The 55,074-nt window shown below is 66.2% G+C and carries 57 protein-coding genes and 1 tRNA gene (2 of these 58 cut by a window edge); 25 read left to right on the forward strand and 33 right to left on the reverse strand.

All coding sequences use genetic code 11. The features are described 5' to 3' along the window. The 13 genes from ACHMWQ_RS02345 to sdhC form a co-directional block, all read right to left on the reverse strand. On the reverse strand, positions 1-534 hold the 5' portion of the coding sequence (locus ACHMWQ_RS02345; RefSeq protein ID WP_396306321.1) for a 2-oxoglutarate dehydrogenase E1 component. It extends 2,451 nt beyond the left edge of the window; the window shows 534 of its 2,985 coding nt (coding positions 1-534); it begins with the start codon at positions 532-534; its stop codon lies off the left edge, out of view. A gap of 107 nt (positions 535-641) precedes the next feature. Further along, positions 642-1,526 (reverse strand): succinate--CoA ligase subunit alpha, encoded by an 885-nt coding sequence (gene sucD, locus ACHMWQ_RS02350; protein WP_354554094.1) that lies wholly within the window; start codon positions 1,524-1,526, stop codon positions 642-644. Beyond that, a complete protein-coding gene (gene sucC / locus ACHMWQ_RS02355; RefSeq protein ID WP_396306261.1) occupies positions 1,526-2,725 on the reverse strand; it encodes an ADP-forming succinate--CoA ligase subunit beta in 1,200 nt (399 codons plus the stop codon). Before sucC ends, sucD begins: the two co-directional genes overlap by 1 nt. 51 nt (positions 2,726-2,776) lie before the next feature. Further along, positions 2,777-3,742 carry a malate dehydrogenase gene (mdh, locus tag ACHMWQ_RS02360; RefSeq protein WP_354554097.1) on the reverse strand — a complete coding sequence of 322 codons (966 nt, stop codon included), beginning with the start codon at positions 3,740-3,742 and terminating at the stop codon, positions 2,777-2,779. 157 nt (positions 3,743-3,899) lie between these two features. Beyond that, a complete protein-coding gene (zapE, locus tag ACHMWQ_RS02365) occupies positions 3,900-5,072 on the reverse strand; it encodes a cell division protein ZapE (protein ID WP_396306322.1) in 1,173 nt (390 codons plus the stop codon). 37 nt (positions 5,073-5,109) lie between these two features. After that, the gene (locus ACHMWQ_RS02370; protein ID WP_354554101.1) at positions 5,110-5,691 is read right to left on the reverse strand and encodes an AprI/Inh family metalloprotease inhibitor; all 582 of its coding nucleotides are present in this window, start codon (positions 5,689-5,691) and stop codon (positions 5,110-5,112) included. A gap of 272 nt (positions 5,692-5,963) precedes the next feature. Beyond that, a complete protein-coding gene (locus ACHMWQ_RS02375; protein ID WP_396306262.1) occupies positions 5,964-6,356 on the reverse strand; it encodes a VOC family protein in 393 nt (130 codons plus the stop codon). Between the two features lie 97 nt (positions 6,357-6,453). Beyond that, a complete protein-coding gene (locus ACHMWQ_RS02380; RefSeq protein WP_266331660.1) occupies positions 6,454-6,639 on the reverse strand; it encodes a hypothetical protein in 186 nt (61 codons plus the stop codon). A gap of 93 nt (positions 6,640-6,732) precedes the next feature. After that, entirely contained in the window at positions 6,733-7,512 is a 780-nt protein-coding gene (locus ACHMWQ_RS02385) for a succinate dehydrogenase iron-sulfur subunit (RefSeq protein ID WP_354554105.1), read from the reverse strand. A gap of 28 nt (positions 7,513-7,540) precedes the next feature. Further along, positions 7,541-7,990 carry a DUF3052 domain-containing protein gene (locus ACHMWQ_RS02390; protein ID WP_396306263.1) on the reverse strand — a complete coding sequence of 150 codons (450 nt, stop codon included), beginning with the start codon at positions 7,988-7,990 and terminating at the stop codon, positions 7,541-7,543. Between the two features lie 6 nt (positions 7,991-7,996). Further along, positions 7,997-9,817: a succinate dehydrogenase flavoprotein subunit gene (sdhA, locus tag ACHMWQ_RS02395; RefSeq protein WP_354554108.1), complete on the reverse strand. Its 1,821-nt coding sequence runs from the start codon at positions 9,815-9,817 to the stop codon at positions 7,997-7,999. A 4-nt stretch (positions 9,818-9,821) separates the two neighbouring features. Next, positions 9,822-10,193, reverse strand: a complete 372-nt coding sequence (sdhD, locus tag ACHMWQ_RS02400; RefSeq protein ID WP_354554110.1) for a succinate dehydrogenase, hydrophobic membrane anchor protein — start codon at positions 10,191-10,193, stop codon at positions 9,822-9,824. A gap of 11 nt (positions 10,194-10,204) precedes the next feature. Beyond that, the gene (sdhC, locus tag ACHMWQ_RS02405; RefSeq protein WP_354554112.1) at positions 10,205-10,603 is read right to left on the reverse strand and encodes a succinate dehydrogenase, cytochrome b556 subunit; all 399 of its coding nucleotides are present in this window, start codon (positions 10,601-10,603) and stop codon (positions 10,205-10,207) included. Positions 10,604-10,862: 259 nt separating this feature from the next. On the opposite strand from sdhC, the gene ACHMWQ_RS02410 reads away from it, so the two are divergent. The 4 genes from ACHMWQ_RS02410 to ACHMWQ_RS02425 all read left to right on the forward strand — a co-directional run bounded on the left by ACHMWQ_RS02410 (position 10,863) and on the right by ACHMWQ_RS02425 (position 14,717). Next, positions 10,863-11,243 (forward strand): RidA family protein, encoded by a 381-nt coding sequence (locus ACHMWQ_RS02410; protein WP_396306264.1) that lies wholly within the window; start codon positions 10,863-10,865, stop codon positions 11,241-11,243. A 109-nt stretch (positions 11,244-11,352) separates the two neighbouring features. Continuing rightward, positions 11,353-12,465: a 3-isopropylmalate dehydrogenase gene (leuB, locus tag ACHMWQ_RS02415; protein ID WP_266331668.1), complete on the forward strand. Its 1,113-nt coding sequence runs from the start codon at positions 11,353-11,355 to the stop codon at positions 12,463-12,465. A gap of 164 nt (positions 12,466-12,629) precedes the next feature. Next, positions 12,630-12,815, forward strand: a complete 186-nt coding sequence (gene rpmF / locus ACHMWQ_RS02420; RefSeq protein WP_354554116.1) for a 50S ribosomal protein L32 — start codon at positions 12,630-12,632, stop codon at positions 12,813-12,815. A 213-nt stretch (positions 12,816-13,028) separates the two neighbouring features. Beyond that, complete coding sequence (locus tag ACHMWQ_RS02425; protein ID WP_354554118.1) at positions 13,029-14,717, forward strand: GGDEF and EAL domain-containing protein; 1,689 nt, start codon at positions 13,029-13,031, stop codon at positions 14,715-14,717. A 155-nt stretch (positions 14,718-14,872) separates the two neighbouring features. On the opposite strand, the gene ACHMWQ_RS02430 is transcribed toward ACHMWQ_RS02425, so the two are convergent. From ACHMWQ_RS02430 to ACHMWQ_RS02445, 4 genes are all read right to left on the reverse strand, one after another. Further along, on the reverse strand, positions 14,873-15,163 hold the full coding sequence (locus ACHMWQ_RS02430) for a 4a-hydroxytetrahydrobiopterin dehydratase (RefSeq protein ID WP_354554119.1): 291 nt from the start codon (positions 15,161-15,163) through the stop codon (positions 14,873-14,875). After that, a complete protein-coding gene (gene thpR, locus ACHMWQ_RS02435; RefSeq protein ID WP_396306265.1) occupies positions 15,160-15,717 on the reverse strand; it encodes an RNA 2',3'-cyclic phosphodiesterase in 558 nt (185 codons plus the stop codon). Before thpR ends, ACHMWQ_RS02430 begins: the two co-directional genes overlap by 4 nt. A gap of 91 nt (positions 15,718-15,808) precedes the next feature. Then, positions 15,809-16,858: an aldo/keto reductase gene (locus ACHMWQ_RS02440; RefSeq protein ID WP_396306266.1), complete on the reverse strand. Its 1,050-nt coding sequence runs from the start codon at positions 16,856-16,858 to the stop codon at positions 15,809-15,811. Positions 16,859-16,955: 97 nt separating this feature from the next. Continuing rightward, entirely contained in the window at positions 16,956-17,579 is a 624-nt protein-coding gene (locus tag ACHMWQ_RS02445; protein WP_396306267.1) for an arylesterase, read from the reverse strand. A 112-nt stretch (positions 17,580-17,691) separates the two neighbouring features. On the opposite strand from ACHMWQ_RS02445, the gene ACHMWQ_RS02450 reads away from it, so the two are divergent. The 4 genes from ACHMWQ_RS02450 to ACHMWQ_RS02465 all read left to right on the forward strand — a co-directional run bounded on the left by ACHMWQ_RS02450 (position 17,692) and on the right by ACHMWQ_RS02465 (position 22,600). Beyond that, entirely contained in the window at positions 17,692-18,423 is a 732-nt protein-coding gene (locus ACHMWQ_RS02450) for an ABC transporter ATP-binding protein (RefSeq protein WP_396306268.1), read from the forward strand. Beyond that, complete coding sequence (locus ACHMWQ_RS02455; protein WP_396306269.1) at positions 18,420-20,957, forward strand: ABC transporter permease; 2,538 nt, start codon at positions 18,420-18,422, stop codon at positions 20,955-20,957. Before ACHMWQ_RS02450 ends, ACHMWQ_RS02455 begins: the two co-directional genes overlap by 4 nt. A gap of 200 nt (positions 20,958-21,157) precedes the next feature. Beyond that, complete coding sequence (locus ACHMWQ_RS02460; protein ID WP_354554128.1) at positions 21,158-21,934, forward strand: Bax inhibitor-1/YccA family protein; 777 nt, start codon at positions 21,158-21,160, stop codon at positions 21,932-21,934. A gap of 123 nt (positions 21,935-22,057) precedes the next feature. Continuing rightward, complete coding sequence (locus ACHMWQ_RS02465) at positions 22,058-22,600, forward strand: GNAT family N-acetyltransferase (protein WP_396306270.1); 543 nt, start codon at positions 22,058-22,060, stop codon at positions 22,598-22,600. Between the two features lie 87 nt (positions 22,601-22,687). On the opposite strand, the gene ACHMWQ_RS02470 is transcribed toward ACHMWQ_RS02465, so the two are convergent. Next, the gene (locus ACHMWQ_RS02470; RefSeq protein ID WP_354554131.1) at positions 22,688-23,071 is read right to left on the reverse strand and encodes a DUF2794 domain-containing protein; all 384 of its coding nucleotides are present in this window, start codon (positions 23,069-23,071) and stop codon (positions 22,688-22,690) included. Positions 23,072-23,609: 538 nt separating this feature from the next. Between ACHMWQ_RS02470 and htpG the strand changes: the two genes are divergently transcribed. Next, positions 23,610-25,514, forward strand: coding sequence for a molecular chaperone HtpG (gene htpG, locus ACHMWQ_RS02475; protein WP_396306271.1), 1,905 nt, complete (start codon positions 23,610-23,612; stop codon positions 25,512-25,514). 95 nt (positions 25,515-25,609) lie between these two features. On the opposite strand, the gene ACHMWQ_RS02480 is transcribed toward htpG, so the two are convergent. Then, on the reverse strand, positions 25,610-26,374 hold the full coding sequence (locus tag ACHMWQ_RS02480) for a DUF1223 domain-containing protein (protein WP_396306272.1): 765 nt from the start codon (positions 26,372-26,374) through the stop codon (positions 25,610-25,612). 216 nt (positions 26,375-26,590) lie between these two features. Next, the gene (gene acnA / locus ACHMWQ_RS02485; RefSeq protein WP_396306273.1) at positions 26,591-29,281 is read right to left on the reverse strand and encodes an aconitate hydratase AcnA; all 2,691 of its coding nucleotides are present in this window, start codon (positions 29,279-29,281) and stop codon (positions 26,591-26,593) included. 294 nt (positions 29,282-29,575) lie between these two features. On the opposite strand from acnA, the gene ccmA reads away from it, so the two are divergent. Next, on the forward strand, positions 29,576-30,196 hold the full coding sequence (gene ccmA, locus ACHMWQ_RS02490; RefSeq protein WP_396306274.1) for a heme ABC exporter ATP-binding protein CcmA: 621 nt from the start codon (positions 29,576-29,578) through the stop codon (positions 30,194-30,196). Further along, on the forward strand, positions 30,193-30,864 hold the full coding sequence (ccmB, locus tag ACHMWQ_RS02495; RefSeq protein ID WP_396306275.1) for a heme exporter protein CcmB: 672 nt from the start codon (positions 30,193-30,195) through the stop codon (positions 30,862-30,864). The genes ccmA and ccmB overlap by 4 nt, the downstream gene beginning before the upstream one ends. 297 nt (positions 30,865-31,161) lie before the next feature. Here ccmB and purH read toward each other — a convergent pair whose 3' ends face one another. The 4 genes from purH to htpX form a co-directional block, all read right to left on the reverse strand. Further along, the gene (gene purH, locus ACHMWQ_RS02500; RefSeq protein WP_396306276.1) at positions 31,162-32,778 is read right to left on the reverse strand and encodes a bifunctional phosphoribosylaminoimidazolecarboxamide formyltransferase/IMP cyclohydrolase; all 1,617 of its coding nucleotides are present in this window, start codon (positions 32,776-32,778) and stop codon (positions 31,162-31,164) included. A gap of 68 nt (positions 32,779-32,846) precedes the next feature. Then, the gene (locus tag ACHMWQ_RS02505) at positions 32,847-34,487 is read right to left on the reverse strand and encodes a heparinase II/III family protein (protein WP_396306277.1); all 1,641 of its coding nucleotides are present in this window, start codon (positions 34,485-34,487) and stop codon (positions 32,847-32,849) included. Between the two features lie 254 nt (positions 34,488-34,741). Then, positions 34,742-36,106, reverse strand: a complete 1,365-nt coding sequence (locus ACHMWQ_RS02510; RefSeq protein ID WP_396306278.1) for an RsmB/NOP family class I SAM-dependent RNA methyltransferase — start codon at positions 36,104-36,106, stop codon at positions 34,742-34,744. Further along, positions 36,103-37,104, reverse strand: a complete 1,002-nt coding sequence (gene htpX, locus ACHMWQ_RS02515) for a zinc metalloprotease HtpX (protein ID WP_354554147.1) — start codon at positions 37,102-37,104, stop codon at positions 36,103-36,105. The genes ACHMWQ_RS02510 and htpX overlap by 4 nt, the downstream gene beginning before the upstream one ends. 174 nt (positions 37,105-37,278) lie before the next feature. On the opposite strand from htpX, the gene ACHMWQ_RS02520 reads away from it, so the two are divergent. The 3 genes from ACHMWQ_RS02520 to ACHMWQ_RS02530 all read left to right on the forward strand — a co-directional run bounded on the left by ACHMWQ_RS02520 (position 37,279) and on the right by ACHMWQ_RS02530 (position 38,092). Continuing rightward, positions 37,279-37,476: a DUF1674 domain-containing protein gene (locus ACHMWQ_RS02520; protein ID WP_354554149.1), complete on the forward strand. Its 198-nt coding sequence runs from the start codon at positions 37,279-37,281 to the stop codon at positions 37,474-37,476. Positions 37,477-37,538: 62 nt separating this feature from the next. Continuing rightward, positions 37,539-37,811, forward strand: a complete 273-nt coding sequence (locus tag ACHMWQ_RS02525; protein ID WP_396306279.1) for a CopG family ribbon-helix-helix protein — start codon at positions 37,539-37,541, stop codon at positions 37,809-37,811. Continuing rightward, a complete protein-coding gene (locus ACHMWQ_RS02530; protein ID WP_396306280.1) occupies positions 37,799-38,092 on the forward strand; it encodes a type II toxin-antitoxin system RelE/ParE family toxin in 294 nt (97 codons plus the stop codon). The genes ACHMWQ_RS02525 and ACHMWQ_RS02530 overlap by 13 nt, the downstream gene beginning before the upstream one ends. An 18-nt stretch (positions 38,093-38,110) precedes the next feature. Here the strand turns inward: ACHMWQ_RS02530 and acs are convergent, their stop codons facing one another. The 7 genes from acs to tsaD all read right to left on the reverse strand — a co-directional run bounded on the left by acs (position 38,111) and on the right by tsaD (position 44,146). Continuing rightward, positions 38,111-40,051: an acetate--CoA ligase gene (gene acs / locus ACHMWQ_RS02535; RefSeq protein WP_396306281.1), complete on the reverse strand. Its 1,941-nt coding sequence runs from the start codon at positions 40,049-40,051 to the stop codon at positions 38,111-38,113. Between the two features lie 57 nt (positions 40,052-40,108). After that, positions 40,109-40,861: a class I SAM-dependent methyltransferase gene (locus tag ACHMWQ_RS02540; RefSeq protein ID WP_396306282.1), complete on the reverse strand. Its 753-nt coding sequence runs from the start codon at positions 40,859-40,861 to the stop codon at positions 40,109-40,111. Beyond that, complete coding sequence (locus ACHMWQ_RS02545; RefSeq protein ID WP_266331693.1) at positions 40,813-41,241, reverse strand: EVE domain-containing protein; 429 nt, start codon at positions 41,239-41,241, stop codon at positions 40,813-40,815. Before ACHMWQ_RS02545 ends, ACHMWQ_RS02540 begins: the two co-directional genes overlap by 49 nt. Before the next feature lie 43 nt (positions 41,242-41,284). After that, positions 41,285-41,563 carry a YciI family protein gene (locus ACHMWQ_RS02550; RefSeq protein WP_396306283.1) on the reverse strand — a complete coding sequence of 93 codons (279 nt, stop codon included), beginning with the start codon at positions 41,561-41,563 and terminating at the stop codon, positions 41,285-41,287. 80 nt (positions 41,564-41,643) lie between these two features. Next, positions 41,644-42,612 carry an NAD(P)H-dependent glycerol-3-phosphate dehydrogenase gene (locus tag ACHMWQ_RS02555; protein ID WP_396306284.1) on the reverse strand — a complete coding sequence of 323 codons (969 nt, stop codon included), beginning with the start codon at positions 42,610-42,612 and terminating at the stop codon, positions 41,644-41,646. Next, a complete protein-coding gene (locus ACHMWQ_RS02560; RefSeq protein ID WP_396306285.1) occupies positions 42,609-43,058 on the reverse strand; it encodes an NUDIX domain-containing protein in 450 nt (149 codons plus the stop codon). The genes ACHMWQ_RS02555 and ACHMWQ_RS02560 overlap by 4 nt, the downstream gene beginning before the upstream one ends. Beyond that, the gene (gene tsaD, locus ACHMWQ_RS02565; protein ID WP_396306286.1) at positions 43,055-44,146 is read right to left on the reverse strand and encodes a tRNA (adenosine(37)-N6)-threonylcarbamoyltransferase complex transferase subunit TsaD; all 1,092 of its coding nucleotides are present in this window, start codon (positions 44,144-44,146) and stop codon (positions 43,055-43,057) included. Before tsaD ends, ACHMWQ_RS02560 begins: the two co-directional genes overlap by 4 nt. Positions 44,147-44,270: 124 nt before the next feature. Here tsaD and hemC point away from each other — a divergent pair, with 124 nt between their 5' ends. The 8 genes from hemC (at position 44,271) to ACHMWQ_RS02605 (ending at position 52,339) form a co-directional block, all read left to right on the forward strand. Further along, a complete protein-coding gene (gene hemC, locus ACHMWQ_RS02570; RefSeq protein WP_396306287.1) occupies positions 44,271-45,209 on the forward strand; it encodes a hydroxymethylbilane synthase in 939 nt (312 codons plus the stop codon). A gap of 3 nt (positions 45,210-45,212) precedes the next feature. Next, positions 45,213-45,944, forward strand: coding sequence for a uroporphyrinogen-III synthase (locus ACHMWQ_RS02575; protein WP_396306288.1), 732 nt, complete (start codon positions 45,213-45,215; stop codon positions 45,942-45,944). A 47-nt stretch (positions 45,945-45,991) separates the two neighbouring features. Beyond that, positions 45,992-47,224: a COG4223 family protein gene (locus ACHMWQ_RS02580; RefSeq protein ID WP_396306289.1), complete on the forward strand. Its 1,233-nt coding sequence runs from the start codon at positions 45,992-45,994 to the stop codon at positions 47,222-47,224. A 10-nt stretch (positions 47,225-47,234) separates the two neighbouring features. Beyond that, positions 47,235-48,824 carry a heme biosynthesis protein HemY gene (locus ACHMWQ_RS02585; protein ID WP_396306290.1) on the forward strand — a complete coding sequence of 530 codons (1,590 nt, stop codon included), beginning with the start codon at positions 47,235-47,237 and terminating at the stop codon, positions 48,822-48,824. Positions 48,825-48,931: 107 nt separating this feature from the next. Continuing rightward, positions 48,932-49,007, forward strand: a tRNA-Thr gene (locus ACHMWQ_RS02590). 171 nt (positions 49,008-49,178) lie between these two features. Beyond that, on the forward strand, positions 49,179-49,397 hold the full coding sequence (locus tag ACHMWQ_RS02595; RefSeq protein WP_396306291.1) for a DUF6500 family protein: 219 nt from the start codon (positions 49,179-49,181) through the stop codon (positions 49,395-49,397). Positions 49,398-49,805: 408 nt separating this feature from the next. Continuing rightward, positions 49,806-51,020, forward strand: coding sequence for an acyltransferase family protein (locus ACHMWQ_RS02600; RefSeq protein WP_396306292.1), 1,215 nt, complete (start codon positions 49,806-49,808; stop codon positions 51,018-51,020). Between the two features lie 152 nt (positions 51,021-51,172). Continuing rightward, positions 51,173-52,339 carry an alpha/beta hydrolase family protein gene (locus ACHMWQ_RS02605; RefSeq protein WP_396306293.1) on the forward strand — a complete coding sequence of 389 codons (1,167 nt, stop codon included), beginning with the start codon at positions 51,173-51,175 and terminating at the stop codon, positions 52,337-52,339. A 32-nt stretch (positions 52,340-52,371) separates the two neighbouring features. Here ACHMWQ_RS02605 and ACHMWQ_RS02610 read toward each other — a convergent pair whose 3' ends face one another. After that, positions 52,372-52,671, reverse strand: a complete 300-nt coding sequence (locus ACHMWQ_RS02610; protein WP_396306294.1) for a hypothetical protein — start codon at positions 52,669-52,671, stop codon at positions 52,372-52,374. Between the two features lie 141 nt (positions 52,672-52,812). Between ACHMWQ_RS02610 and ACHMWQ_RS02615 the strand changes: the two genes are divergently transcribed. Both ACHMWQ_RS02615 and xth read left to right on the forward strand, forming a co-directional pair. Further along, a complete protein-coding gene (locus tag ACHMWQ_RS02615) occupies positions 52,813-53,130 on the forward strand; it encodes a hypothetical protein (protein WP_396306295.1) in 318 nt (105 codons plus the stop codon). A gap of 176 nt (positions 53,131-53,306) precedes the next feature. After that, positions 53,307-54,089 carry an exodeoxyribonuclease III gene (gene xth, locus ACHMWQ_RS02620; RefSeq protein WP_396306296.1) on the forward strand — a complete coding sequence of 261 codons (783 nt, stop codon included), beginning with the start codon at positions 53,307-53,309 and terminating at the stop codon, positions 54,087-54,089. A gap of 10 nt (positions 54,090-54,099) precedes the next feature. Here the strand turns inward: xth and ACHMWQ_RS02625 are convergent, their stop codons facing one another. Then, the gene (locus ACHMWQ_RS02625) at positions 54,100-54,633 is read right to left on the reverse strand and encodes a lipocalin family protein (protein WP_396306297.1); all 534 of its coding nucleotides are present in this window, start codon (positions 54,631-54,633) and stop codon (positions 54,100-54,102) included. Between the two features lie 168 nt (positions 54,634-54,801). On the opposite strand from ACHMWQ_RS02625, the gene ACHMWQ_RS02630 reads away from it, so the two are divergent. Beyond that, positions 54,802-55,074, forward strand: partial view of a dual specificity protein phosphatase family protein gene (locus ACHMWQ_RS02630; protein WP_354554179.1) — the start only. Its footprint extends 294 nt past the window's final position; the window shows 273 of its 567 coding nt (coding positions 1-273); the start codon lies at positions 54,802-54,804; its stop codon lies off the right edge, out of view.

The raw sequence follows: 55,074 nt of genomic DNA on the forward strand, positions 1-55,074 counted from the left end.
GCTGTAGTCGGCCTCGGTGAAGCCATAGGAGGAGGGATGAAGCTCCTCATGGTCGCCGGCGGTCGCGATGTGCAGCGGATCGAGATCGGCATGCAGATGGCCGCGCATGCGATAGGCGCGGATCATCATGATGGCGCGGACGGAATCGCGCGCCGCCTGCTGGATCGCCGCTTCGGACAGCGGAGCGGCCGCGGCCGCCTGGCCGTTCGCTGCGGGAGCAGCGGCCTGCGCCGCCTTCGCCTTCAGCTTGTCGGTGACCGTCTTTTCGATCTGGCCCCAGTTGCCGTCCATGGCCGAGACCAGCTCGCCATTGGCATGGAGCGGCCAGTCGGCCCGCTTCCAGGGCGCGCCGCGCGCCTCGGCCACGACAGCCTTCGGATCATCCTTCAGCGCCGAGAAGAACGACTGCCACTCCGGATCGACCGAAGCGGGATCGTTCTGATAGCGCGCGTAAAGATCCTCGATATAGGTGGCGTTGCCACCATAGAGGAAGGAAGAGGTCGCAAAGGCCGCGTTGGCTTGCTCGCGTGACATGTGCTGGCTGAGGAGCGCCACGCTCCTCTCTCCTTGATCGCGCGGCCACGCGCCGCGCTCTTGTTGAAAAACCGACATTCCGGCACTCGGAATGTCGGTCTTGTCGCTTAGCCCTTCAAGACCTCAACCAAGGTCTTTCCAAGGCGCGCCGGCGACGGCGACACCCGGATACCCGCGGCTTCCATCGCCGCGATCTTGTCTTCCGCGCCGCCCTTGCCGCCGGAGATGATCGCACCGGCATGGCCCATGCGACGTCCCGGAGGCGCCGTGCGGCCGGCGATGAAGCCGACCATCGGCTTCTTGCGGCCGCGCTTGGCCTCATCGGCCAGGAACTGCGCTGCGTCTTCCTCGGCCGAACCGCCGATCTCGCCGATCATGACGATCGACGTGGTCTCATCATCGGCCAGGAACATTTCCAAAATGTCGATGAACTCGGTGCCCTTGACCGGATCGCCGCCAATGCCGACGGCCGTGGTCTGGCCGAGGCCTTCCTGGGTCGTCTGGTACACGGCCTCATAGGTCAGCGTGCCGGAGCGCGAGACGATGCCGACCGAGCCCTTCTTGAAGATGTTGGCCGGCATGATGCCGATCTTCGAGGCGTCGGCGGTGACGATGCCGGGGCAGTTCGGGCCGATCAGGCGCGACTTGGAGCCGGACAGCGAGCGCTTGACGCGCACCATGTCGAGCACCGGGATGCCTTCGGTGATGCAGACGATCAGCGGGATCTCGGCGTCGATCGCCTCGCAGATCGCGTCGGCGGCGCCCGGCGGCGGCACGTAGATGACCGAGGCGTCGGCGCCGGTCGCATGCTTCGCTTCGGCGACGGTGTCGAACACCGGCAGGCCGAGATGGGTCTGGCCACCCTTGCCGGGCGACGTTCCGCCAACGACCTGCGTGCCGTAGGCGAGCGCCTGCTCGGAATGGAAGGTGCCGTTCTTGCCGGTGAAGCCCTGGGTGATGAGCTTGGTATTCTTGTCGATCAGGATGGACATCAGACGGCTTCCTTCACGGCCTTGACGATCTTCTGCGCGGCATCGTCGAGGTCATCGGCCGGGATCACGTTCAGGCCGCTCTCGCGGATGATCTGCTTGCCGAGTTCGACATTGGTGCCTTCGAGGCGCACGACCAGCGGAACCTTGAGGCCGACCGTCTTCACCGCGGCGATGACGCCGCGCGCGATGACGTCGCACTTCATGATGCCGCCGAAGATGTTGACGAGAATGCCCTTCACCTTCGGATCGGAGGTGATGATCTTGAAGGCAGCAGTCACCTTCTCTTCCGAGGCGCCGCCGCCGACATCCAGGAAGTTCGCCGGGCTTTCGCCGTAGAGCTGGATGATGTCGAGCGTCGCCATGGCGAGGCCGGCGCCATTGACCATGCAGCCGATCGAGCCGTCGAGCGCGATGTAGGCGAGGTCATACTTGGACGCCTCGATCTCCTTGGCGTCCTCCTCGGTCTCATCGCGCAGCGCCAGCATGGACGGCTGCCGGTAGAGCGAGTTGGAGTCGAACGACACCTTGGCGTCGAGGACCTTGAGGTTGCCATCGGTGGTGACGATCAGAGGATTGACCTCGAGCATCTCCATGTCCTTGGCGACGAAGGCCGTATAGAGCTTCGTCACGACGTCGTTCGCCTGCTTGGCCAGCGGGCCGCTAAGGCCGAGCGCCTTGGCGACGGTGAGGCCGTGATGCGGCATGATGCCGGTCGCGGGATCGACGGAGAAGGACTGGATCTTCTCAGGCGTCGAATGGGCGACTTCCTCGATGTCCATGCCGCCTTCGGTCGAGACGACGAAGGAGATGCGCGAGGTCTCGCGGTCGACGAGGATCGAGAGGTAGAATTCCTTCTCGATGTCCGAGCCGTCCTCGATGTAGAGGCGGTTGACCTGCTTGCCGTCCGGGCCGGTCTGGATCGTGACCAGCGTGTTGCCGAGCATCTGCTCGGCGAACGCCTTCACTTCCTCGATCGACTTGGCGAGGCGCACGCCGCCCTTTTCGCCGGCTGCGGCTTCCTTGAACTTGCCCTTGCCGCGACCGCCGGCATGGATCTGCGACTTCACGACCCAAAGCGGACCGCCGAGTTCCTTGGCCGCGGCTTCCGCCTCGGCTGCGGAGAAGATGGCAATGCCGCGCGATACGGGGGCGCCGAATTCCTTCAGCACCGCCTTCGCCTGATACTCATGAATATTCATCGATGACGTTCCGCCTTTGGGGATCGTTGTCTTGGTGCGGGTCTCGGGCGATCAGGCGCCGAGAGCCGGGGCAATCTTGACGCAGGCCTCGACGAGGCCCTCGACCGAGGCGACCGACTTGTCGAGCATCGCCTGCTCGGCCTTGTTCAGTTCGATCTCGATGATACGCTCGACGCCGTTGGCGCCGATGACGATCGGCACGCCGATATAGCGGCCCTTGATGCCGTACTGGCCATCCAGCAGCGCTGCCGCCGGCAGGACGCGCTTCTTGTCCTTGAGGTAGCTCTCGGCCATGACGATCGCCGAGGCGGCCGGGGCATAGAAGGCCGAGCCGGTCTTCAGCAGGTTCACGACCTCGGCGCCACCGTCACGGGTGCGCTGGACGATCTCTTCCAGGCGCGCCTTCTCGATCCAGCCAAGCTTGACCAGATCGGTGAGCGGGATGCCGGCAACCGTCGAATAGCGGGTCAGCGGCACCATGGTGTCGCCGTGGCCGCCGAGAACGAAGGCCGTCACGTCTTCGACGGAGACCTTGAATTCCTCGGCGAGGAAATAGCGGAAACGGGCCGAGTCGAGCACGCCGGCCATGCCGACGACCTTGTTCGCCGGAAGGCCGGAGAACTTCTGCAGCGCCCACACCATCGCGTCGAGCGGGTTGGTGATGCAGATGACGAAGGCGTTCGGCGCGTACTTCTTCAGTCCGGCGCCGACCTGCTCCATGACCTGGAGGTTGATGCCGAGAAGATCGTCGCGGCTCATGCCCGGCTTGCGCGGGACGCCGGCGGTGACGATGACGACGTCGGCATCCTGGATGGCGGCGTAGGAGGATGCGCCCGACAGGTTGGCATCAAAACCTTCAACCGGAGCAGCCTCGGCGATATCGAGCGCCTTGCCCTGGGGAACGCCGTCGGCGATGTCGAAGAGGACGATATCGCCCAGTTCCTTGATGCCAGCGAGAAGGGCGAGCGTGCCGCCGATCTGACCGGAACCGATCAAAGCAATCTTGGCTCGAGCCATGTACAGGTCTCCCGATGGAGGTTTACCTAAGCGTCATGTGGCAGATGTGCGTCTGCCGGAACGCGCGTGGTCTAACCCCATTGTGTGACGGGTGCAAGTCAGTCGAGCGCCTTACGTGGCGGCAATCCGCCAAATATCGCAGCAGTTTACGTTAGCGTCATGTCTCGACAATGAAGCCGCGGTGCACTTGAAGCAGGTATTCCTCGGACCGCATTTCGGTCAGGCGCGACGCCGTGCGGGCAAATTCGAACGCCTCGGTGCCGGTTTCGGCAAGGTAGAGATGGTCCGGTTCGGCCGCTGCCGAGACGATGATGCGGACATGTCCGTCATAGAGTGCGTCGATCAAGGTGATGAAGCGCTTGGCTTCGTTCCGCCTGGAATCGTCCATGACGGGAATGTGATCGATCAGCACGGTATGAAACGCATGCGCGACGGCGAGGAAGTCGCTCGCGCCAAGCGGCTTGCCGCAAAGATCGGCAAAATCGAATCGGGCCACGCCATCCATGGCCTGGGGCACCACAACGTCCCTACCCAACACAGCGAGGGTCGAGGGCTCTCCATGTGACGCTTGCGTCAACTGGAGCCACGCAGCATCCAGCGCCGAGTCGGCTTCCGGGCCAAGCGGGGTGAGATAGACCGGGGCCTTGCCGATCTTTTCCTGCCGGTAATCGGTGCGGGCCGCGAGCCGCACCACCTCGACCCGCTCCTTGAGCAGGGCGATGAAGGGCAGGAAGTGATTCCGGTTGAGGCCGCCGCGATAGAGATCGTCGGGATCGACATTGGAGGTGGCCACCAGCACGACACCGCGCGCGAAGAGCTGGGTGAACAGCCGGCCCAGGATCATGGCGTCGGCGATGTCGGTGACCGTGAACTCGTCGAAGCAGAGAAGCTGCGTCTCGGCCGCGATCTCCTCGGCCACCGGCAGGATCGGATCCTCGCCGGAAACCGTCCCGGCCTTGATCGCCTCGCGCATGCGGAAGACGCGGGCGTGGACGTCGGCCATGAAGTCGTTGAAATGAGCCCGACGCTTGCGCTGCGGCGCGGCGCGCTCGAAGAACAGGTCCATCAGCATGGTCTTGCCGCGGCCGACATCGCCATGGATGTAGAGGCCGCGCACGACCGGCGTCGCCGCCTCACGCTTGCCGAACAGCCAGCCGAGCGCGCTCGACTTGCGGGCGAGACGGCGCTCCGCAAGCCGGGTGTTGAGGGCATCGAACTTGGCGACGAGGGCGCGCTGCGCCGGGTCTTCCTCCAGCTCGCCCTTGGCGACGAGCTCGCGATAGGCGTCTGCGACGCGCGAAACGACCGGCAGGCCCTGGCTCACCCGAATTCCCCTACCCGGCCCTCATGGACGAGGACCGGTCTGTTCAGCGATGGAAGGAAACCGCCGCGCCGCCCGTGGTCTGACCGTTAAACTGGGTCTTGCCGGTCGAGTTCAGGCTGGCGACCGAAACGCCATTGGCGCCGGCCAGCACCACCTGCGAGCCCGAAAGGCTCCAGGCCGAGATCGACTTCAAGGTCGGCGACTGGCAGCCGCGCGTCGAAGCACGGTAGCCGCCGGTCCAGCTCGTCAGCGTCATGAACAGCTGGCAGCTTTCGCCGCCCGACTGCAGCGTCCAGCCGCCCAGAAGATCCGTGCGGCCGATCTCGCCGCCCGAAGCGGTCGAAACCGGCGGCGGAGCCGTCGGCGCCGACTCGAGCGGCGTCGCACCGGGCAGCCCGCCCTGATCCGTCATCGGCGCGGCCGTCTGCGCGTTCGGATCCATCGGCGGCGGCGGCAGCGTGTTGCGGGTCACCGGAGCGGAGGCAACCGGCGGCAGCGTGTCGCTTTCGACCGGCTTGGCCGAACGCTCCATCGGGCCGAGGCCGATGGCCCCGAACGAGCCGCAACCGCTCAAGGCGGCCGCCATCATGGCGACCAGGCCGATCGGCGCGAGACGTCGGGACATGAGCTTCTCCATCATCGAAATCCTCGGTGCCGCAAGAACCTACCGGCACAATCGAGCCGCTTTGAGGCAGGCGGAAAAACGGGTCGCCCCTCGCCAAACCGGGAGACCGCCGCGCGAAACGCACGAACCAGTCGATCGGGACGAGAGGAATGATGGGAGATCACTCGAAGTTCCGCAGCCTATCGTGCTTGGCGCAATACGGCATTCCGCCTGCAACGACAAGCCTCGTTAAGACACGGTTAACCAAGAAAGCGACCCGTGTGGCACGTCTGCTATTCCGGGCGATGACAGACGGCCTCGATGTTGTGGCCGTCGGGATCGAGCACGAAGGCGGCGTAGTAGTTGGGATGGTAATGCTCACGGATGCCGGGCGGTCCGTTGTCGGTTCCGCCTGCGCCGATCGCGGCAGCATAGAATGCATCAACCGCAGAGCGGCTGCCCGCCACGAGCGCGATATGGACATGCGGCTGGGTGCGCGCACCGCCGCTCAGCCAGATCTCCGGCTTGCCTTCGGCGCCATAGCCCACCACGTCGCCATATCCGGTCAATTCTCCGGGCACGCGCATCTGCTCGCTGACGCCGAGCGGCGCCAGGGCCGCCTCGTAGAAATCGATCGAACGGCCGAGGTCGCTGACCGTGATGCCGATATGATCCAGAACGCTCATGATTCCCCGGATCCCTGCCAGATCGATGCCTGGCAGGGGAACCGAACGGCGGGGCGGCGTCAAGCCCGCGGCCCTGCCCCGGATGACGGGAAATCGCCTACGGCGTCATCGGCTCGATTTCGAGCGACAGGCCGAGCTCGGCAGCCTTCTGGCGAATTTCCGCTTCGGGGCGGTGCATCGCCGTGGCGATGATATCGGCGGGTACATGCTCCACCGCGAGTTCGCGCAGACGGTCGATCGCCTCGATCGTCCAGGTAGGTTCGAGATCCTGCTTGATGGTCATGATCATCTCCTTCCGAAAAACCGATCGGTCCACGCAAACGAAAACGGCGCGGAATGGTTCCGCGCCGTTTTCTAAAAAATCGGGTCGATCGGATCAGACGCGGCGCTCGACCATCATCTTCTTGATTTCTGCGATGGCCTTGGCCGGGTTCAGACCCTTCGGGCAGGTCTGGGCGCAGTTCATGATGGTGTGGCAGCGATACAGGCGGAAGGGATCTTCCAGATTGTCCAGGCGCTCGCCGGTCGCCTCGTCGCGGCTGTCGATCAGCCAGCGATAGGCCTGCAGGAGAACCGCCGGACCGAGATAGCGGTCGCCATTCCACCAGTAGCTCGGGCACGAGGTCGAGCAGCAGGCGCACAGGATGCATTCGTAGAGCCCGTCGAGTTTCTCGCGGTCGGCATGGCTCTGGAGCCATTCCTTCTGCGGCTCGGGCGTTGCCGTCTTCAGCCAGGGCTCGATGGAGCGATGCTGGGCGTAGAAATTCGTCAGATCCGGAACCAGATCCTTGACCACTTCCATATGCGGCAGCGGGTAGATCGCGACAGGGCCCTTCACGTCGTCGATGCCCTTGGTGCAGGCGAGCGTGTTGGAACCGTCGATGTTCATCGCGCAGGAACCGCAAATGCCTTCGCGGCAGGAGCGGCGGAAGGCGAGCGTCGGATCGATCTCGTTCTTGATCTTGATCAGCGCGTCCAGAACCATCGGACCGCAATCATCGAGATCGATGAAATAGGTATCGACATGCGGGTTCTTGTCGTCGTCCGGGCTCCAGCGGTAGACGCGGAACTCCCGGACATTGTTGGCCCCAGCCGGCCGGTCCCAGACCTTGCCTTCTGTAAGCTTCGAGTTCTTCGGGAGGGTCAGCTGGACCATAGTGAGCGTCCTCGGGCGTAAGATTCGTTCAGCGACGGTCCTTGCGGACCATGAGTTTCAAACCGGACCAGGTCGCGTCGATCGCGGCGACCTTGATGTCGACGAGATCGAGCCGGAGCGCTGCATCGCGCACCACATCCTCGGTCACGTCGGTGGCAACCTTCGAGGCCTTCTTCGGCCACGACACCCAGATCATGCCGTCGCGCCGGATGGCATCCTGCAACCGCGGCAGGTCGCGCTCGACCTCGGCGCGGCTCGTCACGAACGCATGCACGGCGTCCAGCGATCGATCCGGCCCCAGCGGCGCGGCCCACTTGTCCGTCCGCACGACCTGGCCGAACGCAGCGCTGTCGGCCAGGGCTTCCAGCTCCGGCGGCAGGGAAACGAAAGCCACCGCCATGCCATCCCTGAAGCCGAGCTTTTCGGGGAGCGAACGCCCCGAATAACCGGCTGCGGGAAGCGGAGCGGCGGCCATCATCCGCCCTCAGTAAACGCGAGCCTTGGGCTCGATATAGGCGATGTCATTCGACATCGTGTAGGTGTGCACCGGCCGGTCGTCGAGCCGGATCGTCTTCTGATCCGCGTCGATGAAGGCGAGCGAATGCTTCATCCAGTTGACGTCGTCGCGGTTCGAATAGTCCTCGCGGGCATGGGCGCCGCGCGATTCCTTGCGGTTCTGCGCGGAGTCCATGGTGACGACGGCCTGGACGATCAGGTTCTCGAATTCGAGCGTCTCGACCAGGTCGGAGTTCCAGATCAGCGAACGGTCGGTGACCTTGATGTCGTCCGAACCCTTCCAGACCTGGTGGATCAGCTCATGGCCCTCGTCGAGCACTTCGCCGGTGCGGAACACGGCGCAGTTCGACTGCATGACCTTCTGCATGTTGAGCCGCATCTCGGCCGTCGAGGTCGAGCCATTGGCGTAGCGCAGGCGGTCGAGGCGGGCGATCGAGTCCTCGCCGGCATTCTTGGCGAGTTCCTTCTGCGGCTGGCTCGGCTGCACCGTCTCGATGCAGCGCAGCGCCGCCGCGCGGCCGAACACGACCAGGTCGGTCAGCGAGTTGGAGCCGAGGCGGTTGGCGCCATGCACGGAAACGCAAGCGGCCTCGCCCACGGCCATCAGGCCAGGAACGATGGTGTCCGGGTCGCCGCCGACCTTGTTCAGCACTTCGCCGTGATAGTTCGTCGGGATGCCGCCCATGTTGTAATGGACGGTCGGCAGGACCGGGATCGGCTCCTTGGTCAGGTCGACGCCGGCGAAGATCTTGGCGCTCTCGGAAATGCCGGGCAGCCGCTCATGCAGCAGCGCCGGATCGAGATGGTCCAAGTGAAGGTGGATATGATCCTTCGCCTTGCCGACGCCGCGGCCTTCGCGGATTTCCATGGTCATGGCGCGCGAGACGACGTCACGCGAAGCCAGGTCCTTGGCGGAAGGGGCATAGCGCTCCATGAAGCGCTCGCCCTCGGAATTGGTGAGATAGCCACCCTCGCCGCGCGCGCCCTCGGTGATCAGGCAGCCCGCGCCATAAATGCCGGTCGGGTGGAACTGCACGAATTCCATGTCCTGCAGCGGCAGGCCGGCGCGCAGCACCATGCCGCCGCCGTCGCCGGTGCAGGTATGGGCCGAGGTGGCGGAGAAATAGGCGCGGCCATAGCCGCCCGTGGCAAGGATGGTCTTGCTCGAGCGGAAGCGATGCAGCGTCCCGTCCTCGAGGCAGAGCGCCACGACGCCCCGGCATTCGCCCTCTTCCATGATCAGGTCGATGGCGAAGTATTCGATGAAGAACTCGGCCGAATGGCGCAGCGACTGGCCATAGAGCGTGTGCAGGATGGCGTGGCCGGTGCGGTCGGCGGCGGCGCAGGTGCGCTGCGCGATGCCCTTGCCGAAATTCGTCGTCATGCCGCCGAACGGGCGCTGGTAGATCTTGCCCTCTTCGGTGCGCGAGAACGGCACGCCGAAATGCTCGAGCTCATAGACGGCCGCCGGCGCGTTGCGGACGAGATATTCGATCGCGTCCTGGTCGCCCAGCCAGTCCGACCCCTTGACGGTGTCGTACATGTGGAAGCGCCAGTCGTCCTCGCCCATGTTGCCGAGCGCGGCCGAAATGCCGCCCTGGGCGGCAACCGTGTGGGAACGGGTTGGAAACACCTTGGTAATGCAGGCGGTCTTCAGGCCGGCCTCGCTGGCGCCCAGCGTGGCGCGCAGGCCCGCGCCGCCTGCGCCGACGACGACGACGTCGAAGGTGTGGTCGATGAAGGTGTAGGCGCGGCCGTTGATGGACGCGCTGGCGTTGGCTTCAGCCATGGCTTCAGCCTCCGAAGCTGATCTTGAGAAAGGCGAGGATGGTCGCCACACCGACGGCGACCGCGAAGAACATGTTGGCGACCAGCGCGACGATCTTCAGGCCGCCATGCAGATAGTCTTCGATGATGATCTGCATGCCGAGCTTCATGTGCCAGACGCCGGTACCGATCATCAGCACCATCAACAACGCCACGAAGGGGTTGGCCAGGGTCGCGACGACTTCCGGATAGGGCTTGCCGGCAAGCACGATGACCAGGATGACGAACAGGATGGCGAGGACGGCAAGCGCGGCGCCGGTGAGCCGCTGGTGCCAGAAATGGCCCGTGCCTTCCTTGGCCGAGCCGAGCCCGCGAACGCGGCCGAGCGGTGTACGCATGGAATTGCCCCTCAGCGGATGGCGAGCGCCACGACCCAAATCAGGATCGTCAGCACGGCGGAACCGATAATATTGGCCCAGGCGAGATTGTCGCGCGCCGACTTCGAGAAGCCCGCGCCGAAATCCCAGACGAAATGGCGGATGCCGCCGAGCAGGTGCTGCATCAGGGCCCAGCTGTAGCCGAACAGCACGAGCTGTCCGATCCAGGAGCCGAACACCCACGAGACCCAGGAGAAGGGACCCGGGCCCGCCGCCGCCGCGATCGCCCACCAGGCGAGGAGCAGCGTCCCGAAATAGAGCGCTCCCCCGGTGACGCGCTGCAGGATCGACACCGTCATGGTGATCGGCCAGCGATAGACCTGAAGGTGCGGAGAGAGCGGTCGGCTCTTCTTCGCCTCGGCATTCGACATCGTGTTCATCCTCAACCGCTTACGTAAACGTAAGCATTTAGGGTAGTGAATTTGGACTGGTTCTAACCCCATTGTGCGACGCGGTCAAAACGGTCTTTTGCATGACGCAGCGTGAGCCGGGCCGCTTTTTTGCGACTCGCCCCGGCCGGTTGCCATCATGCCCCTTTTTGACAATCGTACGAAAGCCTCAGCTCGCCGGCCTGGTCGCCATCCGGGAGACCGCAAGCGGGCATCCTGGCCGAAGCCAAAGGAGACTCCCATGCAGCGCCGCCTCATCTCGACCGGATCCCCGTTTGAAAAGGCGGCCGGCTACTCCCGCGCCGTGGTGCAGGGACCCTGGTGCTTCGTCGCGGGAACGACGGGCTATGACTATGCCACGATGACCATGCCCAGCAGCGTCGCCGAGCAGACGGAAAACGCCATGGCGACCATCGTCGGCGCGCTGGAGCAGGCGGGCTTCGCGATGACCGACGTAGTGCGCGTGCATTATCATGTGACGGACGCCGCCTTCGCCGATGCCGTCTTCCTGGTCGTGGGCGCACATTTCCGCAATATCCGCCCCGCCGCGACGATGACCGTAACCGGCCTGATCCGGCCCGAGATGAAGGTCGAGATCGAGGTGACGGCGCTGAAAGCCTGATCTCGCGCGCACGGCATGCTCGGTTCGGCTTGCATCGGGGCTTTCGCGCCGCTATCGCTGCCCGCGCATCCACCCGCCCGCAGACCCGCTCGACAAGAGAACCCGCGACATGACCACCTACAAGCTTCTTCTCCTTCCCGGTGACGGTATCGGCACCGAAATCATGGCCGAAGTGAAGACGGTCATCGACTGGTTCGGCAAGCGCGGCGTCGCGTCCTTCGAGAGCGAGCAGGATTTGGCGGGCGGCGCAGCCTATGACGCGCACGGCAAGGCGATCTCCGAAGCGACGATGAAGCTGGCACAGGAATCCGACGCCGTGATCTTCGGCGCGGTCGGCGGCCCGAAGTGGGACAGCGTCCCCTATGACGTGCGGCCGGAAGCGGCGCTGCTGCGCCTGCGCAAGGATCTGGAGCTGTTCGCCAATCTGCGTCCGGCGATCTGCTACCCGGCGCTGGCCGATGCCTCGTCGCTGAAGCGCGAGCTGGTCGAGGGCCTCGACATCCTGATCGTGCGCGAACTGACCGGCGGCGTCTATTTCGGTTCGCCGAAGGAAATCGTCACGCTGGAGAACGGCGAGAAGCGCGCCGTGGATACGCAGCTCTACACCACCTCCGAGATCGAGCGCATCGCCCGCGTCGCCTTCGACCTCGCCAAGACCCGCTCCAGCCGCGTCGCCTCGGCCGAGAAGCGCAACGTGATGAAGTCGGGCGTGCTCTGGAATCAGGTCGTCACCAAGGTCGGCAAGGAAGAATATGCCGACGTCGCGCTCGAGCACGTGCTGGCCGACAATTGCGCCATGCAGCTCGTCCGCCGGCCGAAGCAGTATGACGTCATCGTCTGCGACAACCTGTTCGGCGATATCCTGTCCGACGTCGCGGCGATGCTGACCGGCTCGCTCGGCATGCTGCCGTCGGCCGCGCTCGGCGCTCCCGACGCGACCACCGGCCGCCGCAAGTCGATGTACGAGCCCGTGCACGGCTCGGCGCCCGACATCGCCGGCAAGGGCATCTCCAACCCGATCGCCATGATCGCGTCCTTCGCGATGGCGCTGCGCTATTCCTTCGGCCTGGTCGCCGAAGCCGACCTGCTCGACCGCGCCATTTCCAGCGTGCTGAGCCAGGGCCTGCGCACGGGCGACATCTACACCGAGGGCACGACCAAGGTCGGCACCAAGGAGATGGGCGCCGCCATTCTCAAGCAGCTCGACGTGCTGTCGGCCTGAGAATAGCGAGTCTTTTCGCGAACTTTGCGGCTGAATCTTTTTGCCGGGCACCGACTGGTCAAGCTTGGGCGATCTCTGTATAAGGCCGCATTCAGATTGTACTGCTATGCCCTTGCCGGGCGGCGCGCCGCCGGTTCGACGGCATATGACGAAGGAAGAATGAAATGGCAGTTCCGAAGCGAAAGACGTCGCCGTCGAAGCGCAACATGCGCCGCTCGCACGACGCCCTGACGCAGCCGGTCTACACCGAGGACAAGAATTCGGGCGAGCTCCGCCGCCCGCATCACATCGACCTCAAGACCGGCATGTATCGCGGCCGTCAGATCCTGACGCCGAAGAGCGAAGGCTAATCCTGCGGGGGCGCTTGATACGCCCCTTGGGCCCGTTAGCCATTGACTGAAAGTTCAAGGGCCGGCACCACGCCGGCCCTTTTCTTTTGCGCAAATTACTGCTGTTGTCGCGACGGAACGGAAAGGCATTTGGCCGCTCCGGCGGGCCGGGAAATGCCGCGAGAATCGGATCTGTTCCGGTGGGATCGCGTCTCGTTCAAAGGAATGGCAGGAGTGGGTAAAGCGGTGAACGGCGACGTGTCGACACAGTGGCCGGGTCGCACGGCTGCCATCCTCTCGACCGTCGGCGAAGTCGTCTATCGCTGGACGCTGGACGACGACCGGATGGAATGGGGCGGCGACGCCGCGGCCCTGTTCGGCCTCGCCACGGCCGATGCGCTGAGCACCGGCACGGCCTTTGCCGAACTGGTCGAGGAGCCCAGCCCGTTCGCGCGCCAGGAGGCGCTGCTGAGCGGCATCGATACGGGCGACGGCGTCCCCTACCAGCTCGAATACGCGCTGCGCCCGGCCGGACCGAGCGGCCCGACGCTGTGGATCGAGGATACCGGCCGCTGGTATGCCGACGACCGCAAGAACGCCGCGCGCGCCGAAGGCGTGCTGCGCATCATCAACGAACGCCATGCGCGCGAGCAGCGCCTGTCCTTCCTGTCGCGCCATGACGACGTCACCGGGCTATACAACCGCTCCTACCTGCTCGACCTGCTGGACGAGGCGATCGCCAGCTCGCAGCGCCATGGCACCTCGGCGGCCTTCCTCGTCATCGCGATTGATGATTTCCACCTGATCAACGACGCCTATGGCTATCGTGCCGGCGACCGGGTTCTGGCCGCCGTGGCGCGGCGCATCAAGGGACGCCTGCGCGACAGCGACGCCATCGGCCGCTTCTCCGGCCATAAGCTCGGCCTCATCCTGATGAACTGCGACGAGCACGAAATGCCCTTCGCGGCCGAGCGCTTCCTCTCCGCCATCCGCGACGACGTGGTCGCGACGCCTGACGGCGCCGTTTCGGTGACGATCTCGGTCGGCGGCGTCTCGGTTCCCCGCCACGCGCAGAATCGCGACGAGGCGATGGAGCGGGTGCAGGAGAGCCTGGGCTTTGCCCGCGACACCGGCCGCGGCCGCTTCATCGCCTTCGCACCCTCAGCCGAGCGCGAGGCGGAGCGCCAGTCCAACATCGCCCTGTCGCAGCAACTAATCGGCGCGCTGTCGGAGCAGCGGCTGCGGCTGGCCTTCCAGCCGATCGTCGACATTCGAACCCGCAAGGTCGCGTTCCACGAGGCCCTGCTGCGGCTGGCCCAGCCGGACGGCACGATTGTCTCGGCCGGCCATGTGGTGCCGCTTGCCGAGCGCCTCGGCCTGTCGCGGCTGTTCGATCTGGCCGTGCTCGACCGGGTGCTGGAGACGCTGGTCCGCCATCCCGATGCGCATATCTCGCTGAACGTTTCGCCGGAGACGGCAGCCGGGCCGGACTGGCTGTCGCGCTTTGCCGATACGCTCGGCGAGCGTCCCGACCTCGGCAAGCGGCTGATCGTCGAGATCACCGAGACCAGCGCGATCCGCAGCCTCGACGAGACGGCCTATTTCATCTCGACGATCCACGATCTCGGCGCCCGGCTCGCGATCGACGATTTCGGCGCCGGCTTCACCTCGTTCCGCAATCTGCGCGCGCTCAAGGTGGACATCGTCAAGATCGACGGCAGCTTCATCGCCACTCTGCCCCGGAGCCGCGACGACCAGATCTTCGTTCGCCGCCTGGTCGAGCTGGCGCATGATCTGGGGATCGAGACGGTCGCCGAATGGGTGCAGGACGAGGAAACGGCCGAGATGCTGGCCGCCTGGGGCGTCAGCCGCATCCAGGGTCACCTCTGCGGCGCCGCAAGCCTCGATCTGCCTTGGAAATGAGGGGCTGAGTACTAAGGCCAAGTAAGGCCCTCACCCAACCCTCTCCCGCAAGCGGGCGAGGGCCTTTCCTGCGGAGCAGCTCTTCCGACAGTCCAGTCACGACGCGCCCCCTCTACCGCTTGCGGGAGAGGGTTGGGGTGAGGGTCTTGCGGTCCCTACCCTGCGAAGCGGTTCATGCCCTCGGCGAGTCGGATGTCGAACGCGGTCACGCCGTCGACGACATGCGTCGCCAGGGTCACCGTGACGGTGCCGTAGACATTGCTCCATTCGGGATGGTGGTTCATCCGCTCGGCCAGGAGCGCCGAGCGCGTCATGAACGCGAAAGCCTCCTGGAAATCGCCGAATTTGAAGACCTTGGTGATGGCGTCGCGGCCCTCGACCGAACTCCAGCCTTCAAGTTTTGCCAGCGCCTCCGCGCGCTCGGCGGCTTCCAGCTTCTGGATCATGGCCGCGCCTCCACGAACTCGGCCAGCGGATAGCTCTCCTCGATCACATAGGGTCCGCCGCCGGTCGACGCCTTGGAGGAGAACAGCACGAAACGTGTCACGTGAAACGCCGCCGCGAAAAGGCCGCCGCCACGCACGGCGAGATAGGCGGCGACGTCGCGATGCGGCGTGTTGCGCAGTCGGGCCAGCGTGACATGGGGCGTGTATTTGCGCCCTTCGGGCGGCAGGCCGATCCGCTGCAGGATCCGCTCATGCTCGGCCTGCAACTCGCTGAGCGCGCGAGACGTCGCGATCCGCGCCACGACCGAATGCGGCTTGGCGGTGCCGAACGAATCAAGCGCCGAGAACTGCAGGTCGAATTCGCGCCGCCGCACCCGCGACAGCGCGTCAGCAACTTCATCGGCGGTTCGATCGTCGATATCGCCGATGAAACGAAGCGTGACGTGGAAGTTCTCCGCGTCGATCCAGCGCGCGCCGGGAATGCCGCCGCGCAGGAGCGAAAGCCGTTGGGCAAGGTCGGCCGGGATCTCGAGACCGGTGAACAGGCGCGGCATGATCGCCCTCCTCTATCGGTGGGACGGAAGATCAGGTTCGCGGTTTGCCGGTCGGCTGTAAAGCCCTTTCCCCCTGCAGCCGCCGCCTGTCTCAAGGGCAGGGATTGCCGCGCCACTGATGGACCGCGTCGATCTTCTCCTCCAGTTCCGGGCTGATGGCGACATCCGCCGCCGCGATATCCACCTTGAGTTGCTCCATCGTCGTGGCGCCGATGATGTTCGACGTGACGAAGCAGCGGGTGGTGGCGAAGGCGATGGCCAGCGTCGCCGGGTCCATGCCGGCTTCGCGCGCGATGGCGATATAGGCATCGATCGCCTCTTCCGCGCCGGGCGTTTCATAGCGATCGCCGCGCTTGAACAGCGTCGTGCGGGCGCCGGCCGGGCGCGCGCCCTTCTGGTACTTGCCGGTGAGATAGCCCTGCGCCAGCGGCGAATAGACCAGCAGGCCGACCTGCTCGCGCATCGCCACCTCGGCGAGGTTCACCTCGAAGGTGCGGTTCAGCAGGTTGTAGGCGTTCTGGATCGAGACGACGCGCGGACCCTTGCCGGCCTCGGCGGCTGCGACAAAACGCGTCGTGCCCCAGGCGGTCTCGTTCGACAGGCCGACATGGCGCACCTTGCCCTCCTGCACCAGCTCCTGCAGCGCACCGAGCGTCTCCTCGATCGGCACCTCGTCTGCCGCCGGCTCGGGATGGCGGTAGATGGTCGGGTTGGAGCCCCAAAGCGTCACGTGCCGGTCGGGCGAATGCAGCTGGTAGAGATCGATATAGTCGGTCTGCAGGCGCTTCAGGCTCTTCTCGATCGCGTCGCGGATATGCGCGCGCGAAAGCGTCGGCTTGGCGCCGTCGCGGAACCAGGTCAGGCCGTTGCGGCCGCACACCTTGGAGGCCAGAATGACCTTGTCGCGATTGCCCCGCGCCTTCATCCAGTTGCCGATGATCCGCTCGGTCGAGCCCTGCGTCTCCGGCTTGGGCGGGATCGAGTAGAGCTCGGCGGTGTCGAGGAAGTTGACGCCCTGCTCGAAGGCGTAATCCATCTGTTCGTGGCCTTCGGCCTCGGTGTTCTGCTGGCCCCAGGTCATGGTGCCGAGGCAGATGGAGGACACCCGCAGATCGGTGCGTCCGAGCGAACGATATTCCATGACGAGAGCTCCGAGAGATTGGGCACGGCAAGCCGGATGGGCGATGGCCGGATGCGGATGGGCAGGAAGGCGAAGGGTGGGGCGTGCGGAAGACCGGTCAGCGCTTGGCTTGCGCGACCAGATCCTCCACGGCGGGAAGGATTTTCTCGACGATGATCGCAATGCCGCGGGCGTTGGGATGCATCCCGTCTTCCAGCAGCAGGCCGGGATCGGCGACGACCCCGTCAAGGAAGAACGGATATAGCATCGCGCCGTGCTTGGCGGCCAGATCCGCATAGAGGCTGTCGAAGCGCTGGGCGTAGTCCGGCCCCAGATTGGGCGCAGCGCGCATGCCGGCAAGCAGCACCGGCAGCTTGCGTTCGCCGAGCCGGGTCAGGATGGTGTCGAGCGCCTGCCGCGGCACGGCCGGATCGAGGCCGCGCAGCATGTCGTTGGCGCCGAGTTCGACGATCACCGCCTCTGCATCCGGGCCGACCGACCAGTCGAGCCGGGCGAGTCCGCCGCCGGCCGTGTCGCCGGAAACGCCGGCATTGACGACTGCGACATCAAGTCCCTTCGCCGTCAGCGCCTTTTGCAGCTGATCGGTGAAGCCCTCGCCGGGGCCAAGCCCATAGCCGGCGGAAAGGCTGTCGCCGAGCACGACGAGGCGGATCGGATCGGCCACGGCCGGGCTCATGAAGAGAGCGAGAAGCGAGATTGCCAGCGCCAGGGTCTTTTTCATCGGTACTTTGCCACCATATTGAGCCGAACGCGCCGCGATCGGCAGGACGCCGGCGTTCTCGGCTTCCTCCGTACGACGAGCCTGCCCGTCGCACGATATAGGGTCTGCGCGCGTGATTGATACTGTCCCGAACCATTCCGATGCCGTCATTCGGCTTTCTTCCGTCGAACTGGCGCTCGGAGCGGGAGCGGCGCGCGTCCATATTCTCCGCAACGTCTCCCTGACGATCGAGGCCGGCGAAAGTGCCGCGCTGGTCGGCCCCTCCGGTTCCGGCAAGTCGACGCTGCTGATGACCATGGCCGGGCTGGAGCGCGTCGACCGGGGCAGCGTGCGGGTCGCCGGCACCGACCTCGCCGCCCTCAACGAGGATGGGCTGGCGCGGTTCCGCGGCCAGAATGTCGGCATCATCTTCCAGTCCTTCCACCTGATCCCCAACATGACGGCGCTGGAAAACGTCGCCGTGCCGCTGGAACTGGCCGGGCGCCGCGACGCCTTCGAGCGCGCCGCCGAGGAACTGAAGCTGGTCGGGCTCGACCACCGGATGAACCACTACCCGTCCGCGCTTTCCGGCGGCGAGCAGCAGCGCGTGGCGATCGCCCGCGCCCTTGTCGCCCGTCCGGCCATCCTGTTCGCCGACGAGCCGACGGGCAATCTCGACGAGACCACCGGCCGCGAGATCGCCGACCTCCTGTTCAATACCTGCGCCGAGCGTGGCACCACGCTGGTGCTGGTCACGCATGACAATGCGCTGGCCGCCCGCTGCGACCGCATGATCCGCATCCATTCCGGCGTCATCGATCCGCGCCAGGCCAGTGCCGGCGCGGTTCGGAGCGCGGCGGAATGACGACCTCCACCTTGCCGCTGCCGCTCCGTTTCGCGCTGCGCGAATTACGCGGCGGCCTCAAAGGTTTCCTCGTCTTCCTGGCCTGCATCGCGCTCGGCGTCGCGGCGATCGCCGCCGTCGGCTCCGTATCGCGCGCCATGACGGACGGCCTCGCCCGCCAGGGCCAGGCGATCCTCGGCGGCGACGTCGCCTTCACGCTGGTGCAGCGGCAGGCGTCGCCGGAAGAACGCGGCTTCCTGGAAAAGCATGGCACGGTTTCCGAGATCGGCTCGCTGCGCGGCATGGCGCGCCTGGCGGACGGATCGGACCAGACGCTGGTCGAGATCAAGGCCGTCGACAGCGCCTATCCGCTCTATGGCACGCTCAAGGCCGGCGAGGCCGTCGATGCGACGGCGGCGCTGAATGCCGGCAGCGCGCTGGCGGATCCGGAGCTGTTCACCCGGCTCGGCGTCAAGATCGGCGACGTCGTGCAGGTCGGCACGGCCAGGCTGACGCTGGCGGGCGAGATCGCCGACGAACCCGACAAGCTCGCCACCGGCCTCGGCTTCGGGCCCCGCCTGCTGATCTCCAAGCCCACGCTCGACAGCACCGGCCTCGTCCAGCCGGGCAGCCTCGTGCAATGGACCTACCGGCTGCGCATGCCGGACGGCGCCCCCGACAGCGCCGTGGTCGACCTCGTCGAGGCCGCCAACAAGGCGCTGCCCAAGGCGGGCTGGCAGGTGCGCAGCCGCGACGACGCCTCGCCCGGCCTCAAGCGCAACATCAGCCAGTTCGCGCAATACCTGACGCTGGTCGGCCTCGCCGCCCTGATCGTCGGCGGCGTCGGCGTCGCCAATGCGGTCGGCGCCTTCATGGAGTTGAAGCGGCCGGTGATTGCCACGCTGCGCTCGCTCGGCGCGGCCGGTGGCCTGGTCACCCGGCTCTATCTGATCCAGATTCTGCTGATCGCGCTGCTCGGCGTGGTCATCGGCCTCGCCATCGGCGCGCTGGTCCCGGTGGTGGCGCTGCAATTCCTGGCCGACGTGCTGCCGGTCGGCGCCGAAACCGGCTTCTATCCGACCGCGCTCGGCTATGCCGCGCTCTATGGCCTGCTGACGGCGCTGACCTTCGCGCTGGTGCCGCTCGGTCGCGCCGGCGACATCGCGCCGACCGCGCTGTTCCGCGACGGCGCCGCCTTCGGCAAGATGCGGCCCCGCCTTGCCTTCCTGATCGCGGCCATCGTCTCGGCGGCGGCGCTGGCGGGGCTCGCCATCCTTCTCGCCTATGATCGCCGCATCGCCTTCTATTTCGTCATCGGCGTCGCGGCTTCCTTCCTGATGCTGCGGCTCGTGGCCTGGGCCGTGACGGCGCTCGCCCGCCGCGCGCCGCGGTTGGCCTCGACCGAATGGCGGCTCGCCGTCGGCAACATCCACCGCCCCGGCGCGCTGACCGGCTCGGTCGTGCTGTCGCTCGGGCTCGGCCTCACCGTGCTGGTGACGATCGCGCTGATCGACGGCAATCTGCATCGCCAGCTGACGCAGTCCCTGCCCGACCGCGCGCCGAGCTTCTTTTTCCTCGACGTGCAGAATGCCGAGGCCCCGGCCTTCATGGATTTCCTCAAGAAGGAGATCCCGGATGCAACGGTCGAGAGCGTGCCGATGCTGCGCGGCCGCATCGTCGCCCTGAACAAGACCCCGGCCGACCAGGCGACGCCGACGCCCGAGGTTGCCTGGGTGCTGAAGGGGGATCGCGGCGTGACCTTTGCCGCCACCATTCCGAAGAATTCGCGGCTCTCCGAAGGCGAATGGTGGGCGGCCGATTATGCCGGCCCGCCGCTCGTCTCGATGGAAGCGGGCGTCGCGCGCGGCCTCGGCCTCAAGACCGGCGACACCGTCACCGTCAACGTGCTCGGACGCGAGATCACGGCGACGATCGCCAATCTGCGCGAGGTCGAATGGGAAAGCCTGGCGATCAACTTCGTCCTGGTGTTCTCGCCCTCGGCCTTCACCGGCGCGCCCTACTCCGTGCTCGCGACCCTTGCCCATCCCGGTGTCGCCGATCCGGCGGCGGAGGCGAAGCTGATGCGCAACGCCGGCACGGAATTTCCCTCCGTCACGGCGATCCGGGTCCGCGAGGCCCTCGACCGCATCTCCTCGATCCTGGATCAGCTGATGCTGGCAATCCGCGTCGCCTCGTCGATCGCGCTGGCCGCGTCGGTGCTGGTGCTGGCGGGGGCGCTTGCCGCGGGTCACCGGCAGCGGCTCTATGATGCGGTGATCCTGAAGACCCTCGGCGCGACGCGCGGCCAATTGCTGAAGGCCTTCGGGCTGGAATACGGCCTGCTCGGACTGGCTACGGCGGTCTTTGCCGTGCTGGCCGGCTCGCTCGCCGCCTGGGGCGTCGTCGCCGGGGTGATGGGCCAGCCCTTCACCGTGTTTCCTGTGACCGCGCTCGCCGCCGCCCTGATCGCCGTGGCGCTCACCATCGGCCTCGGCCTCGCCGGCACGTGGCGATTGCTCGGCCAGAAGGCGGCGCCGGTACTCAGAAACCTGTAGTCGCACCCGTCCGCATCGCGTACGATTGTTCCACTTGGGCCGTGCTGGATCTCTTGCACGGATCGATCGGGGTGCCCATATCGCATGGGAACCCGAGGGCTTGCCGCCAGGCGGAACCGAAGAGGTTGGGACGCTCGGTGGCGGAAACGGGGGTTTCGCGGCGACGCAGCCGCGGATTTTTTATTTCGGAGAGGACTTCGATGGCAGATTTCGACAATCGCGTCTCACCGTTTGGCGCAGCGCGTGCCGAAACCGGTGTTATCGATCAGGGCCTGCGCAGCCATATGCTGCAGGTCTATAACTACATGGCGATCGGCCTGATGATCACCGGCGCAGCCGCGCTCGGCATCTTCAAGCTTGCCGTGACCAGCGACCCGTCCCAGGCTGTCGCGCAGATGCAGAATGGCCTTCTGCTGACCAGCCTCGGCAAGACGATCTACACCGGCCCGCTCATGTGGGTGCTGATGCTGGCCCCCGTGGGCCTCGTGTTCTGGCTCTCCTTTGGCATCCACAAGATGTCGACGGCAAAGGCTCAGGCCGTGTTCTGGGGCTATTCGGCCCTGATGGGCGTCTCGCTGTCCTCGATCTTCGCCGTCTACACGGCGCAGTCGATCACGCAGGTGTTCTTCATCAGCGCCGCCACCTTCGGCGCCATGAGCCTGTACGGCTACACCACGAAGCGCGATCTGACCGGAATGGGCTCGTTCCTGTTCATGGGCCTGATCGGCATCATCATCGCTTCGATCGTCAACATTTTCATCGGATCGTCGGCGCTTGGCTTCGCGATCTCGATCCTCGGCGTGCTGATCTTCGTGGGCCTCACCGCCTATGACACGCAGAAGATCAAGGAAATGTACTATGTCGGCGACGATGGCACGGTTGCCGGCCGCAAGGCGATCATGGGCGCGCTGACGCTCTATCTCGACTTCATCAACCTGTTCCTGATGATGCTCCGCCTGTTCGGCGACCGCCGCTAAGGCGCGATCGAGACCCCAATCGAAGGGCGCGGCCAAGGCTGCGCCCTTTTTTATGTGTTTTTTCGCGAGCGCGCGGCGAAGTCCTGGCCGCGCTGGAGCTCGCAGTATTCGAGTGCCTCGCCAATGTCTCCCCTCCCCGACGATCTCTACATCCGCCCGGCCTGCGTCAACGATCTGAAAGCGATCACCGGGATCTACTCGCACTGGGTGCGGTTCGGCACGGCGAGCTTCGAACTCGACCCGCCGGACGAAGCGGAGATGCGGCGTCGGCACGAGGTCCTGGTGGATAGCGACCACCCTTATCTTGTGGCGGAAGGCGGCGGGGAAATCCTCGGTTACGCCTATGCGGGGCCCTATCGGCCGCGGCCGGGCTATCGCTTCACGGTCGAGGACTCGATCTATCTGGAGCCCAAGGCGCAGGGGCTCGGCGTCGGCAAGCGGCTTCTGACGGAACTGATCGCGGCGGCCACCGTGGCCGGCTTCCGCCAGATGGTCGGCGTGATCGGCGATTCCAGCCACCAGGCCTCGATCCGGCTGCATGCGGCGCAGGGATTCCGGCTGGTCGGCATTTTCGAGAATGTCGGCTGGAAGCATGGCCGCTGGCTGGACAGCGTGCTGATGCAGCGCGCGCTCGGCGACGGCAGTGACGAGCCTCCGGCCGACTGATGGACAGCAGCCACAGGCGGCGGCGCTTCCCGAAAGACAGAGGCCTTAGCCCCGTTCGCGCGGCGTACCCTTCGCGAAGCGATTGCCCTAGCTCTGGACGACCTTGAGCTTGGTATCCAGCACAGCCAGAACCTGTCGCAGATCATGGCCGCGCTTCATGATGTAGCCGCCGGTCGCGATCACGGCGTAGGCGCCCTGGCGGTTGCGCAGTTCCGGATCCTTGACGACCTTGTAGAGCGGCATCTCGGACGAACGGCGGAAGATCGAGAACACCGCCTTGTCGCGCAAATGATCGATCGCGTAGTCGCGCCACTCGCCGGCCGCCACCATGCGCCCATAGACACGCAGGATCTCGTTCAGCTCGAGTCGGTTGAAAGCAATCAGGGGAACGGACTTCGCCGTCTCCGGTGGGATCAGCGACACCAGCGTGGCGCTGCCACCGGATCCCGCCTTGTCTTCACCTTCGCTCAATGGCGCCTCCTGCAGCGAGCCGCATTGTCATCGAGCGGTCATGATCGCTCCGTTCGGCCAAGCTGGCAAGGCGCGGCTCGTCCGCCGGACCAAGGAAAGACGCGACTCGCCGTTTCCAACGGGCCCGGACGAACCTCACGAAGCCGTGAAGGAGGCGTGTAAAATTCCTTTATTCCGCCCTTTTTCGGCCCGGCACCGGCCGCATTGGCCCGGCAATATCACACCATCGCTTCGAACGGTCCGGCTTGGCCAAGGCTTCGGAATTTCTCAGCCCCCCAGCCCCCCGGGGTCCTCAGTTGAGCCGGACCACCTTCGAAGTCAGTCAGTCGTCGAATTGCATTCCCCTCCCAAAAGGTTCCTGAGGTCGGCTCTGCCGGCCTTTTTCTTTGCCTGGACGCCAAGCGGGGGCCTCCGGCCTTGAAACTCGGCCGGCGACCGGCGATATCAGCGCCGCCCGCGTGAGCGACGACGCCCGATGGCGCCAGCCGCCCAGGCATCGACCTCGCGCCGGGACGCCGACAATACCGGAGAGAAAAGCGTGTCTGAAAACAAGCCCGCCGCCGAGACCCGCACGTTTGAGGCCGAGGTCTCGCGCCTGCTGCACATGATGGTGCATTCGGTCTATTCCAATCGCGACGTCTTCCTGCGCGAACTCATCTCCAATGCCGCCGACGCCTGCGAGAAGCTGCGTACGCTGTCCCTTTCCGATCCAAAGCTGATCGAGGGCGGCGATGCCTTCCAGATCGTCATCGAGGCCGACAAGGAAGCGCCGAGCCTGGTCATCGCCGACAATGGCATCGGCATGGACCGGCAGGAGCTGATCGACAATCTCGGCACGATCGCCCAGTCCGGCACCCGTGCCTTCCTCGAAAAGGCCGGCGACGGCGCCAAGGGATCGGCGCTGATCGGCCAGTTCGGCGTCGGCTTCTATTCCGCCTTCATGGTCGCCGACAAGGTTTCCGTCGTCTCGCGCAAGGCGGGCTCGGACGAGGCCTGGCGCTGGAGCTCCGACGGCAAGGGCGCCTATGAGATCGAGCCGGCGGATCTCGCCGATGCGCCGGCGCGCGGCACGCGCATCGTGCTGCATCTCAACCCCGACAATGCCAGCTACGCCGAGACCGACACGATCGAGCGTATCGTCACGGCTTACTCCGCCCATGTGCCCGTGCCGATCGTGCTGAAGCTCGCCGACGGCACCGAGGAGTCGCTGGCCGACGGCAGCGCGCTCTGGCGCAAGCCGAAATCGGCCGTGACGGAAGAGGAATACAAGGAATTCTATGGCCATGTCGGCGGCCGCTTCGACGAGCCGGCCGTCACGATCCATTACCGCGCCGAAGGGCGGACGGAATATTCCGTGCTGCTGTTCGTGCCGTCCTCGCGGCCGTTCGACCTATTCGAGCCGGAGCGGCAGGGCCGGGTGAAGCTCTATGTCCGCCGCGTCTTCATCACGGACGAGGCCGAGATCCTGCCGCCCTGGCTGCGCTTCGTGCGCGGCGTGATCGATTCGGAAGACCTGCCGCTCAACCTGTCGCGCGAGATGCTGCAGAAGAACCCGGTGATCGAGGCAATCGGCAAGGGCGTCACCAATCGCATCCTGGCCGATCTCGACAAGTTGGCGACCGACGATCCCGAGCGCTTCGTCAAGGTCTGGGAAGCCTTCGGCGCCGTGCTCAAGGAAGGGCTCTACGAGGCCCCCGACCGCCGCGACGCGCTGTTCAAGCTGGCCCGCTTCAAGACGACGACCGGCGGCGACAGTTGGCGCAGCCTGGCGGACATCGTCGCCGCCTTCCGGCCGAACCAGACGGCGATCTACTACGCGCTCGGCGACGACGCGGCGACGATCTCGGCCTCGCCGCATCTCGAAGGCTTCGCCAAGCGCGGCGTCGAGGTGCTGATCCTCTCCGACGCGGTCGATGCCTTCTGGGTGCGCACGGCGCTGGGCTTCGACGGCAAGCCGTTCCAGTCGGTGACGCAGGGCGCAGCGACGCTCGACCTCATCCCGGTGCTGGAAGCGGAAGCCGCCAAGGACAAGTCCAGCGAGGAGAAGCCGGCTTCCGAGGCAGCGCTCGCCGCGCTGACGCTCCGCCTCAAGCAGGCGCTGGGCGACAAGGTGGTCGAGGTGCGCGGATCGAACCGCCTGGCGACGAGCCCCGCCTGCCTGGTGTCGCCCGAATTCGGACCCGACCGGCAGTTGGAGAAGATCCTGGCGAGCCGCGACGGCGCCGGCGGCCGCTCGGCGCAGATCCTGGAGCTCAATCCCACCCATCCGCTGGTGGCCGGCCTCGCCGCCCAGGCAGCAGAGGGCGGAGCGGCGGCCGAGCGCGTCGACGCCGCGGCCCCATTGCTCTTCGGTCTGGCCCGCATCCTCGACGGCGAGGCGCCGGACGAGCCGGCCGCCTTTGCCAAGGCGCTGGCAGGACTGATGGAAAAGACGGTCGCCTGACGGCGACGCATGTCGTGACAAAAGAAAAGCGCGGGCACGTCCCGCGCTTTTTTCATGGAGATGGACGAACGCTGGGCCCTATCGAGCCCGCCCCGTCACCACTCCGCGCCTTTTTCCGAAAATGCGGCGCCGAGGATTTCGCCCGGCTCGCCATTCGCGGTTTCGGCCTGCAGCAGGATGGCGCAGCCATCGGCATTGGCCTGATGATACTCGCTCATCGGCAGGTCGACATCGACGGGTTCGCCGCGCCACATCGCGATCGGTCGAAGGCGGGTGACGACATTGTAGTAGCTCAGCGTGCGGTCCTGGTTCTCGCCCTTGCGGATCGGCACCGCGACCTGCCGCTTGTAGAGCGCCAGCCAGATCGTCGCCTTGCGCTCGCGCGGGATGGTGCTGTCCGCGGTCTCGCCGATTTTCACCCGGATCGCATCGCCGACCATGTCCATGCTGACGGGAACGGCCAGTGGCGGCTTGGTCTCGAGCGCGGCGTCGATCGCCGCCCGGTCGCTGCCGACGACGTGCGAGGTGCCGTTGACGATCATCTGCGGGGTGTAGATCTGCCGGTCGCCGCGGGCATTGGCATAGGCCTTCTGCCGGTCGGTGAATTCATGGCTGGCGAGCGTGTCCTTCCAGCCGAGATAGTCCCAGTAATCGACCGGCAGCGACAGCGCGACGATGTCCTGGCGCTTGGCGAAGTCCTCGAGCATCTCGTCGGCCGGGGGGCAGGACGCGCATCCCTGGCTGGTGAACAGTTCCAGCACCGCCGAAACCTTAGTGGGCCCCTGGGCCTTAGCCGCAAGCGCCGGGACCGCCAGCAGGCACAAGGCCGCCAGGATCCAGCTGGTTTTGGGATGGAACATGCGTGCAACTTATCCTGATCGCCGAGATCTGCCACCCGCGGTGGGTGCCATTCAAAAATAGTTCGGGGATCGATCGTAAGCCATTCAATTAAGGGTGACTGCTCGTGAGGGAACGGTCTGAAATCCCTCGGCCACATGGCTCAAGTCCGTGTGGCAGTTGAGAAAACCGCCACACGGGGAATCAAGAAATCGCTAAAAGCGCGATACGGTATTGGTTCAGGCGACCAAGTTCCGCAGCACGTATTGCAGGATGCCGCCATTCTCGAAGTAGTCGAGTTCGTCGAGCGTATCGATTCGGCAAAGCAGCGGCACGACCTTCTGGCTGCCATCGGCGAAGGTGATCTCCGCGTCCAGCATCTGGCGCGGCTTCAGATCGCCGGCAATGCCCTTGATCGTCACGATCTCGTCGCCCTTGAGGCCGAGCGTCTGCCACGACGTGCCTTCCTCGAACACCAGCGGCACGATGCCCATGCCGACCAGGTTCGAGCGATGGATGCGCTCGAAGGACTGGGCGATGACGGCGCGGATGCCGAGCAGCTTGGTGCCCTTGGCCGCCCAGTCGCGCGACGAGCCGGTGCCATATTCCTTGCCGGCGAACACCACCAGCGGAACGCCCTCGGCCTTGTACTTCATCGCCGCATCGTAGATCGGCATTTCGGTGCCGTCCGGCCAATGCTTGGTGAAGCCGCCTTCCTTGCCGCCCAGCATCTGGTTCTTGATGCGGATGTTGGCGAAGGTGCCGCGCATCATGACTTCATGATTGCCGCGACGCGTGCCGTACTGGTTGAAGTCCGCCGGGCGGACCTGGTGGTCGCGCAGATAGGATCCAGCCGGGCTGGTTTCCTTGATCGAGCCGGCCGGCGAGATGTGGTCGGTCGTGATCGAATCGAGGAACAGGCCCATGACGCGGGCGCCGAGGATGTCCGTGACCGGCTCGGGCTCGCGCTGCATGCCAACGAAATAGGGCGGGTTCTGCACATAGGTCGACTGGTTGTCCCAGGCGTAGGTCTCGCCCTGCGGCACCGAGATCTTCTGCCAGTTCTCGTCGCCCTTGAAGACGTCCGCATACTTGGTCTGGAACATCTTCTTGGTGACGTTCTCGCGGATGAACTTGGCGATCTCGCGGTTCGAGGGCCAGATGTCCTTGAGATAGACGGGCTGACCGTCCGACCCCGTGCCGAGCGGCTCGGTCGTCAGGTCGATCTGCAGCGAACCGGCCAGCGCGTAGGCGACGACCAGCGGCGGCGAGGCGAGATAGTTCGCCTTGACGTCCGGATTGACGCGGCCTTCGAAGTTGCGATTGCCCGACAGCACGGCGGCGGCGACCAGGTCACCCTGGTTGATGGCGGCCGAGATATTTTCCGGCAGCGGACCCGAATTGCCGATGCAGGTGGTGCAGCCGAAACCGACCAGGTTGAAGCCGAGCGCGTCGAGGTCCTTCTGAAGGTCGGCGGAGGCGAGATATTCCTCCACGACCTGCGATCCCGGCGCGAGCGAGGTCTTCACCCACGGCTTCGACTGGAGGCCCTTGGCGACCGCGTTGCGGGCGAGCAGGCCGGCCGCGATCAGCACGCTCGGATTCGAGGTGTTGGTGCAGGAGGTGATGGCGGCGATGGTCACGTCGCCATGTCCGACCGTGTAATCCGTGCCCTCGACGGCGAAACGCTTGGCGGCTTCGCCCGGCTTCTTGAACTCGCCTTCAAGCGAGGCCAGGAAGCCCGTCTTGGCGTCGGAGAGCAGCACGCGGTCCTGCGGGCGCTTCGGACCGGCCAGCGACGGCAGCACGGTGGTGATGTCGAGTTCGAGCACGTCGGTGAAGACAGGATCGGCCAGGCCGGGCTCGCGCCACATGCCCTGCGCCTTCGAATAGGCCTCGACCAGCGCGATGCGCTCGGGCTTGCGGCCGGTCTCGTCGAGATAGGCGATCGTCTCGTCGTCGACCGGGAAGAAGCCGCAGGTGGCGCCGTATTCCGGCGCCATGTTGCCGATGGTGGCGCGGTCGGCGAGGGACAGGTGATCCAGGCCGGGGCCGAAGAACTCGACGAACTTGCCGACGACGCCCTTCTTGCGCAGCATCTGCGTCACGGTCAGCACGAGATCGGTGGCGGTGATGCCCTCGTTCAGCTTGCCGGTCAGCTTGAAGCCGACGACTTCCGGGATCAGCATGGAGACCGGCTGGCCGAGCATGGCCGCTTCCGCCTCGATGCCGCCAACGCCCCAGCCGAGCACGCCGAGGCCGTTCACCATGGTGGTGTGGCTGTCGGTGCCGACGCAGGTGTCAGGATAGGCGACGGTCTGGCCGTTCTCGGTCTTGGTCCAGACGGTCTGGGCCAGATATTCGAGATTGACCTGGTGGCAGATGCCGGTGCCCGGCGGCACGACGCGGAAGTTGTCGAAGGCCGACTGGCCCCACTTCAGGAAGCGGTAGCGCTCCTGGTTCTGCTTGTATTCCTCTTCGACATTCTTGCCGAAGGCCTGGGCATTGCCGAAGAAATTGACGATGACCGAGTGGTCGATGACCAGATCGACCGGGACCAGCGGGTTGATGCGCTTCGGGTCGCCGCCGAGATTGACCATCGCGTCGCGCATGGCGGCGAGGTCGACCACGGCCGGAACGCCGGTGAAGTCCTGCATCAGCACGCGGGCCGGACGATAGGCGATCTCGCGCTCGTCCTTGCCGCGCGACACCAGCCATTCCTTGACGGCGAGGATGTCGTTCTTGGTAACGGTGCGGCCGTCTTCGTTGCGGAGCAGGTTCTCGAGCAGAACCTTCAGCGAAAAGGGCAGCGTGGAGATGCCGGGAAGCCCGTTCTGCTCCGCGTCCTTCAGGCTGAAATAGACATAGCTTTCCGCGCCGACCTGAAGAGTCTTGCGGGATTTAAAGCTGTCGGGATGCTCGTTGCTCACGATACGGATCGTCCTCGTTTCTGTCGCGGAAACGCATGGCCGAAGTCGATGCACGAAGCGTGCCCGACCCGGTCAGGCGCACCCAAGATGGCGGCGGAGTTTGGCTCGGCACGCGGTCCATCCCTGGGGTGGTGACGCAGGTCTTGACCGCGGCGCAACCGGCGCGCCGGGTTGCAGGCCTTATAATGAATTTCGTAAGGAGAAGCCAGATCAACGAAAGTCGCCGCGCTTGGAATCTTTCAAAGCTGCTCAAACGCAAGAAGACCCAGCGTCACCTTCCGGCAGGATTGGCGCATGAATCGTCGACAAACCCGCCTGTCGGCCGAGACGATTGCCGTAAGCCGCGGCGGCCGCACCATTTTCGAGCAGGTTTCGTTCACGCTCGGCGCCGGCGAGATGCTGGCGGTCACCGGCGCCAACGGATCCGGCAAGTCGACCCTGTTGCGCGCCGTGGCCTCCCTGCTGCCGCTCGCCGCGGGCACGATCCGCTTCGAGGATCCCGCCAGGGAAGACGCGCCGATCGCGGAAAGCGTCCATTATTTCGGCCATCAGGACGGTTTGAAGCCGGGCCTGAGCGTGCGTGACAACCTGGCGCTGTGGGCGAAGTTTGCCGGCCGCGCCGGGCTGCCGGCGATCGAAGCGCTCGAACAGGTAGAGCTCGATCACCTCGACGACCTGCCGGCCGGCTATCTCTCCGCGGGGCAGAAGCGGCGCGCCAGCCTCGCCCGCCTGCTGGTCGTGCAGCGCCCGATCTGGCTGCTCGACGAACCGACCTCGGCTCTCGACAGCCGCTCGGAGGCGATCTTCGGTGGCTTGCTGGCGCAGCATCTGACAGAAGGCGGACTGGCGCTGGCCGCGACACATCGTCCGCTGCCCGTCGAAAGCCACGCGACGCTCGCGCTCGGTGCCGCATGACCGGCTTCTTTTTCGCGCTGGTCGGACGGACGGTGCGGCTGTCGCTGGGCGCCGGCGGCGGCGCCTTTGTCGGGCTGATCTTCTTCCTGTCGGTGGTCGCCGTGGTGCCCTTCGGCGTCGGGCCCGACATGCGGCTGCTCGCCCGGATCGGGCCGGCCATGCTGTGGATCGCGGCGCTGCTCGCTACCCTGCTCGGCCTCGACCGTTTGTTTCAGGACGACCGCGACGACGGCAGCCTCGACCAGTTCATGCTTTCCGGCCTGCCGCTGGAACTGGTCGTGCTGGCCAAGGCGATCGGCCACTGGCTGGCGACCGGCCTGCCGCTCGTGCTCGGCGCGCCGGTGTTCGGGCTCATTCTCGGCATGGATGCGCAGGCGATCGGGCTGGTGACGCTGACGCTTCTGATCGGCACGCCGGCGCTGATCCTCATCGGCACGATCGGCGCGGCGCTGATCACGGCGCTCCGACGCGGCGGATTACTGGTCGCGATCCTGGTGCTGCCCTTCACGATCCCCGTGCTGATCTTCGGCGTCAGCACGATCACGGCGGCCACCACCACCGGCATGCCGGTGCTGAATCCGATGTTGATTCTCGTTGCCCTGACCATGGCCAGCGCCGTGATCGGCCCGGTCGCCGGCGCCGCGGCGCTACGGGCGGGGATGGAGTGAGTCCTCTGATCCGGCTTTCGGATTCTCCACCATCATCCTGAGGTGCTTCGCGTGAGCGAAGCCTCGAAGGAGGATCCAGCGGGCACTCCCTCTTGGAGCCGAAGTTCGGCGAAACCCGCCCGCAATCTCCATCAAGAGCATTCCCTTGACCCTCCTTCGAGGCCCGGCTTTGCCGGGCACCTCAGGATGATGGTCGAGTTTGAGAAATGCCATCTGGAGATCGGACACGGTCCCCGATCGAAAACAAAAAACGCGGCCCGAAGGCCGCGTTTTCATCGTGCAAACAAGGCCAGTCGATCAGTGGCGGAAGTGGCGCATGCCGGTGAAGACCATGGCGAGGCCCGCCTCATCGGCGGCGGCGATCACCTCGTCGTCGCGCATCGAACCGCCGGGCTGGATGATCGCGGTCGCGCCCGCTTCGGCCGCGGCCAGAAGGCCGTCGGCGAACGGGAAGAACGCGTCGGAGGCGACGACCGACCCCTTGGCCAGCGTCTCCGGCAGACCGGCCGTGCGGGCGGCATCGGCCGCCTTCTTGGCGGCGATGGTCGAGCTGTCCACGCGGCTCATCTGCCCCGCGCCGACGCCGACCGTGGCGCCATCCTTCACATAGACGATGGCGTTCGACTTGACGTGCTTGGCGACGCGGAAGGCGAAGAGCAGGTCGTCGAGCTCGGCATCGGTCGGCACCCGCTTGGTGACGACCTTGAGATCCGCCTTCTGCACGCGGCCCGCGTCACGATCCTGCACCAGCAGGCCGCCCGCAACCGTCTTGACCGTCAGGCCCTTGGCGGATGCATCCGGCAGGCCGCCGGTGACCAGCAGGCGGAGGTTCTTCTTGGCCGCGACGATCGCGATGGCTTCGTCAGTGGCATCCGGGGCGATGATCACCTCCGTGAAGATCTCGACGATCTTCTTCGCGGCGTCCGCGTCCAACGTCCGGTTCAGCGCGACGATGCCGCCAAAAGCCGAGACCGGGTCGCAGCGCAGCGCCTTGTCATAGGCTTCGGCCAGGGTCGCGCCGGTCGCGACCCCGCAGGGATTGGCGTGCTTGATGATCGCGACGGCGGCCGTCTCGGCCGGGTCGAACTCGGCCACCAGTTCGAAGGCGGCGTCGGTGTCGTTGATGTTGTTGTAGGAGAGCTGCTTGCCCTGCAGCTGCTTCGCCGTCGACACGCCGGGGCGAACCTCTCCGGTCGTGTAGAAGGCAGCCTGCTGGTGCGGGTTCTCGCCATAGCGCATGATTTCGCGCAAGGACCCGCCGAACGAGCGCCAGGCCGGCGCCGGCTCTTCAAGCACGCGGGCGAACCAGTTCGACACTGCCGCGTCATAGGCGGCCGTGCGGGCAAAGGCCTTGGCGGCCAGGCGCTTGCGGAAGGCGAGCGGCGTCGCGCCGCCATTCGCGTCGAGCGCTTCCAGCACCGAGGCATAATCGGCCGGGTCGACGACGATCGAGACGAAGCCGTGGTTCTTAGCGGCGGCGCGGGTCATCGCCGGGCCGCCAATGTCGATGTTCTCGACGGCGGTGGCGTAATCCTCGGTCGAAGCGATGGTCTTCTCGAACGGGTAGAGGTTGACGGCGACGAGGTCGAAGCCCTCGATGCCATGCTCTTCCATCTCGGCCGCGTGCTGCGGATCGTTGCGGATGCCGAGCAGGCCGCCATGGATCTTCGGATGCAGCGTCTTGACCCGGCCGCCGAGGATCTCGGGGAAACCGATGACATCGGCAACATTGGTGGCCGGCAGGCCGGCGTCGATCAGCGCCTTGCAGGTCGAACCCGTGGCGACCAGGGCGACGCCGCGCTCATGCAGCGCACGGGCGAAGTCGAGCAGGCCGGTGGAGTCCGACACCGAAAAGAGCGCGCGCTTCATCGGAACGAGTTCGGGAAGGGCGACCTTTGACGGCGGTACGGCCATGGAGTCCTCGCGGGTTCAAATGCTGAAGGCCCGCGCGATACCACGTTTTTTCCCGCCATGCAGCCGCTTTACGCACCGAGCGGCAGATCGTCTCCGTGATCGTCGTGATTGCGCATCCGTCCGCCCGGTTCGACGACGCGGTGCAGGATCCATTCCACCGAAGCCTGATGCAGCGCCCGGCCATAGACGACCATCTGATCGGTGCGCCGGCTGCCGCGAATATCGGAGAGGCGAATGCTCTCCTCCAGCAGCACTTCGAGATCCGGCGTCTCGAACTGCCAGGCCGAGCCATCCGGCAAGGCGAGGAAGACGCCCCGGCCATTGTTGAAGCGCGTCGCCTCGACGGCGGGATGCAGGTGGAAGCGCAGCGCGAAGGCGTCGCGGCCGCCGCGCGCGATGGTGTTGCCGCTGGGCGTCGTGAACGAATCGAGGCCGTCTATGCGGTCGCCATAGGCGGACAGCACCAGCTTGCGCTCGTGCCGGATGCCGAAGCGCGCGACATAGCCGTCATGCGCCGCGATCAAGACCGTCTCGCTGCGATTGTCCTGGCGGGAGACTTCGACGCGGTTCGGGCCGGAGAGGATCGCCTCGCCCAGCTTCGCGGCGAGATAGCCGCTGTTGAGGAAGCGGCAGGACGAGGAATCGTTCAGCGTCACGGTCGAATGCGCCGCCGTGGTGCGCGCCATCCGCCGCAGCGCCGTGGCGCCCGGCCCCGGCACGCCGCAGTTGACGATCAGCGGCTGGCGGCCGGAGCTCATCTCGAAGGAGAGGCAGCCGGCATGCGCCTCGAGCGAAAGCACCGGCCGCGGCGCCGGCCCCGTGTCGACCAGCATCACCGTATCGCCGGCATCGAGCCGCTGATAACCGGCATAGGGCGCATTCTTGCCCGGCGCGCCGCGCGCATCGTCATACGCGAGGACGGTCGCGAGCAGGCCAAGCTGGGTTTCGCCCATGCCGTTGAACTTGGCGAAGGAGCCGTCGCCATGCCGGAAGAAGCGCAGCATCGGCATCATGCGGTCGATGGCGCCGAGAAGGGCCGGCGAAGGCTGCTGGCCGCGGGCGGTGAAGGCCTGGCGGAGCGGCAGCAGGTCGACGAGGATTTCCAGCACCGTGCCGGGATTGCGGCCGACATGGCCGCCATCCGGCAGGATCTGCCGCGCCAGTTCCTGGTCGAGCCAGCGCGACGCCTGGCGCACCAGGCGCGGCTGGTCGGAAAGCGACAGGCCGGCGGCGGCCAGCGCCATCATCACGCGCAGGCGCGGCAGGCCGGGGCGCACGTCGCGCGCCACCCGGCGCAGATGGCGGACCTGCTTGGTCAGCGAGCGCATGAAGCGGCGATAGAAGCCGTGGTCGCAGCCCTCGAGCACCAGCGGCGTCTGCGCCAGCCAGGACAGGATCCGCCGCGCCATGACGTCGGGATCGCGCGCGATCGGATCATGGCTCTTCTGGAAGCGGATCCATTCGTCGAGCAGCGCGCGGGCATTGGAGCGCGAGACGGCGAGGTCGGAGGCGCGCAGATGGCGCAGCCAGCCGAAACTATGCAGCCGCTCGGCCCAGGCGCGCGACGGCGCCTCGATCTCGAAGACCGAGAAGCCGGCAACGTCGACCACCTCGCCGGCAAAGACGAAGCGGCCGGCATAGATATCGTTGGCGATGGTGGGGTCGGCAGTGCGCAGGTCGGTCGGCGCGATCAGCAGCCTCTCGGGCACCTGGCCGGAATATTTCCACCGATAGAGCGCGCTGGCGTGGAACGCGTAACGCGCTCGTCGCCATGCGGACGCGAGTGCGAAGCGGACGAGCCGACCCCGACCGGATCCTGCTCCGAACGCCATACTCTCTCGCTCCCTCATCTACAGCTGAAGTCGTGCTGACCCGAATTTCGACGGTCCGAAACGAATCAGTCGGCCAGCGATTCGAGCAATCTAATTGCGGATTCGCTCAAATTGAAACCGTTTCCCGGCGCCTAGAGGCGCCGGAAGCGGGCGGCGAAGAAGCCGTCGAGCCCGGAAAGCCGCGGCTCGGCATTCGGCAGGTCGGATGGCAGGGTACGCAGGAAGCCGTCGCGACAGATCGCCTCGACACCCCCCACCTCCTCCGGCCGGATCGGCTCCAAAACCAGCGGTAGGTTGGCCAAGGCCAGCGCAACCTGGTCCTCGCCCTCGGCCTTCTCCAGCGAACAGGTGCAGTAGACGAGCGTTCCGCCGGAGACCAGCATCGAGGTGGCGCGCGCCAGCAGGGAGGCCTGCAGATTGGCCAGCGTCTTGATGTCGCCCGGCCGCTTCAGCACGGCGACGTCGGGGTGGCGGCGGATCGTGCCGGTCGCCGAGCACGGCGCGTCGAGCAGGATGGCGTCGAACAGCCGGTTGGGCTGCCAGGTCTCGACATCGGCGGCGATCGTGCCGATCTGCAGCTTCAGGCGCGACAGGTTTTCGCGCACCCGTTGCAGGCGGCCTTCATTGATGTCGACGGCCATCACCTTGGCGCCGGCGGCGGCGAGCTGGGCCGTCTTGCCGCCCGGAGCCGCGCAGAGATCGGCGACGTCGAGGCCCTCGACCTTGCCGAGCAGCTTGGCCGGGAGCGCGGCGGCGGCGTCCTGCACCCACCACTGGCCTTCGGCGAAGCCCGGCAGTGCGTCAATCGGTCCGTGCGCAATCAGGCGTACGCTGCCGGTCGGCAGGACGATGCCGCCGAGCTTCTCGGCCCAGCCCTCGGGATCCGACTTGACCGACAGGTCAAGCGACGGCTCCAGCAGATGAGCGGCGGCGATCGCCTGCGTGGTCTCGGCGCCATAATCCTTGACCCAGCGCTCATAGAGCCAGTCGGGCACGTTGAGGCGAACCTCGTCCTGCGAGGCGAGAATGGCGTCCCGCTGCTCGGTGAGGCGGCGCAGCACCGCATTGACCAGGCCCTTGAAATGGCGCGCGTCGCGATCGGCCTCGGCGGTCTCGACGGCAATCGAGACGGCGGCATGATCGGGCACATCCATGAACAGGATCTGCGCCGCGGCGACATGCAGGATCGCCGGCAGCGGGCCGGACTTGCGCGGCAGCGCCTTGTCGAGGAAGCGGCCCAGCGCGTCGTCGATCTGGCCGCGACGGCGCAGCGCAATGCCGAGAATGGCGCGCGCCAGGCCGCGCTCGCGCGGATCGAGCGTTTCGAACGGCCCGTCCGTGGCATCGATGGCACTATCGAGCGGGCGATGATCGACCAGCACCGCCATCAGCGCGGTGGTCGCGGCAAGGCGGGCGGCGACGCCCGGCGCGAGGCGGGGCGCACGCGGCGCGTTGCGGTTCGGACGGGTACCGGCCGGCGTTGTCTTCTTGCTCAACCCCACGGCCCCCGGCCCTGCGAACCGCCGGAGCCATTGCCCCACGGCCCGCGCGACGGACCCGAAGCGGGACGGCTGGAACGAAAGCCGCCCGGCAGGTTGACGCCACGACCAGCGCCCGCGCCCGGACCGAAGCCCGCAGCCTGGCCGCCGGATTCGGCTTCCATCGCCATCAGCGCCGCGATCCGGTTGTCGGTATCGGGATGAGTAGAAAAGAGATTGTCCATGCGCTGCCCGGATAGGGGATTGATGATGAAGAGATGCGCGGAAGCCGGATTGGCCTCGGCCGTCTCGTTGGGGATCTCGTGCGCTCCGCGCGCGATCTTGGCAAGGGCTGTCGCGAGCGAACGCGGCGAACCGCAGATCTCCGCCCCCAGCCGATCGGCCGCATATTCGCGCGTCCGGCTGACCGCCATCTGCACCAGCATGGCGGCCATCGGCGCGACGATCATCATGACGATCGTCCCTATCATGCCAATCCCGCCGCCCTCGCGGTTGCGGTTGCCGCTGAACAGGAAGGCGAAGTTGGCCAGCATCGAGATGGCGCCGGCCAGCGTCGCCGTGATGGTCATGGTCAGCGTGTCGTGGTTCTTCACGTGCGCCAGTTCATGCGCCATCACGCCGGCGATCTCGTCGCGGGAAAGCGCCTGCAGCAGGCCGGTCGACGCGGCAACGGCGGCATTCTGCGGATTGCGGCCGGTGGCGAAGGCATTGGGCTGGGCAGAATCGATCACATAGACTTTCGGCATGGGCAGGTTGGCGCGCTGCGCCAGCTGCCGGACGATGCCGTAATACTCCGGCGCGCTGCGTTCGTCGACCTCATGGGCGCCGTACATCGACAGCACCATCTTGTCGGAGTTCCAGTAGCTGAACACGTTCATGCCGGCGGCGATGACGAAGGCGATCATCATGCCGCTGGATCCGCCGATCAGATAGCCGATGCCCATGAACAGGGCGGTCAGGGCCGCGATCAGCAGGGCAGTGCGCATGATGTTCATCGAGAACTCCGGGAATGACTCCGAGGATGGTTGGCGGGCCGGCTGCGTTGCAGCGGCCCACCGCTTCGACCTATATGATGGGAGGAGGCAGGTCGACCTGCAAGCGGCGGCCTGGCTGGAATCCGCAGGAATGCAAGCCGTTTCCGCCTCTTGATAGCAACGTGCGAGGCCCTCATGAGCGACGAAGTCGAAACCCCAACCCCGCCGCGCCCGCTCACCGAAGCCGCCCGCCGCGCGCTGGCCGAGGCGGAGGCCCGCCGGACCGAAATCGACGCGGCGACGAAGCGCCCGCGCGAAATCCTGGGCCGCTCCGGCCCGGAACCGATCCGCTATGGCGACTGGGAAAACAAGGGCATCGCCAGCGATTTCTGAGGGTGGGACGGGCGCACTCTCCTGTGCTAGCCTCCCCCCACACACAGCGGATCGGGAATGCCATGCCATTGTCAGTCAAGCTGGACCCGGATGCCGAGGCGCGCCTGAAGGCGCTGGCGGAATCACGTCATCTCAATCCGGACGTCATGCTGCAGGACGCAATCGTGGAATATCTCGATCGCGAGGAAGCACGCCTGGCCTTCCGGACAGAAGCGTTGGCGTCGCTCTCCGCTTTCCGCGAGGACGGGCTGCACGTAACTCTGGAAGAGACTGAGGCTTGGCTCGATAGCTGGGGCACGGATGCGGAAACGCTTCCGCCGGCTTGCCACAAATAGTCCTGACACCGGGTGCGCTTGCCGGCATAGAGCGATGCCGTAACCATCTTTTCGCCCGCGATCCCGATGCGGCACGTCGCGCCGCATCGGCGATAAGGAACCAGTTGCAGGTCCTATCGGGCGCGCCGATGGTAGGCAGGCCCTTTCCCGGCACGCCGGAACTGCGCGATTTGGTAATTCCATTTGGCCGCGCCGGCTATGTCGCGCTCTATCACCACGACATTCCATCGGACCGTGTGCTGATCCTTGCCTTCCGGCATCAGCGAGAGGCCGGCTACTGAGCCGGCCTCTGCAATTTTCTACCGCTTGTTCTGGCGGTTGGCGACCAGGTCGTCGACGACGGTCGGATCGGCCAGCGTCGAGGTGTCGCCGAGATTGCCGAACTCGCCCTCGGCGATCTTGCGCAGGATGCGGCGCATGATCTTGCCCGAACGGGTCTTCGGCAGGCCGGGCGCGAACTGGATCAGGTCGGGCGAGGCGATCGGACCGATCTCCATCCGCACCCAGGCAACCAGTTCCTTGCGCAACGCATCGGACGGCTCGACCGTCGCCATCAGCGTGACATAGGCATATATGCCCTGGCCCTTGATGTCGTGCGGATAGCCGACGACGGCCGCTTCCGAGACATGCTCATGCGCCACCAGCGCGCTCTCGACCTCGGCCGTGCCCATGCGATGGCCGGAGACGTTCAGCACGTCGTCGACGCGGCCGGTGATCCAGTAATAGCCATCCGCATCGCGCCGGCAGCCATCGCCGGTGAAGTAGGCGTTCTTGTAGGTCGAGAAATAGGTCTGCACGAAGCGCTCGTGGTCGCCATAGACCGTGCGCATCTGGCCCGGCCAGGAATCGGTGATGATGAGGTTGCCCTCGGCAACGCCCTCCAGCACCTTGCCCTCGCCATCGACGATCGCCGGCTGCACGCCAAAGAAGGGCAGCGTCGCCGATCCCGGCTTCTGGGCGATCGCGCCCGGCAGCGGGGTGATCAGGATGCCGCCGGTCTCGGTCTGCCACCACGTATCGACGATCGGGCAGCGGTCGTCGCCGACGACGCGGTGATACCACTCCCACGCCTCCGGATTAATCGGCTCTCCGACCGAACCGAGCAGGCGCAGCGAAGCGCGCGAGGTCTTCTGCACCGGCTCGTCGCCGGCCTGCATCAGCGCGCGGATCGCCGTCGGCGCCGTGTAGAAGATGTTGACCTTGTGCTTGTCGATCACTTCCCAGAAGCGGGAATTGGTCGGATAGCTCGGCACGCCCTCGAACATCAGCGTCGTCGCGCCGTTCGAAAGCGGGCCATAAACGATGTAGGAGTGGCCGGTGACCCAGCCGACATCGGCCGTGCACCAGTAGATGTCGCCATCCTGGTAGTCGAACACCTTGCTGTGCGTCAGCGAGGCATAGACGAGATAGCCGCCGGTGGTGTGCAGCACGCCCTTCGGCTTGCCGGTCGAACCCGACGTATAGAGGATGAACAGCGGGTCCTCGGCGTTCATCGCCTCGGGTTCGCAATGCTGCGACACGGTCTTGGCCAGATCGCCATAGAACACGTCGCGGCCGTTCTGCATGGCCACGTCGGCGAAGGTGCGCTGCACGACCAGCGTCTTCACGTCATCGCCAAGCTTGGCGAGCGCCGCGTCGACATTGGCCTTCAGCGGGATCTTCTTGCCGGCGCGCAGGCCTTCATCCGCCGTGATCACCAGCTTCGAGCCGCAATCCTGGATGCGGCCGGCGAGGCTATCGGGCGAGAAGCCGCCAAACACGACCGAATGCACGGCGCCTATGCGCGTGCAGGCGAGCATGGCGAAGGCCGTTTCCGGGATCATCGGCATGTAGATGGTGATGCGGTCGCCCTTCTTGGCGCCCATCTCCTTCAGCACATTGGCGAAGACCTGGACCTGGTCGGAAAGCTCGCGATAGGTGATCGAGCGGCTTTCCGAGGGATTGTCCCCCTCCCAGAGGATCGCGACCTGATCGGCGCGCTTGGCCAGATGCCGGTCGACGCAATTCGCCGAGACGTTGAGCGAACCGTCCTCGAACCACTTGATCGAGACATTGTCCGGCGCGAACGAGGTGTTCTTCACCTTGGTGAATGGCTGGATCCAGTCGATTCGCTTGGCCTGCTCGGCCCAGAAACCATCCGGATCCTCGACCGAGCGCTGATACATCGCGCGATAGGTCGGCTCGTCGATCTGTGCTCGCTTCGCCCAATCGTCCGAGACCGGATAGATCTTGTCGTGCATCTTGTTTCCTCCCTGGCAGCTCCGCTTTCGGCGAAGCACACCTTAATGCCGGCGGCATTATGCGAATCCCGGCTCTCCCGGCAAGACAGTCTGGAAACCTTCGCAGTTGTCGAAGCCCAGTATGCGCACCCGCTTCACCGCGGCGTCCTCGAGCGCGGGATGAACCGGGACGTCGTATCGGGCGAGATCGTGCACCCGGGCGAGCGGACGATAGGTCCGATCCGGGTCGCCGGCGATCACCGTGACGCCGCGAGTGGCGAGCGCCGCGAGCCAGGGCAGCAGCCGCGCCGCGAAGCCCGGGTCATAGAAGACGTCGCCGGCCAGCAGCACATCGAAATCCCCACCCGCGCTGCCGATGATGTCAGCCTGGCGTACGCTGATATCGGCGCCGTTTGCTGCGGCGTTCAGGGAAATTGCTGCGACTGCGAAGGGATCGATGTCGATCGCCTCCACATGAGCGGCGCCCGCCTTCGCGGCGGCGATCGCGACCAGCCCGGAACCGGAGGCGAAATCGAGCACGCGCCTGCCTTTGACGATTTCCGGATGATCCAGCACATAGCGCGCCAGCCCCTGTCCGCCGGCCCAGGCAAAGGCCCAGAAAGGCGGTGGCATGTCGGCGCGGTCCAGCGCCGCTTCGGTCAGATGCCAAAGCGCGGTGGCTTCATCTGCTTGATAAAGCTGGATTTCCGGAACGAAGGCGACCGGCGCCAGCCGGGTCTGGTCGACGATGAAGCGCGCGGGATCGTCGATCAATCGCCCGCTCAGATCGAGGCGGGGTCGAGCCCGCCCAGTTCGCAGATCAGCTTCCATTCGGCTTCCGTCACCGGCTGCACCGAAAGTCGCGAATTGCCGACCAGCGCCATGCCCTCCAGCCGTGGCTCGGCCTTGGCCGTCTCCAGCGAATAAGGCTTGGGGATCGGACGGATGGCGCGCAGGTCAACGCATTCCCAGCGGCCGCTGTCATCGGTCGAATCCGGATGGGCCAGCTTCGCCACCTCGACGATCCCGACGATCTCCTTGCCAATATTGGAATGGTAGAAGAAGCCGCGATCGCCAAGCTGCATGGCGCGCATGTTGTTGCGCGCCTGATAGTTGCGGACCCCGTCCCATTCCTGGCCTGCCGCGCCCTTCTTCACGAGATCATCGAAGGAAAACACGTCGGGTTCGGACTTGAAGAGCCAATAGGCCATGGGACGCTCCGGTAGAGATCGAGAAGGAAGTCGGGTCGGCCGATCAGGCCGGCTTGCCGACGGCCCAGCGCCAGGGACGCACGACCGTTTCCTTGAACAGGCCGGCCTTGGCATAGGGGTCGGTTGCGAAGACGGCGCGGGCGGCGGCCTCGTCCTCGGCTTCGATGATCAGCAGCGAGCCGACCATGTCGCCCTTGTCGTCGAGGAACGGGCCGGCGATCGCCATGCCGGTTTCCTTCAGCCACTCGATGTGAGCGGGGCGGTTCTCGAGACGAACCGGCAGGCCGTCCTCGCGATCGGTCAGAATGGCAACGAAATGCATGAAAACCTCCAAGAATTGCGGCGGCACGGTAGGCGGCCCGCTCGCTCAGGTAAAGACCTCCGCACCGACTGCGAGAGGGATCAATCGGCCTCGCGCTTCAAGGGCCGCAGCATCAGCGCTTCCGCCGCCGCGTCGATCGAGAGCGTTCCGTCGAGGATGGCGGCGACCGCCTCGGTGATCGGCATTGGCACGCCGAGCCGACGGGCCAGGTCGCGCGCCACCGGCGCCGTCGCGGCGCCCTCGGCAAGCGCCGGCGGCAGGGTCGAGCCGCTGCCCAGCGCATGGCCATAGGCGAAATTGCGCGATTGCACCGAGGAACAGGTGAGCACGAGATCGCCGAGCCCCGACAGGCCCATCAGCGTTTCCGGCAGCGCGCCCTGCGCCTCGCCCAGGCGGCGCAGTTCGGCGAAGCCGCGCGCGATCACGGCCGCACTCGCGCTGGCGCCGAATTCGCGTCCGGCGACGATGCCGGCGGCGATCGCCAGCACGTTCTTGAACGCGCCGCCGATCTCGACGCCCAGCATGTCGGTCTCGGCATAGGGGCGGAAGCTCGCGGAGCCCAGCGCATGGCAGAGCGCCATGGCGAGCCGCAGATCCATCGCGGCGATGGTGACGGCGGTCGGCAGGCCGCGCGCCACATCGACGGCGAAGCTCGGTCCCGACAGCACGGCGGGCGCTGCGGGCGGCAATGCCTCCGCCAGCACCTCGGTCATCCGCTTGGCGGTGCCGCGTTCCAGGCCCTTGGCGCAAAGCACGACCGGCGTGTCTTCGGCGATCGCCTCCAGATGCGCCGCCACCTCCCGCACCGTCTGCGCGGGCGTCGCAAGCAGGATCGCATCCGCCGCCAGGACATCGCCGATCTGGTCGGTGATCCGCAGCGAGGCCGGCAGCTTTACGCCCGGCAGGTGGGCGACATTCTCGCGCGAGCCCGCCATGTCGGTCACGTTGCGACCCCAGAGGGTTACCGAGCGGCCGGCGCGATGGGCGGCAAGCGCCAGCGCGGTGCCCCAGGCGCCGGCGCCGACGACGGCGATATGGTCGATCGTCATGGAGCCATCTCCAGCGCGGGCAACTGATCCAGGAACGAATCTAGCTCGCCGAACAGCGCTTCGTTCAGCGGCAGGTCGAGCCAGTAGAGCGCAAAGCGGATCGGCGGGCCGCCGGCATCGGGGTGCATTTCCATCTGTTCCCAGCTCTCGGCGAACTCGCCTTCGAGCGGCAGATGGAAGTACCAGCGCCGATGCTGCCGCGCCGGTCCGCCCGGCGGAGCATAATGATAGTCGCGCTCGCCGAGCAGGGTCAGCACATCCGGCGCGACCAGCCCGGTCTCTTCCAGAAATTCCCGCCGCGCCGCCTGTTCCGGCGTTTCGCCGGGTTCCATCGTCCCGCCGGGAACCTGGATGCCATATTCGGGAAAGTCCGGCTCGCGGAAGACCAGCAGCCTGCCGCGCCAGGTCGCGTAGAGGACGACCTTGCTCTTGCGGATGATGCTCACGCCTTGGCTCCCTTGTGGCCGGAGCCGAGCATGGGGGCCGCCAGATGGTCGAGCGGCCAGCGCGGACGTGCCGGAGCCGCGAGATCGTCGAGCAGGCCAAGCGCCAGCCTCTCCGCGCCGGCCCAGGCGATCATCGCGCCATTGTCGGTGCAGAGCACCAGCGGCGGCGCCACGAGCCGGAACCCGCGGGCCGAAAGCTCCGCATCGAGCCCGGCCCGGAGCGCCTTGTTGGCGGCGACGCCACCGGCCACCACCAGGGTCGGCTCGGCAAGATCCGGGAACTCGGACCGGAACCGATCGAGCGCATGGCCGATGCGGTCGCGCACCACCAGCGTCACCGTGCGCTGGAAGGCGGCGCAGAGGTCGTCGACATCGCTCTCCGACAGCGGCGCGATCGCCTCCGCCTCGATGCGCAGCGCCGTCTTCAGGCCGGAGAAGGAGAAATCGGCGCCGGGCCGGCCGAACATCGGCCGCGGCAGCGCGAAGCGGTCGGGATTGCCGCGCGCGGCGGCCCGCTCGACCGCCGGCCCGCCCGGATAAGGCAGGCCCAGCAGCTTGGCCGTCTTGTCGAAGGCTTCGCCCAGCGCGTCGTCGATGGTCGTGCCCCAGCGCTCATAGTGGCCGACGCCGCGCACCAGCAGGATCTGCGTATGGCCGCCGGAAACCAGCAGCAGCAGATAGGGGAAAGCGATGCCATCGGTCAGCCGCGCCGTCAGCGCATGACCTTCGAGATGATTGACCGCCACAAGCGGCTTGCCGGACGCCAGCGCCAGCGCCTTCGCCGTCGTCAGCCCGACGATCACGCCGCCGATCAGGCCCGGGCCGGCGGTAGCCGCGATCGCATCGAGATCGGCGAAACCGACGCCCGCCTCGTCCATCGCCGCCTGCACGACGCGATCCAGCGCCTCGACATGGGCGCGCGCGGCGATCTCGGGCACCACGCCGCCAAAGGCGGCATGGTCGTCGAACTGCGAGAGGATGACGTTGGAGAGGATTTCGCCATGCCCGTTCGCGTCGCGCGAAACGACGGAGGCCGCCGTTTCATCGCAACTCGTCTCAATACCCAGAACCAGGACGGACAAACTCACACCGGGGCCTTTCGCCGCGTATCGGGCGGCTTGCTTGCAGATGGGCGCGTCGTGACTAGACTGGCGCCGAATTTTGCCCTCATGGGGCATGTTGAGACAGGCCCTAACATCCGGACCCGACCCCGTGCAATCCGAAGCCTCTACGCCCCTCCTCCGCATCGGTACGCGCGGCAGCCCGCTGGCGCTTGCCCAGGCGCATGAGACGCGGGCCAGGCTCGCCATCGCCCACGGCCTCGACGAAGCTTCGATGGAGATCGTCGTCATCAAGACCTCGGGCGACCGGATCCAGGATCGCTCGCTTTCGGAAGCCGGCGGAAAGGGCCTTTTCACCAAGGAGCTCGAGGAAGCGCTGTTCGCCGGCACGATCGACATCGCCGTCCATTCGTCCAAGGACGTGCCGACCTTCCTGCCGGAAGGGCTGACGCTGATCGCCTATCTGCCCCGCGAGGACGTGCGCGATGCCTTCCTGTCGCCGGTGGCAGCCTCGGTCCGCGACCTACCGGAGGGAGCGGTGCTGGGCACCTCGTCGCTGCGCCGCCGCGCCATGGCGCTGCGCCTGCGGCCCGATCTCGTCGTCGTCGAATTCCGCGGCAATGTGCAGACTCGTCTTTCCAAGCTTGAAAACGGCGTCGCGCATGGCACGCTGCTGGCGCTTGCCGGCCTGCGCCGGCTCGGCCGCGCCGACCTTGCCACCTCGATCATCGAGCTCGATGATTTCCTCCCCGCCGTCGGCCAGGGCGCCGTGGCGGTCGAAGGCCGCGAGGGCGATGTCCGCGTCCGCGAACTGCTCGCCGCCATCAACGATCCCGCAACCGAGATCGCGCTGCACGCCGAACGCGCTTTCCTGACCCGACTGGACGGCTCCTGCCGCACGCCGATCGGCGGCCTCGCGACGCTTTCCGGCGACGACCTGCTGTTTCGCGGCATCGTTCTCTCGCCCGATGGCCGACAATCCGAGGAAACGCGCATGACGGCGCCGCTCGCCGACGCGGAGCGGATCGGCACAGCGGCGGCGGACGAGCTGATCGGCCGCGGCGGCAAGACCTTCTTCATGACGGGCTGAGCGATGCGGCTGCTCGTCACCCGGCCCGAGCCCGATGCGACGCGAACCGCCGAGCGGCTGCGGGCGCTGGGCCACGAGCCGGTGATGGCGCCGCTGCTGAAAACGGCCTTCCTCGATCCCCCTGCCCCGACCTTCCGCCCTTCTGCCATCCTTCTGACCAGCGGCAACGGCCTGCGCGGCATGCTGCGCTGGCCCGGCGCGGCCGACTGGCTCGACATCCCGGTTCTTGCCGTCGGCGACCGTACGGCCGAGGCGGCCCGCGCGGCCGGCTACACGCAGGTCCGCTCGGCTGAGGGCGACGGCGAGACCCTGGCAACGCTCGCCATCGCCAGCATGGATCCCAAGGCCGGAACGCTGCTCTATCCCGCCGCGGTGGATCGCGCCGGGCACTGGCCGGAGCGTCTGCTCGCCGCGGGCTTCACGATCGCGCTGGTGGAAGTCTACCGGATGGATCCGGTGGCGAGCCTGCCCGATTCGGTGGTCGCGGATCTTCGCCAGGGCCGCCTCGACGGCGTGCTGCTCTATTCGCCGCGCACGGCGAAAACCTTCGCGCACCACGTCGCCGCGCTTGATCCACAGCCGCCGGTCGACCATCTGTCGATCTACACGCTGTCGCCGAACGTCGCGTCTTCCGTGACCTTTGGCAGGATTTTCACGGGCCCCGAACCGACCGATGACGCGCTGCTGGCGCTGATCCCCCAAAGCGTGGGAACATCCCCTTCAGGCGTCCGTTAACGCATGGGCCTATACTGGGTGTAGGCGACCGACGAGATCGAGGCGAGATGAGCGACGACGACACCTTCAAGCCGGCAGGCGAAACATCCGGATCCCGGCGCAAGCGCCCTCCCGTGACGATCGACCTTGCCGCCGAATCGACCGGCGCGACGTCTCCGCCTTCGCCGGAGCAGACCGATCCCGTGTCGACGCCGGACCCGGTCGTCGAGCCGGCGCCGGACGCGCCCCTGCCGCCGCCTGCCTATGAACCCGAAGTCGGCACGCCCGAACCCGCCGCCCCGGCGGCACGCGAATCCGCCGCCGGACGCTTCGTGATCCCGGCAATCGCCGCCCTCGGTGGCGGCGTCATCGGCGGCCTGCTCGTCGCCCTGCTCTCCTCCTCGACCGGCACGGATCCAGTCAGCAGCGCCAGCCTCGATTCGCGTTTCGCGGCCGTCTCCGCCCGTCTTGACCGCGTCGAAGCGGCAACCACCGAAGCCGCGTCAAGGCCGGCAGCGGCCGGCGGCGTCGACCCGGCCCGGATCGCCGGGCTGGAAAAGGAAATCGCCGCGCTGAAGTCGGCCGCGAGCCAGCCGGCGGCGACCGCCACGGCCCCGAGCGTCGATCTCGGCCCGATCGAGAGCCGCCTTTCCGCCCTGGAAACGCGCCCGGCCCCGGTTGCGCCAGAGGCGGCCCCCGCGGCGCCACCCGTGGACCTGACGCCGCTGCAATCGCGCCTCGACGCGCTGACGACGCGGCTCGACGCCGTCGAAGCCCATCCGCCGGCCGACCCGAAGACCGAAGCCGCCGCCCGCGTCATCGCGGTGACCGCTCTGCGCCAGGCGGCGACCGGCTCCGGCCCGTTCGCCAACGAACTCGCCGCGGTCTCGGCCCTGGGTACCGAAGACACCGAAATCGCCGCGCTGCAGCCGCTGGCCGCGACCGGGGCGCCGTCCAAGGCCGACCTCATGGCCGCCTTCCCGGCTGTCGCCGATCAGATCCGTATCGCCGCCGCCAAGGTGGATCCCGGCGCCAGCCTGATCGATCGCCTGACGGCCTCGGCCGGTTCGCTGGTCAGCGTCAAGCCATCGGGACCGATGGCAGGCGCCTCAGCCACCGCCGTGGTCTCGCGCATGGAAGCTGCGGTGAAGGACGGCAATCTGGCCGAAGCGCTGCGTGAAGGCGACGGGCTCGACGCCATTGCCCGCGCGCCGCTTGCCGATTGGGCGGCCAAGGCCGGCCAGCGCATTACCATCGATACCGCTCTTGCCGGCCTCAGCGCCGCCAAGTCTTCGAACTGACGGAGCGACGATGATCCGCATCCTGGTCTATGTCGCCATCGTCTTCGCGGTTGCCGCGGGGTTCGCGTGGCTTGCCGACCGACCCGGCGACATCGTGCTCACCTGGCAAGGCTATGACTACAAGACCAGCCTGATGGTCGCTTCGGTCAGCCTGGCCGTCCTGTTCGTGGCGCTGGCGATCCTGATCTGGATCGTCGTGACGGTATTCCGTGCGCCAAAACTGTTCGGCGGCTGGCTGTCGGGCCGCAAGCGCGATCGCGGCTACCGGGCGCTGTCGCGCGGCATGATCGCGATCGGCGCCGGCGACGTGAAGCGCGCCAAGCGCTTCGCCCTGGAATCGCGCAAGATCCTGAAGGATGAGCCGCTGACACTTCTGCTGGCGGCGCAATCCGCGCAGCTGACCGGCGATGGCGCGGGCGCTAGAGCGGCCTTTGAGACGATGCTGAACGATCCGGAGACGCGGCTGCTCGGCCTGCGCGGGCTTTATGTCGAAGCGCAGCGCAGCGGCGAGCCGGAAGCGGCGCGCCACTATGCCGAGGAAGCCGCCAAGGCGTCGCCGAGCCTCGCCTGGGCGGGTAACGCCCTGTTCGAGGACCAGGCTGCCAAGGGCGAATGGTCCGCGGCCCTGTCGACGCTGGGCTCCAATCTGCACGCCAAGCTGATCGAACGTGGCGCTGCGCATCGCCTGCGCGCCGTGCTCCTGACCGCGCGCGGCCTGCAGCTCGAATCCTCCGATCCCGAGGAGGCGCGCGCCGCCGCCCAGGAGGCCGTCAAGCTGGCCCCCGGCCTGGTTCCGGCCGCGACCCTCGCCGCCCGTCTGTTCGCACGACAGGGCGACGTCAAGCGCGCCGTCCGCGTCATCGAGACGAGCTGGAAATTCGAGCCGCATCCCGAGCTGGCCGAAGCCTATTCCAATGTCCGGCCCGGCGACGCCGCGCAGGACCGGCTGAAGCGGGCCGAAAAGCTTGCGTCGCTGCGTCCCGGCCATATCGAAAGCCATCTGGCGGTCGCGCGCGCCGCGATCGACGCCCGCGACTGGGCGCTCGCACGCCGCGAACTGGCGGCGATCCCCGACCAGGAGCGTACCGAGCGTTTCTGCCTGCTGATGGCGGAAATCGAGGAAGGCCCGGACGGCCATCGCGGTCATGTCCGCGAGTGGCTTTCCCGCGCCGTGCGCGCGCCGCGCGATGCGCAATGGACGGCCGACGGCTACGTCTTCCCGGCCTGGGCGCCGGTCTCGCCGATCTCCGGCAAGCTCGACGCCTTCGAATGGCGCATGCCGACCGTGGCCCTGGCCGCCGACCAGCGCCCGGCCATAGATCTCGCCGTCGAGGACGAAACGCCGGAGCCGATCGTGATCGAGGCGCCGGCAACGATCGCCGCGCCGAAGCCTGAGCCGGTCAAGGCTGAGCCGGCTCCGACGCCGCCGCACCCTGCTCCGGCGTCCGAGCCCCCGCGCCAGACATCGCCCGCTCCGGTATCGGCCGTGAAGAATAGCGGTCCCGCCGCCCCGGCAGCCACTGTGGTGGCGCCGATTCCCGACGATCCGGGCATCGACGACGGAGACGCGGAACCGGCGGATAGGCTTCGTTTGCAGTGAGGCAGTGGAGAACGGCCGGGAAGGCTTGAAACCCGGATCGAATGTAGCTATGAACCCCGTGGATTTTACAGCAGCCCTTCGCGGCACCGGTCAAATCCCTCGGGTAAGCCGCTTTAGCTCAGCTGGTAGAGCACATCATTCGTAATGATGGGGTCACAGGTTCGAATCCTGTAAGCGGCACCACTCCCCTCCTGAAATTCACCGCGTCTACCATAGGATAGCGGGACTGGATCCGTTTGGATCCCGCCTGCGGCCACCGTTTGCTGCCATGCTGCCGTTCCTACGCTGCACCGGTCGGATCGACGCCCTATCCCTACTTCCTCCTGCCGTGGAACACGGAAAAAGGGAAGCACGATGCGACCGAGCTTGAGAGCCAAGGCTATCTCCGTCTGCGAAGACAAGATCGCTCGGAAGGGCGAAGGGGTTGGCCTGTCCTTCTATGCGTTCTTTGCGAACAGGAACGATGACCCCGAGCTTCTCATGGAAGCTGCCGAATGGTGGATCAAAACCCACGCGCTGGATCATTTCGAGAAGGCAGTCAAAATTCGGCAGATGATCCAATCCGGGCAATAGGCCCGCGCATATGCGGTCCCAGACGCGGTCGCCGCGAAGTGGCGGTCAAACCGTAAAACCCGCCAGCCCTTGGCTTTTTGGGGCCATGGGGATACCGGCATCGACCAGCGATTTTCCTGCCACCTCCCCGGCCTGCGCCTTGAAACAGACCGACACGACTTCGCCCTCAAGCGGATAGGGACTGGCGAAAGCCTTTCTCCTTCACCACGCGAGGGCAAAAGGGCATCGGGTTTATCGGGGGATGATCTTGGTCAGTGAGACGCCAGCGGCACCTAAGGGACGTCGCTCAAATTTTACGAAATTTTTAGGTTAACCGACGCTTTCCATCTCAAACCGTTCCCTGACCCCCGCAAACCGGTAGATTGATTGGCATCCGCTTTTTGCCATGAGACTTTCCGGAATGCGCGCATGACTGTGCTTGCCATCACGAACAATTCGAATGCAGGCATTGCTTCCTCATTCTCGCCAATCAGCGTCGCGGCAACGCGCAGCCGGATGGTCGGCCCCGATATTCTGCGCTCCCTGGCGATCCTGCTGGTGATGCTCGTCCATCTGCCTCTGAACGCCACGCCGGGCATATTTGTGAACGTTCGGGAATATGGTTGGCTCGGCGTCGATATTTTCTTCGTGCTGAGCGGATACCTGATCGCAACGCAGCTCTTCAAGGAAGCGACGCGGACGGACACGGTCGATTTCAAATCCTTCTACCTGCGCCGTGCTTTCCGCATTTTCCCGGCCTTCTTCGTCGTCCTCGGCCTCTACATCCTCGTTCCAGTGCTTCGCGATAATCCGGCGATGCAGCCAGTCTGGAAATTCGCGACGTTCACGGTCAATCTCGGGTTCGATCCGAGGGACGGCAACGCGTTTTCGCAGGCATGGACGCTTGCCGTCGAAGAGCAATTCTATCTCGTCCTGCCTTTGCTGGTGCTGCTGTTGTACAAGCGCATCGGAACAGTATGGGTCCTTGGCCTCGCGGGAACCTTGACCCTCGCCGGGATCCTGCTGCGTTACGCGATCTGGGATATGCAAGTCGGCACGCTCGTGGAAGCGGGCGAGTTCCGCGCCGCGTTCGCCACCTATCTTCGCGGCGTCTACTACCCAACCTATACGCGCCTGGATGGTCTGCTGTTCGGGGCGGTGCTCGCAGCGGCCCGCTTCTTCAAGCCCGAGCTCTGCAGGCAGTATCTCCCGCCGAAGGTCACGATACCGCTCGGCCTAGTATTTCTGATCACGGCGCTGCTTTGCTTCATGGACCGCGGCCCCCTAGCCGGGCAGGGCATATTCCCGGTGTTTCAGGCACAGCTCGGCGCCGTATTGGGCTTCCCGCTGATCTCGGTTGGCATCGCACTTTTGTTCTGCGCCATGCTCGACCTGGAACACGTTATCGGCCGCTGGCCAGTGCCGGGGGTCACTCTCGTCGCAACGCTGTCCTACAGCCTCTATCTCACCCACAAGTCGGTCTTCCACGTCATGCGGCTGATCGTGGGAGAGGGCAATCTGCAGGGCAACTTCGGCTTTGTCGTCTATCTCATCGCAAGCTTGGCCGTCGCCGCTGTGCTTTGGTTCTTCGTGGAGCGGACATTCCTTCATCTTCGGGACCGCCTCCTCTCCTCGTCGAGGTGAATATTCGGCGACAACCTTGATACCGGGATCGTGCCCCCCCCCCTCTTCCGCAACGGAATGCCTCCGCTTAATCTCCATCCGTCCTAAGGGGGAGGTTCAGGATGGCGGCTTTGTTTGCGGATCCTTTGCACGAGCAGTTCGGGACGTGGCCGGTGGCCTATATCCCTTATGGCGGGGCGGATTTCGGGGAGATCGCGGCGGTCGCCGCCGAAGTCGGCAATGGCGACGACGGTGCCTATCACGCGGCCTGGATCGCCGCGGCGGAACGGCTGGAAGCTGAGGCGGAGACCACCCTCGCAAGCGGCCATGAGAGCAGCGCACGTGAGCTCTATCTGCGCGCCAGCGTCTTCTATGCGACCTCGTATCACCCGCTCTATGGCGCGCCCGTCGACCGGCGATTGCTCGATGCCTATCGCCGCCAGATCGCCGCCTTCGACCGGGGACTGGCGCTCGGTGCCCGCCCGGTCCGGCCGCAGCGGATCCCGTTCGAATCGCAGGCGATGCCGGCCTATTTTATCCCGGCCGCGGGATACGAAACCGAGGTGAGGCCGCTCGTCATCCTCAACAACGGCTACGATTCGACCTCGACCGACATGTATTTCCTGTCCGCCGTCGCCGCGTCCCGGCGCGGCTATCACAGCCTTCTTTTCGAAGGGCCAGGCCAGGGCGAGATGCTCTATGAGCACGGCATTCCGCTTCGGCCGGATTGGGAAGCCGTGATCGGCGCGGTGGTGGATTTCGCCCTCGCGCATCCGCTGGTCGATCCCTCGCGCATTGCCCTCAGCGGGACCAGCCTGGGCGGTCACCTCGCGCCCCGCGCCGCTTCTGTCGAGCGACGCATCGCGGCTCTGATCGCCGATCCCGGCACGTGGAGCATCGCGGACGGCTTCCGCCACGCCTTCGCAGCCATGTTCAAGCTTCCGCCGCAGGCCGTCGCCGATCTCGGCAAACTGGACGAGAGCGTGATGCAGCGCGCAGAGCAGATGGTTCGTGCAGATCGATCCATGCACTGGAAGGTGATCCAGCGCGGCTACTGGGTGCATGGCGTGGATAATCTGCGCGATTATCTCGCTTCCGCCGAGCTCTACGCGCTGGCGGGCCGGGCCGAGCAGATCCGCTGCCCCACGCTCATCACCCAGGCGGAAAACGACCGGGCCGCAGCAAATGCGGAAACGTTCTTCGCGGCGCTCCGCTGCCCCAAGACTTTTATGCGCTTTACGGCCGTCGAGGGCGCGGCCGGTCATTGCGAGATGAGGAACCGGTCGCTGTTCAATCGCCGGACCTTTGACTGGCTCGACGAGCAGTTCGAAGGGCGGTGACCGGCGGGGGCCGATCAAGCCATGCCTTCGGGTTAAGGGCGGGCCTCGCCATAAAGCGGGCCACGCAGCCTGTCCTTGCCGTCGCCCTGGAAATAATAGGGATGGCGCCGCGCATCGGGCTGGCCTTCCAGGATCGGCAGCTGCGGCTCCATCTTCTGGCAGCCGATATCCATCAGCCTGAACTCGCCGAGCGGGCACGCCTCCGGGCGCTCGGTAAGCTGGATGTGGGTGGCGCTGGAGAGCGGCGCCGCAAACGCAGGCGGGGTACCCGACACCGCCAGGGCTGCCAGCAGCGCCAGGCTCGCGGGTGAGAAAGCTTTGATCGACGGCACGTCATCCTCCCATGGCATGGAATTGCCATGACCAGAACGGGAGCCGACGGCAAAGGGTTGCGAGGCCCGGATCGCATTCGCGGGTGGGAGGCAACGATCTGCTGCATCCAGCCGTTGGTTAGGGGGAAGAGGAGTGCCGAAATGACCCCCGAAAAGCCGAACCTTGCCGACAGCAATGAGCCCGAGGGCCATGCGCAGCTTCAATCGCACGTCCAGGGCCAGCCGCCTGTCTATGGCGAGCCCAAGGGACCGACGCCGGGCTCCCTGTTGCAGCGTCCCCTGCCGGGAAATACGCCGGACCGCGACCGGGACGGCTTTGTCGGCGGCCGCGATGTCCGCAGCCGTGGCGACGAGGTCGGCAACGGCCCGGAAGAGTGGGAGCATGCCGCGCGCGACCTGCCCGGCGAAGAGCGCAACACGAAGCCGGCCAGCGAAGACGACACAGCCGCCAATGACTGACGGCTCTTGACGAACTGGCCGTCCACACAGGCGGGGCGTCTTTTCCCGACCGCCGTTAGGTAGGTCGCTCGCAAACAACGTGTTCGAGCGGATGGCTCCGACGCCGCTCCGCCAATTAGCTTGCCTAGCAAAACCTCCGCGATCTGCGGCGCCAACAGCGCGAGACTGCCCCTTCGATGAAGATCGCGACTTTCAACATCAATGGTGTCAATGGCCGATTGCCGGTGCTTCTTCGCTGGCTCGAAGAAGCGTCACCCGACATCGCCTGCCTGCAGGAGCTGAAGGCGCCGGACGAACGCTTTCCACGGCGCGAGATCGAGAAGGCGGGCTATGGCGCGATCTGGCAGGGCCAGAAGAGCTGGAACGGCGTCGCGATCCTCGCCAAGGGCCGCGACCCCCTGGTGACGCGACGCGGGCTTCCCGGCGATGTCGACGATGCCCAGTCCCGATATCTCGAGGCGGCCATCCAGGGCGTTCTGGTCGGATGCCTCTATCTGCCGAACGGCAACCCCGCCCCCGGGCCGAAGTTCGACTATAAGCTGCGCTGGATCCAGCGCCTGGCACGCTATGCGGAAGAGCTTCTCGAGCTCGATATCCCGGTCGTGCTCGCCGGCGATTACAACATCATTCCGACCGATCTCGACGTCTACAAGCCGGAGCGCTGGCGCAGGGATGCGCTGTTTCGCCCCGAGGTGCGAGAGGCCTTCAAGGCTCTGACGGAGGAAGGGTGGGTCGACGCGTTGCGGACGCTCCATCCCGATGAACGGCTCTACACCTTCTGGGACTATTTCCGGAACGCCTGGGGCCGGGACGCGGGCCTGCGGCTGGACCACTTTCTGCTGTCCCCTTCGGTCGCCCATCGCCTCAGCGCCGCGGGCGTGGATAAGCCCGTTCGCGGTTGGGATAAGACGAGCGACCACGCGCCAGCATGGATCGAACTGGCGGATGCCGAGGGTTAGATCGGGCTAGTCAGTGGCGGGTCCAGCGCAGCATCGTGACGTCATAGCCAAGCGACCGGGCGCGGCTCTCCAGCTTCTTGCGAACCGGCTCGGACGGCGTCTTCGCGCGGGTGAGAATCCAGAGATAGCGGCCGGAGGGTTCGCCGATGATAGACCACGCATAATCCGGCGCGTGATCCAGGATCCAGTAGTCGCCGAGGAACGGTCCGAAGAACGAGACCCGCAGCTTCGCGTTGCCGCTTCCCGGCACGACCTTGGCGCGGCCCACTGCGACCCGCTCCTTGCCGTCGACGCCACCGGCGTTGCAGGTGTTAACCACCTTTACCAGGCCGTCCTGCCGAAGGCTGTATTCCGCCGTCACCGCTTCGCAGCCCCGCTCGAAGCCGTTTTCATATCGGCCAAGCTCAAACCAGCGGCCGAGATAGCGCTCGACGTCGACGCTCTTGGCCGGTTGCGGCACGGCGGCATTGCCGACCGGGCCGGCAGGGCTGCAAGCGGCCAACAGGCAGACGGCGAGAAGGGGCAGGATGATTCTTGAGGTCATGCGGTCCAAGTCGGAAAGCGCCCTCCGGTTCCCTCGGGAGACGGGCGGCGAGGCATGGAGGTTCAGACCTGACGGTGCGACACAAGCGTTGTGGCTCGATGCGGGCGTTTCCGCTAATTTGTCGCCATACAGCGGGGGCTGTGCGGCAAGGCAGGAAGCGGCCGAGACATGAGCAAGAAGCGGATTCTGTGGATCGGCGCCGCCGTGTTGGCCGTGCCGGTGGTGCTCGGCATCTATATCGCGACCCTCCTTCTGACAGGCAATTTCCACACAGTCATCGCCGGCGAACTCTATCGCTCGGCCCAGCCGACCCCGACCCAGCTCGAGCGCTATGCCCGCAACTTTGGCATCAAGACGGTGATCAACCTGCGCGGCGCCAATGAATCGGCGAGCTGGTATCGCGCGGAGATCGACGAATCGAACCGTCTCGGCCTGGCGCAT

The organism is Kaistia sp. UC242_56 (genome assembly GCF_044452255.1).
In the GTDB taxonomy this organism is placed as follows: domain Bacteria; phylum Pseudomonadota; class Alphaproteobacteria; order Rhizobiales; family Kaistiaceae; genus Kaistia; species Kaistia defluvii_A.

Coding starts and splice junctions, on each gene's coding strand:
- sucD (WP_354554094.1), bottom strand. CDS start 1,526: ATGTCCATCCTGATCGACAAGAATACCAAGCTCATCACCCAGGGCTTC.
- sucC (WP_396306261.1), bottom strand. CDS start 2,725: ATGAATATTCATGAGTATCAGGCGAAGGCGGTGCTGAAGGAATTCGGC.
- mdh (WP_354554097.1), bottom strand. CDS start 3,742: ATGGCTCGAGCCAAGATTGCTTTGATCGGTTCCGGTCAGATCGGCGGC.
- ACHMWQ_RS02370 (WP_354554101.1), bottom strand. CDS start 5,691: ATGTCCCGACGTCTCGCGCCGATCGGCCTGGTCGCCATGATGGCGGCC.
- ACHMWQ_RS02375 (WP_396306262.1), bottom strand. CDS start 6,356: ATGAGCGTTCTGGATCATATCGGCATCACGGTCAGCGACCTCGGCCGT.
- ACHMWQ_RS02380 (WP_266331660.1), bottom strand. CDS start 6,639: ATGACCATCAAGCAGGATCTCGAACCTACCTGGACGATCGAGGCGATC.
- ACHMWQ_RS02385 (WP_354554105.1), bottom strand. CDS start 7,512: ATGGTCCAGCTGACCCTCCCGAAGAACTCGAAGCTTACAGAAGGCAAG.
- ACHMWQ_RS02390 (WP_396306263.1), bottom strand. CDS start 7,990: ATGATGGCCGCCGCTCCGCTTCCCGCAGCCGGTTATTCGGGGCGTTCG.
- sdhA (WP_354554108.1), bottom strand. CDS start 9,817: ATGGCTGAAGCCAACGCCAGCGCGTCCATCAACGGCCGCGCCTACACC.
- sdhD (WP_354554110.1), bottom strand. CDS start 10,193: ATGCGTACACCGCTCGGCCGCGTTCGCGGGCTCGGCTCGGCCAAGGAA.
- sdhC (WP_354554112.1), bottom strand. CDS start 10,603: ATGTCGAATGCCGAGGCGAAGAAGAGCCGACCGCTCTCTCCGCACCTT.
- ACHMWQ_RS02410 (WP_396306264.1), top strand. CDS start 10,863: ATGCAGCGCCGCCTCATCTCGACCGGATCCCCGTTTGAAAAGGCGGCC.
- leuB (WP_266331668.1), top strand. CDS start 11,353: ATGACCACCTACAAGCTTCTTCTCCTTCCCGGTGACGGTATCGGCACC.
- rpmF (WP_354554116.1), top strand. CDS start 12,630: ATGGCAGTTCCGAAGCGAAAGACGTCGCCGTCGAAGCGCAACATGCGC.
- ACHMWQ_RS02430 (WP_354554119.1), bottom strand. CDS start 15,163: ATGATCCAGAAGCTGGAAGCCGCCGAGCGCGCGGAGGCGCTGGCAAAA.
- thpR (WP_396306265.1), bottom strand. CDS start 15,717: ATGCCGCGCCTGTTCACCGGTCTCGAGATCCCGGCCGACCTTGCCCAA.
- ACHMWQ_RS02440 (WP_396306266.1), bottom strand. CDS start 16,858: ATGGAATATCGTTCGCTCGGACGCACCGATCTGCGGGTGTCCTCCATC.
- ACHMWQ_RS02445 (WP_396306267.1), bottom strand. CDS start 17,579: ATGAAAAAGACCCTGGCGCTGGCAATCTCGCTTCTCGCTCTCTTCATG.
- ACHMWQ_RS02455 (WP_396306269.1), top strand. CDS start 18,420: ATGACGACCTCCACCTTGCCGCTGCCGCTCCGTTTCGCGCTGCGCGAA.
- ACHMWQ_RS02460 (WP_354554128.1), top strand. CDS start 21,158: ATGGCAGATTTCGACAATCGCGTCTCACCGTTTGGCGCAGCGCGTGCC.
- ACHMWQ_RS02465 (WP_396306270.1), top strand. CDS start 22,058: ATGTCTCCCCTCCCCGACGATCTCTACATCCGCCCGGCCTGCGTCAAC.
- ACHMWQ_RS02480 (WP_396306272.1), bottom strand. CDS start 26,374: ATGTTCCATCCCAAAACCAGCTGGATCCTGGCGGCCTTGTGCCTGCTG.
- ccmA (WP_396306274.1), top strand. CDS start 29,576: ATGAATCGTCGACAAACCCGCCTGTCGGCCGAGACGATTGCCGTAAGC.
- ccmB (WP_396306275.1), top strand. CDS start 30,193: ATGACCGGCTTCTTTTTCGCGCTGGTCGGACGGACGGTGCGGCTGTCG.
- purH (WP_396306276.1), bottom strand. CDS start 32,778: ATGGCCGTACCGCCGTCAAAGGTCGCCCTTCCCGAACTCGTTCCGATG.
- htpX (WP_354554147.1), bottom strand. CDS start 37,104: ATGAACATCATGCGCACTGCCCTGCTGATCGCGGCCCTGACCGCCCTG.
- ACHMWQ_RS02520 (WP_354554149.1), top strand. CDS start 37,279: ATGAGCGACGAAGTCGAAACCCCAACCCCGCCGCGCCCGCTCACCGAA.
- ACHMWQ_RS02525 (WP_396306279.1), top strand. CDS start 37,539: ATGCCATTGTCAGTCAAGCTGGACCCGGATGCCGAGGCGCGCCTGAAG.
- acs (WP_396306281.1), bottom strand. CDS start 40,051: ATGCACGACAAGATCTATCCGGTCTCGGACGATTGGGCGAAGCGAGCA.
- ACHMWQ_RS02540 (WP_396306282.1), bottom strand. CDS start 40,861: ATGGAAGCTGATCTGCGAACTGGGCGGGCTCGACCCCGCCTCGATCTG.
- ACHMWQ_RS02545 (WP_266331693.1), bottom strand. CDS start 41,241: ATGGCCTATTGGCTCTTCAAGTCCGAACCCGACGTGTTTTCCTTCGAT.
- ACHMWQ_RS02550 (WP_396306283.1), bottom strand. CDS start 41,563: ATGCATTTCGTTGCCATTCTGACCGATCGCGAGGACGGCCTGCCGGTT.
- ACHMWQ_RS02555 (WP_396306284.1), bottom strand. CDS start 42,612: ATGACGATCGACCATATCGCCGTCGTCGGCGCCGGCGCCTGGGGCACC.
- ACHMWQ_RS02575 (WP_396306288.1), top strand. CDS start 45,213: ATGCGGCTGCTCGTCACCCGGCCCGAGCCCGATGCGACGCGAACCGCC.
- ACHMWQ_RS02580 (WP_396306289.1), top strand. CDS start 45,992: ATGAGCGACGACGACACCTTCAAGCCGGCAGGCGAAACATCCGGATCC.
- ACHMWQ_RS02585 (WP_396306290.1), top strand. CDS start 47,235: ATGATCCGCATCCTGGTCTATGTCGCCATCGTCTTCGCGGTTGCCGCG.
- ACHMWQ_RS02595 (WP_396306291.1), top strand. CDS start 49,179: ATGCGACCGAGCTTGAGAGCCAAGGCTATCTCCGTCTGCGAAGACAAG.
- ACHMWQ_RS02600 (WP_396306292.1), top strand. CDS start 49,806: ATGACTGTGCTTGCCATCACGAACAATTCGAATGCAGGCATTGCTTCC.
- ACHMWQ_RS02615 (WP_396306295.1), top strand. CDS start 52,813: ATGACCCCCGAAAAGCCGAACCTTGCCGACAGCAATGAGCCCGAGGGC.
- xth (WP_396306296.1), top strand. CDS start 53,307: ATGAAGATCGCGACTTTCAACATCAATGGTGTCAATGGCCGATTGCCG.
- ACHMWQ_RS02625 (WP_396306297.1), bottom strand. CDS start 54,633: ATGACCTCAAGAATCATCCTGCCCCTTCTCGCCGTCTGCCTGTTGGCC.